Annotated in this window: 37 protein-coding genes (1 of these 37 running past the window's edge); 13 read left to right on the top strand and 24 right to left on the bottom strand. The window is 45.0% G+C overall.

All coding sequences use genetic code 11. The features are described 5' to 3' along the window. The 4 genes from napA to ACVBIK_RS08235 form a co-directional block, all read right to left on the bottom strand. On the bottom strand, window positions 1-2,385 hold the 5' portion of the coding sequence (gene napA / locus ACVBIK_RS08250) for a nitrate reductase catalytic subunit NapA (RefSeq protein ID WP_447169464.1). It extends 105 nt beyond the left edge of the window; only the first 2,385 of its 2,490 coding nucleotides appear in the window; its start codon is at window positions 2,383-2,385; its stop codon lies off the left edge, out of view. Window positions 2,386-2,390: 5 nt separating this feature from the next. Continuing rightward, on the bottom strand, window positions 2,391-2,645 hold the full coding sequence (locus ACVBIK_RS08245) for a chaperone NapD (protein WP_447160632.1): 255 nt from the start codon (window positions 2,643-2,645) through the stop codon (window positions 2,391-2,393). Window positions 2,646-2,656: 11 nt separating this feature from the next. Next, window positions 2,657-2,818 (bottom strand): nitrate reductase, encoded by a 162-nt coding sequence (locus ACVBIK_RS08240; protein ID WP_447163630.1) that lies wholly within the window; start codon window positions 2,816-2,818, stop codon window positions 2,657-2,659. A 68-nt stretch (window positions 2,819-2,886) separates the two neighbouring features. Then, window positions 2,887-3,474, bottom strand: coding sequence for a NapC/NirT family cytochrome c (locus ACVBIK_RS08235; protein ID WP_447160630.1), 588 nt, complete (start codon window positions 3,472-3,474; stop codon window positions 2,887-2,889). 532 nt (window positions 3,475-4,006) lie between these two features. Between ACVBIK_RS08235 and ACVBIK_RS08230 the strand changes: the two genes are divergently transcribed. Further along, window positions 4,007-4,945: a choice-of-anchor H family protein gene (locus tag ACVBIK_RS08230; RefSeq protein WP_447169455.1), complete on the top strand. Its 939-nt coding sequence runs from the start codon at window positions 4,007-4,009 to the stop codon at window positions 4,943-4,945. 92 nt (window positions 4,946-5,037) lie between these two features. On the opposite strand, the gene ACVBIK_RS08225 is transcribed toward ACVBIK_RS08230, so the two are convergent. The 4 genes from ACVBIK_RS08225 to ACVBIK_RS08210 all read right to left on the bottom strand — a co-directional run bounded on the left by ACVBIK_RS08225 (window position 5,038) and on the right by ACVBIK_RS08210 (window position 11,275). Continuing rightward, a complete protein-coding gene (locus ACVBIK_RS08225; RefSeq protein ID WP_447169454.1) occupies window positions 5,038-7,317 on the bottom strand; it encodes a TonB-dependent hemoglobin/transferrin/lactoferrin family receptor in 2,280 nt (759 codons plus the stop codon). A gap of 475 nt (window positions 7,318-7,792) precedes the next feature. Next, on the bottom strand, window positions 7,793-9,046 hold the full coding sequence (locus tag ACVBIK_RS08220; protein ID WP_447169453.1) for a hypothetical protein: 1,254 nt from the start codon (window positions 9,044-9,046) through the stop codon (window positions 7,793-7,795). Window positions 9,047-9,508: 462 nt separating this feature from the next. Then, a complete protein-coding gene (locus tag ACVBIK_RS08215; RefSeq protein ID WP_447169452.1) occupies window positions 9,509-10,855 on the bottom strand; it encodes a DEAD/DEAH box helicase in 1,347 nt (448 codons plus the stop codon). 168 nt (window positions 10,856-11,023) lie between these two features. Further along, on the bottom strand, window positions 11,024-11,275 hold the full coding sequence (locus tag ACVBIK_RS08210) for a hypothetical protein (RefSeq protein ID WP_447160625.1): 252 nt from the start codon (window positions 11,273-11,275) through the stop codon (window positions 11,024-11,026). 202 nt (window positions 11,276-11,477) lie between these two features. Here ACVBIK_RS08210 and ACVBIK_RS08205 point away from each other — a divergent pair, with 202 nt between their 5' ends. Continuing rightward, entirely contained in the window at window positions 11,478-13,808 is a 2,331-nt protein-coding gene (locus ACVBIK_RS08205) for a penicillin acylase family protein (RefSeq protein ID WP_447169451.1), read from the top strand. A 114-nt stretch (window positions 13,809-13,922) separates the two neighbouring features. On the opposite strand, the gene ACVBIK_RS08200 is transcribed toward ACVBIK_RS08205, so the two are convergent. The 7 genes from ACVBIK_RS08200 to ACVBIK_RS08170 form a co-directional block, all read right to left on the bottom strand. Continuing rightward, entirely contained in the window at window positions 13,923-14,483 is a 561-nt protein-coding gene (locus ACVBIK_RS08200) for a type II secretion system protein (protein WP_447169450.1), read from the bottom strand. 266 nt (window positions 14,484-14,749) lie between these two features. After that, entirely contained in the window at window positions 14,750-16,459 is a 1,710-nt protein-coding gene (locus ACVBIK_RS08195) for a sensor domain-containing diguanylate cyclase (RefSeq protein ID WP_447169449.1), read from the bottom strand. 332 nt (window positions 16,460-16,791) lie between these two features. Further along, window positions 16,792-18,420, bottom strand: a complete 1,629-nt coding sequence (pfaD, locus tag ACVBIK_RS08190; RefSeq protein WP_447160621.1) for an eicosapentaenoate synthase subunit PfaD — start codon at window positions 18,418-18,420, stop codon at window positions 16,792-16,794. 254 nt (window positions 18,421-18,674) lie between these two features. After that, on the bottom strand, window positions 18,675-24,638 hold the full coding sequence (gene pfaC, locus ACVBIK_RS08185) for an eicosapentaenoate synthase subunit PfaC (RefSeq protein WP_447169448.1): 5,964 nt from the start codon (window positions 24,636-24,638) through the stop codon (window positions 18,675-18,677). After that, window positions 24,638-26,971: a PfaB family protein gene (locus ACVBIK_RS08180; protein WP_447169447.1), complete on the bottom strand. Its 2,334-nt coding sequence runs from the start codon at window positions 26,969-26,971 to the stop codon at window positions 24,638-24,640. Before ACVBIK_RS08180 ends, pfaC begins: the two co-directional genes overlap by 1 nt. Further along, window positions 26,971-35,010 (bottom strand): eicosapentaenoate synthase subunit PfaA, encoded by an 8,040-nt coding sequence (gene pfaA, locus ACVBIK_RS08175; protein ID WP_447169446.1) that lies wholly within the window; start codon window positions 35,008-35,010, stop codon window positions 26,971-26,973. The genes ACVBIK_RS08180 and pfaA overlap by 1 nt, the downstream gene beginning before the upstream one ends. After that, entirely contained in the window at window positions 35,010-35,876 is an 867-nt protein-coding gene (locus ACVBIK_RS08170; RefSeq protein ID WP_447163619.1) for a transcriptional regulator, read from the bottom strand. Before ACVBIK_RS08170 ends, pfaA begins: the two co-directional genes overlap by 1 nt. 365 nt (window positions 35,877-36,241) lie before the next feature. Here ACVBIK_RS08170 and fusA point away from each other — a divergent pair, with 365 nt between their 5' ends. Together fusA and ACVBIK_RS08160 are read left to right on the top strand one after the other, a co-directional pair. Beyond that, entirely contained in the window at window positions 36,242-38,269 is a 2,028-nt protein-coding gene (gene fusA / locus ACVBIK_RS08165) for an elongation factor G (RefSeq protein WP_447160616.1), read from the top strand. Window positions 38,270-38,383: 114 nt separating this feature from the next. After that, window positions 38,384-39,382, top strand: a complete 999-nt coding sequence (locus ACVBIK_RS08160) for a 4'-phosphopantetheinyl transferase family protein (RefSeq protein ID WP_447169445.1) — start codon at window positions 38,384-38,386, stop codon at window positions 39,380-39,382. Between the two features lie 142 nt (window positions 39,383-39,524). On the opposite strand, the gene ACVBIK_RS08155 is transcribed toward ACVBIK_RS08160, so the two are convergent. Continuing rightward, the gene (locus ACVBIK_RS08155; RefSeq protein WP_447169444.1) at window positions 39,525-41,510 is read right to left on the bottom strand and encodes an alkyl/aryl-sulfatase; all 1,986 of its coding nucleotides are present in this window, start codon (window positions 41,508-41,510) and stop codon (window positions 39,525-39,527) included. A gap of 379 nt (window positions 41,511-41,889) precedes the next feature. On the opposite strand from ACVBIK_RS08155, the gene ACVBIK_RS08150 reads away from it, so the two are divergent. Beyond that, the gene (locus tag ACVBIK_RS08150) at window positions 41,890-42,807 is read left to right on the top strand and encodes a LysR family transcriptional regulator (protein ID WP_447160613.1); all 918 of its coding nucleotides are present in this window, start codon (window positions 41,890-41,892) and stop codon (window positions 42,805-42,807) included. A gap of 184 nt (window positions 42,808-42,991) precedes the next feature. Here the strand turns inward: ACVBIK_RS08150 and queF are convergent, their stop codons facing one another. Continuing rightward, entirely contained in the window at window positions 42,992-43,849 is an 858-nt protein-coding gene (queF, locus tag ACVBIK_RS08145; RefSeq protein ID WP_447160612.1) for an NADPH-dependent 7-cyano-7-deazaguanine reductase QueF, read from the bottom strand. Window positions 43,850-43,908: 59 nt separating this feature from the next. On the opposite strand from queF, the gene syd reads away from it, so the two are divergent. After that, window positions 43,909-44,550: a SecY-interacting protein gene (gene syd / locus ACVBIK_RS08140; RefSeq protein ID WP_447160611.1), complete on the top strand. Its 642-nt coding sequence runs from the start codon at window positions 43,909-43,911 to the stop codon at window positions 44,548-44,550. Window positions 44,551-44,654: 104 nt separating this feature from the next. Here syd and ACVBIK_RS08135 read toward each other — a convergent pair whose 3' ends face one another. After that, window positions 44,655-45,428, bottom strand: coding sequence for a Zn-ribbon-containing protein (locus tag ACVBIK_RS08135; protein ID WP_447160610.1), 774 nt, complete (start codon window positions 45,426-45,428; stop codon window positions 44,655-44,657). Then, window positions 45,428-45,805 carry a hypothetical protein gene (locus ACVBIK_RS08130; protein ID WP_447169443.1) on the bottom strand — a complete coding sequence of 126 codons (378 nt, stop codon included), beginning with the start codon at window positions 45,803-45,805 and terminating at the stop codon, window positions 45,428-45,430. Before ACVBIK_RS08130 ends, ACVBIK_RS08135 begins: the two co-directional genes overlap by 1 nt. A 136-nt stretch (window positions 45,806-45,941) precedes the next feature. On the opposite strand from ACVBIK_RS08130, the gene ACVBIK_RS08125 reads away from it, so the two are divergent. Further along, window positions 45,942-46,325, top strand: coding sequence for a DUF3192 domain-containing protein (locus ACVBIK_RS08125; RefSeq protein WP_447160608.1), 384 nt, complete (start codon window positions 45,942-45,944; stop codon window positions 46,323-46,325). A 12-nt stretch (window positions 46,326-46,337) separates the two neighbouring features. Here the strand turns inward: ACVBIK_RS08125 and ACVBIK_RS08120 are convergent, their stop codons facing one another. Continuing rightward, window positions 46,338-46,568, bottom strand: coding sequence for a DUF2789 domain-containing protein (locus ACVBIK_RS08120; RefSeq protein ID WP_447160607.1), 231 nt, complete (start codon window positions 46,566-46,568; stop codon window positions 46,338-46,340). Window positions 46,569-46,746: 178 nt separating this feature from the next. On the opposite strand from ACVBIK_RS08120, the gene ACVBIK_RS08115 reads away from it, so the two are divergent. Further along, the gene (locus ACVBIK_RS08115; RefSeq protein WP_447160606.1) at window positions 46,747-47,385 is read left to right on the top strand and encodes a GNAT family N-acetyltransferase; all 639 of its coding nucleotides are present in this window, start codon (window positions 46,747-46,749) and stop codon (window positions 47,383-47,385) included. Further along, window positions 47,378-47,680 (top strand): Mpo1-like protein, encoded by a 303-nt coding sequence (locus tag ACVBIK_RS08110; protein WP_447160605.1) that lies wholly within the window; start codon window positions 47,378-47,380, stop codon window positions 47,678-47,680. Before ACVBIK_RS08115 ends, ACVBIK_RS08110 begins: the two co-directional genes overlap by 8 nt. Window positions 47,681-48,821: 1,141 nt before the next feature. Here ACVBIK_RS08110 and ACVBIK_RS08105 read toward each other — a convergent pair. Further along, window positions 48,822-49,220 (bottom strand): DUF3301 domain-containing protein, encoded by a 399-nt coding sequence (locus ACVBIK_RS08105; RefSeq protein ID WP_447163616.1) that lies wholly within the window; start codon window positions 49,218-49,220, stop codon window positions 48,822-48,824. Beyond that, window positions 49,217-50,230 (bottom strand): DUF3549 family protein, encoded by a 1,014-nt coding sequence (locus ACVBIK_RS08100; protein ID WP_447160603.1) that lies wholly within the window; start codon window positions 50,228-50,230, stop codon window positions 49,217-49,219. Before ACVBIK_RS08100 ends, ACVBIK_RS08105 begins: the two co-directional genes overlap by 4 nt. 238 nt (window positions 50,231-50,468) lie before the next feature. Between ACVBIK_RS08100 and ACVBIK_RS08095 the strand changes: the two genes are divergently transcribed. The 4 genes from ACVBIK_RS08095 (at window position 50,469) to purU (ending at window position 53,863) form a co-directional block, all read left to right on the top strand. Beyond that, complete coding sequence (locus ACVBIK_RS08095) at window positions 50,469-50,789, top strand: YqcC family protein (protein ID WP_447169442.1); 321 nt, start codon at window positions 50,469-50,471, stop codon at window positions 50,787-50,789. A 21-nt stretch (window positions 50,790-50,810) separates the two neighbouring features. Beyond that, entirely contained in the window at window positions 50,811-51,638 is an 828-nt protein-coding gene (truC, locus tag ACVBIK_RS08090; protein ID WP_447160601.1) for a tRNA pseudouridine(65) synthase TruC, read from the top strand. Window positions 51,639-51,983: 345 nt separating this feature from the next. Continuing rightward, the gene (locus ACVBIK_RS08085; RefSeq protein ID WP_447160600.1) at window positions 51,984-52,448 is read left to right on the top strand and encodes a flavodoxin; all 465 of its coding nucleotides are present in this window, start codon (window positions 51,984-51,986) and stop codon (window positions 52,446-52,448) included. Between the two features lie 581 nt (window positions 52,449-53,029). After that, window positions 53,030-53,863, top strand: coding sequence for a formyltetrahydrofolate deformylase (purU, locus tag ACVBIK_RS08080; protein WP_447160599.1), 834 nt, complete (start codon window positions 53,030-53,032; stop codon window positions 53,861-53,863). 125 nt (window positions 53,864-53,988) lie between these two features. On the opposite strand, the gene dapD is transcribed toward purU, so the two are convergent. After that, window positions 53,989-54,813: a 2,3,4,5-tetrahydropyridine-2,6-dicarboxylate N-succinyltransferase gene (gene dapD, locus ACVBIK_RS08075; protein ID WP_447160598.1), complete on the bottom strand. Its 825-nt coding sequence runs from the start codon at window positions 54,811-54,813 to the stop codon at window positions 53,989-53,991. Window positions 54,814-54,847: 34 nt separating this feature from the next. Then, window positions 54,848-57,403 carry a bifunctional uridylyltransferase/uridylyl-removing protein GlnD gene (gene glnD, locus ACVBIK_RS08070; protein WP_447160597.1) on the bottom strand — a complete coding sequence of 852 codons (2,556 nt, stop codon included), beginning with the start codon at window positions 57,401-57,403 and terminating at the stop codon, window positions 54,848-54,850. Window positions 57,404-57,671 lie beyond the last annotated feature (268 nt).

The following is a 57,671-nucleotide window of genomic DNA, read 5'->3' as shown; positions in this document are numbered from 1 at the left end:
AAATGGCACGTAAACCATACCCAGTGGCATTTTGTTTCGTCCACGAGTTTCTACTCTAGATTTCATTTCACCGCGCCGGGAGATTATTTTCACCTCATCGCCACGACGTAAACCGCGATTTTTAGCATCTGTTGGGTTCATAAAGCACAGCGCATCGGGAAAGGCTAGATACAACTCCGGCACCCTTTGTGTCATTGAACCGGTATGCCAATGCTCAAGTACGCGACCGGTCGATAGCCACATGTCATATTCATTATCTGGTGACTCTGCTGGAGGCTCATAAGGTTGAGCAAAAATAACCGCTTTGCCATCGGCATGGCCATAAAAATCAAAGCCACTGCCTGGTTTGACATAAGGATCTGTGCCTTCTCTAAAGCGCCATTTGGTTTGCTTACCTTTAACTACTGGCCACTGTAAACCATGGGCTTTATGGTAATCTTCAAAGGGAGCAAGATCATGGGCATGGCCGCGTCCAAATGTTGCATATTCTTCGAACATTCCTCTTTGTACATTAAACCCAAAGTAATGTGATTCATCATTAAGGTAATTTGGATTAAGCGAATCTTCTGGGTATTGATCCACATTACCGTTTTTAAATAACACTTCAAAAATGGTCTTACTCTTAAACTCAGGATGTTTAGCAAGTACCTCTTTAGGCCAAACTTCATCAGTAGTAAATCGCTTTGAAAACTCCATTAGTTGCCACAGATCCGAGCGTGCTTCACCCGGCGCTTTGACCATTTGTCGCCAAAACTGGGTTCGACGTTCGGCGTTACCATACGCCCCTTCCTTTTCAACCCACATAGCTGCAGGTAAGACTAAATCTGCAATTTGGGTCGTTACCGTAGGGTAAACATCAGATACTACAATGAAGTTTTCAGGGTTAAGGTAACCGGGTAGACTTTCTTCATTTAGGTTTGCTGCTGCTTGTAAATTGTTATTGGCCTGGATCCAGTACATATTTAATTCGCCATCTTTGAGCTTTCGATTTTGCTCAACAGCGTTAAACCCCGGCTTAGGTGGAATAACCCCACTTGGAATTTTCCAGATTTCTTCTGCTCTAGCGCGGTCGCTAGCTTTGTTGACGACAAGGTCTGCTGGTAAACGATTACAGAAGGTACCGACTTCACGGCTTGTACCACAAGCTGATGGTTGCCCGGTTAATGAGAATGGGCTATTGCCTGGGGTCGATATTTTACCAACCAGCAAGTGAATGTTGTAAATGAGGTTGTTACACCATACTCCTCGAGTATGCTGATTAAATCCCATGGTCCAGAAAGACATCACTTTGATATTTGGGTCGGCATATTGCTCTGCGAGGGTAATTAATTTTTCTTCAGGTACGCCAGATAACTCACTTACCGATTGCACATTATACTCAGCAACAAATGCTTTAAATTCATCAAAATCGATAGGGGTTGAGTCATTGGCCTTATCGGCATTTTTAGCATTGACCTGTAGTGGATTAGTAGGGCGTAAGCCATAACCAATATCGACTTCACCTTTTCGAAAGTTCACGTGTTTATTTACAAAGTCCCAGTTAACTTTGTTATTTTGAATAATATAGTTCGCTATAAAGTTCAGAATGGCTAAATCAGTTTGTGGAGTGAAAATAATATCCATATCAGCCAGTTCGAATGAGCGATTTACAAAGGTCGATAGCACGTTAACTTTTACATGGTCATGACCAAGTCGTCTATCTGTTAAGCGGGACCATAGAATAGGGTGCATTTCAGCCATGTTTGAACCCCATAACACAAATGCATCTGCGGCTTCGATATCATCATAACAACCCATAGGTTCATCGATACCAAAGGTACGCATAAAGCCACCTACAGCAGAGGCCATACAATGACGAGCGTTAGATTCTAAGTTATTTGAACAAAGCCCCGCCTTCATCAATTTAACTGCGGCATATCCCTCCCACACAGTCCATTGACCAGAACCAAACATACCAACGGCAGTAGGCCCTTTCTCTTTCAGTGTTTTTTTCCACTTTGCAGCCATGATGTCAAAAGCGGCATCCCAGGTTATAGGGGTAAACTCACCGTTTTTGTTATGTTTGCCATCTTTCATTTTTAGCATGGGTGTTTGTAGTCGATCATCGGCATACATTATTTTTGAAAGAAAATAGCCTTTGATACAGTTGAGGCCTCTGTTAACCTCGCTTTTTTCGTCTCCATGGGTGGCTACAACTTTACCGTCCTTTGTACCGACAATGACGGAACAACCTGTACCACAAAATCGACAAGGAGCTTTGTTCCATTCAATCTTGGTTTTTTCTGTACTCGTGATTAAATTACTAGCGCTACTGGGTAAGGCGAGTCCAGCCACGCTGGCAGCTGACAAGGCGGCATTCGCTTTGATAAATTGGCGTCGATTCATCTTCATTATTCACCCTCTTCCAGTATTTCGCTTTGTTGATAAACCATAGCAGCAGATAACACCCCTGGGAGACCATTTATCATTTCTATGCTCTTCATTAGGGTGCGTTGACTGTCTCCTTCAAGTACAACAACAAGCTTCATTTCATTGCTTACCGCTATTTCAGCGGCATCCATTAGTGCAATTGTCTGTTTAACTTGCGACATTTGAGCGGGCCTTACTTGCACAACCATGCTTGTTACATGAAATTCCTGTTCCATAGCGTTCACTCTTAAAAAGTTGGACCTGGTGGACTCGTTAGAATTTGGCTAAACCACACAATAAAGCCATAGATTGAAATTAATATTGATGTCGCTAGTGGACCGACTACCACTGCCAGCAATAAAACCACTGTTAACTCTTGCCCTTTGTCATGGTTATCATTTGTATTCATGTGTCCTCCAGTTAAGGTGAGTAACCTAATCCATAGAATTTGTTGTACTAAATGCTTTTGTCGCAGCGCTAAAAACCATCAACACCTTTCATGTCTGGTAAGTTGTGGGCAATACCTTTGTGGCAATTAATACAGGTTTTCTCACCTGTTAGCAGGTAGGTAGAATGCATATTGGCAGCGCGCGGAGACTGCAAAGTGATATCCATAGAATTGAGGTTATGACAATTGCGACATTCCTGAGAGTTGTTAGCTTGCAACCTTACCCATTCATGTTCAGCCATTTCACGTCGCTTAGCTTCAAATTTTTCTTGGGTATTAATAGCACCCGTGAGGTAGCCCCATATTTCTCTCGAGGCTTGCATTTTTCTGGCAATCTTATCTGTCCAGTTATGGGGAACATGACAATCATGGCACTCTGCGGTAACGCCACTGGCGTTAGTAAAGTGAGCTGTTAGCGCCATCTCTTCGTATACGTTTTGGTGGCAGCTGCTACAAAATTCTTCTGTACTTGTCATATCCAAACCTTTGTTGAAAGCTGTCCAGAAAATCACACCAGCAACAAAGCCACCTAACACAAGAAAAGCAACACTATAATGTACGCTCGGTCTTTTCATTAGATGCCAAATTTTAACTAAATACTGTTTTAACTTAGCCATTAGGTTTCCTTTTGTATTGCCATTTTTTTTGCGTATTACCTGATACTAATTGTTTAATGTTAGTGCAAATATCAGTTTTTATTCGCTGAATATGAGATTAGGTATATTAGGTAAAGGAAAATAAGCTTTTGGGTATGGAAGAAAATACGCTAGCCAGTATCTGATAGTTCACCTCAATCTTAGGAGCATCAAACTACTGACATACATTGCAACCACAGGGGCTTGGGATTAATGGCGGTGCTTGTGGTAGCGTGGCGCTACACAAGCCAACGTATGCTTTTAATGATAATATCTTGGTTTCTGCTTTGAGATATTGGCTTAAGCTCTTCATCTTTACCTCCGTGAAAGCGAAGCGCTTCGTGGTGAGATTAGTGCTATAAGATGTTGCCTTACTTTCCCTGTATTTACTGCTCAAACTAAACAATTTTATTTTCTAGGCTAGAAGTCCAATCATTACGATTTTTAACGTTCAGCTTGTGTTCACACTCTGTGGACTCTAATGGCCTCATTAAGAAAGAACTTCGAGGTGAAGATGAACACAAAACAAAATCATAAGGCTCATACAACTCATATAAGTGAGCAAAAGTGCATGTTGATGCGAGCGGCGAGTATTGGCCTGTTAACCTTATCAATGAGTGCGACACTGGCTGCCAGTGCAAATGCCAGTTCGGATATTAGCCCGCTTTCGCCGCCGAAAAGTGTCTCGGTTGCTAAAACTGTTTCGGCAGAGGCTGAAGTAATAAACAACTCTAACAGCTTATCTGAGCAGCAAATCAGTCAGCTAGATGCCCAAAGAGCTAAGCAAGTGCTAGCAGAACAGGCGTTGCAAGCAAAAGGGGGAGCTAGCCCTGAAAAGCAGATGCGAGAGTTGAGCAGAGAACTAATCATCCAGTCCCATATCGATAAGGCGGCTCAGGCGCAGCAGAGCCTAGTAAAGAGCGGTTCGGTTAAGCAATTTGCAAATGGCATCTACCGAGATTTTTATATCTACGATGCCTATAGCCGTTTGTTTATTGATAACGATTATGACGGTTTTTATCAGACCTTTAGTGTGACGTTTGATGCCGATGTGCAGGGGAGCTATGTCAATGAACGGGCGGATGTGTTTGCTGAGTTATATCTAAGTCGCAATGGTGGGCCGTGGGAGCATTACTACACCACGGACATTTTTAGTATTTATGGTGATGCCACCGATGATGATTTTGAGGTGCTAACAACGCTGGAGTCAGGTTACCGAACCGATCATTACGATGTGTTAATTGATCTCTATGAAGTCGGTTACGGTGACATAGTGGCGACCGTGAGCTCGAATGACTTTGATAGCTTATATGCGCTGCCATTGGAGAGTAGCGATAGGGATGATGTGTATATCGAAGAGGATTACTATGGCGGAAGTGTATCAGTGGGTTTGTTATTAGCACTATTTAGTTTACTTGCGATAAGACGATACTCGCGCAGTTGTCAGTTTTAGTCAGTGGCAACAGGCTTAGATGATTTAAAGGTAATGAACAAAAATGCAGCCAAGGCTGCATTTTTTATGCGTGCTATATCATTAAACTAGGGTTAGAACTGATAGTTCACACTCACGTTGAAGTAGCGACCTGGTTGAGTAAAGTCTTCTTTTTCAAGATCCATACTTGCGCCGAGTAAGAATACCGATTGGCCTGCAACATCGGCGTAATCGATATACTCTTTATCAAATAGGTTATAAACGCCAGCACGTAGTTTCCAGCTGTCGTTAATTCTTAAACCAAAGGTGAGATCCATAACCGCATAACCAGGCGTACCGTACACCTCATTAAACTTCTCTTTAGGAATGCACATGCCCATGGCACAAATATCTTCCTCGGCTAGCTCGATATCATTGGTACGGCTCATATCATCCGCCCAGCGCACTACCGCACCAAAATCTGCTTCCATATCAGCAATATCAGTATACCAATTAGCACCTACGTTACCTTTTAGCGGACTGACACTATTAAGGTAATCACCGTTTTCATCTTCACCATAGGTGTATGAGATGTTACCCCATAGCTCAATGCTATCAGTTAGCCAATGGTTAACTTGAGCTTCAGCGCCGTACAAGGTTACTTGATCGCGGTTGTAGTACTGGTACTTAAACTCCATTGGCTCCATCACTGGCGGGAAGCCAGGAATAAACACAGGAGGTTTAAAGCTGACATACTGCCAGTCAATAAAGTCTTTGGCCAGCGTGTAGAATGTTGTCAGTTCATATTGGGTGTCGCTGTGATTACCGCGAACACCTATTTCCCAGGTATGAGACTGCTCAGACTCTAAGTCATAGTTAGCCTGAATAATCACATCTGTCATCGAGCCTGCATCGACTTCTAACTCACCCCATTTTTGATCTGGCGTTGGCATCTTGTAGCCATAGGCATACTGACCATAGACGCTGACTGAGTCTGATAATTGATAGACTAAACCCACTTTAGGCGACCAGAAACTGTCACTCATGCTCTGGAAGTCTGCGGCATCTTTACCTGCGTCAACGGCTTGTTGTTGATCTGGGGTATTGCGGAAATAGTCATAACGCAAACCCGCAATTAAATTCAAATCGCCATCAAGTAGAGTGACATCATCCTGCATAAAAATACCTAGGCGCTGGCTGTCGGTAGTGGCAAAGGTAAATGGCGTATTTGTTTCGCCTGTTTGCGGGTCGTTGACCTCGCGATGACGAGACATGGTCGAAAACTCGTAGTCCAAACCATAGGTGATCTGATGACCATAGTTGTCGCCGCCAACATACTTACTAAAGGTGCTGTTAAGACCTATACGCTGATCTTCAAAGCTGTAGTCGCGAACTTCACTCAAACCGTAAACAGTTTCAGCTTTATTCCATTCAAAATAGTCTCTGTGCTCTAATTGCTCGGTTTGGCCAAAATAGGCTGTAACCGTCAGCGTATCATGCATTTGGGTTGGCTTGTCAGACACCAGCTGCACGGCACCATTAATGACTTGAGTGTCTCGGTCGGTATCGATATTTTCTTCAAGCGCATTGTCTTTATCAAAATCGTATTCCCAGCGCTTAAGGGTCTGCTCTAGATAATCTAAGGTCAACTGCACAGAGGTGTAGTCATTGAAGTGGTACTTACTCTTAAACAGCAGACTGTCTTGCACTAGATCACTGTCTGGTTGAGTGTCATAGAAGTTTGGCAGTTCTTCGCCTTTGCGGTGCTGATAAGTCAGCAGGTTTTCAAAGCCGCCATAAGCTGCTGCACTGGTAAAACCTGCACTGTATTCGTTGTTGATCCCCGCATAGCCAGTATTAAGCGACACATAATAGTCATCACCCATTAGGTAATCGCTAGCATCTTTGGTGCGCATAACCACTACGCCGCCTAGTGCGTCAGAACCATACATGGTCGAGGCGGCGGCCTTAACCACTTCCACTTGTTTTAGGCTTTGTACTTCAGTAAGGCCGCGGCCAGTACCTTCAGCGCCAGGGCCTAATGGTGAGGCGTACTGGTTGTTAACGCGCACACCGTCTTTAACCATCATCACGCGGTTGCCGCCGATACCACGAATGGTCACTGTGGTCGGTTTACCTGCACCGCCTTTAACGCCAATAGCCGATTCATTTCTAAATAGGCTGCCAAAGTCATTACTCATGCTTTTTTCAATGGCATCTTCATCAATGACCAAAATAGAGCCAGCAACCTGCTCGATATCTTGCTCCATACGAGAGCCAGAAATAACGATCACTTCATGCTTTTGTGCACTCGTTTCTGGGCTTGACTTTGATTCCACTACAGCTTCTTGAGCCTGGGCATTGAGTACCGTACTGACAGCTATCGCCAGTACACTAACTTTGAGCTTATTCATGACGCACCTTAACTGATTACAACAAAATGAGAATGATTCTCTTTAGCGGGCGACATTTTATACTCTAATTTAGGTAGGGTCTTGTTTAGAGTGAGCTAATTTCCCTGCTTTATCTGATAAAAAAACAAATTTTTAAAGTTGATCACATTTATCTATTTCTGATAAAAATCAACTGGCTAGTTATTGCTCGCAAGTGTCACTATTATTAACAGATGTATTGATTTGTTACGGCTTGAGCGGGCTTGACCCCTTAAGGGGTCAACATTCCTTAACCGGATGATTTAGTGTGTGCGGATTTATCCCCCCAGCTGCAGTGCGAGCTTAGAGTATTTAGGTCTTGAAGCGTGATCCTGTTGATGTGTTGTAGTTTATATCTGCTTAAAATCAAGTGTTTAAGTGTGATTTATTTGCTTGCGATACTGTTGGTAATAGCTTGATAACGGCTGTTATGCCGGCCATTTCAACGGCGCTAAAGTTAAAGCTTATCTTCTATTTGCGCTAATAGTGTAAATGTTGGCTCGCGAAGCTGACTCAAATCTCTTTGGGTCACTATGGCTACGGATTGCTTTATCGCTTTATAGGCGAGGCTATAATTGTGCTGCAACATCTGCAGCTTAGCTAAGTTGTTAAGTGCTGCAACTTGGCCTGCTGGGTAACCTACTTTTTGCTGGTAATCGAATGAAAGCTGATATTGTGCATTGGCATTTTTATAGCGATTTAGTCGCTGATAAATATGTCCAGACCAGTTAGAAATATAGCCTAAATATAGCCAATCCTGGGTATTGGCGGCTAATATTCTTGCTTGTGAAAGCTCACTAATTGCCAGTTCAAGCTCACCATTTTTAAGCTTGTTTTGTGCTAATGCGAACTTTAATCGCGCCAGCTGGCGTTGATTGTTGGTGTCATTGGCAGCGCTGATCCCACGATCAAGCCACTGCTTGCTTATAGCTAATTTTTCTTGTGCCCCCTTATCATCTAGCTCTTCACTTTGAGCCATGATTAGTTCGGCCAGTCGCCTTATGGCAATAAGATTATTAGGAGATTGTGCTAACAGCTCATTAAGGCTCGATTGTGCATCGTCAAGTTGTGCGTATTGGATCTGTTCTAGCGCATTGATGAGTTGGGGGTTGCTAAACCAAGCTTGCTGGCGCTGTGCATTCTGGCTAAAAGGCTGTCCTGCAAAGTCTTGTATACGTTCAGCGAGTTCTTTTTGGACAGCAGAGATTGAAGCGCCTTTGATTGAGCCTGTAATCACTTTTTTAGCGCTCAAAAAACGGTATTGAAGTCGATACTGCTTTGCTTCCAATGACAGCGAGCTTTCGACAATCAAGCTGCTACCTGAAAGAGTAAAAAGCCGATTAAGATCGATAGGTTCTGGGTCTTGAATATAGCTTTCCGCTTGTGACAGCATCGATATTACATCTTCAACCTGGAGCACCGGATACTGAGCTGAGGTGGCAAGGGCTAATATCACTTGCTCCATTTGTGCATAGGCTTGCCAGTCATTGTTATCACTCTCTAACTCAGGGCTAGCTAACTCAAGGCTATCTAATTCAAGAGCATTTAACTCAACACTAACGGGTAATATCAAAATTGAGCCCGGTGCTAATTGAGGCGATTGCCGATCCTTAATGGCAAAAAAAACACTGATAGCCAGTAAGCCGGTTAATACGATGGCGGCGATAAGCAGGCGTGGTCTTGAAGTGTTCTTCTGCATAAATGCAAGCATGATGCTCCTAGGGGAACCGGTTAAACATTATATAGTTCACTAGGTTAACAAATAGTTGCCGTGGTTAACAAATGGTTGTTGGGCACAGTGTTTATAGCATGAGTTTAATAGCATGAGGTTTATAGCTCGGGCGGGACAGTATGGTTTGTTAGTACGAGTAGTACAGTATGGGTTTTTGGCATAGGGCGCAGGCTGATAGCTAGGAGGCTTGATAGCGTTTTACTATGGCTGAGTATTATTACGTATAAGTATTACTATGCCTGAGTACTCTTGTTTAAAATGAAATTGTTTATGAGTACTATTTTTAATAAGTATTAGCTGATGTTAAAAAAGGGCTTAGCTGCTGCTAAACCCTTTTTGCTTGTATGCTTACTGCTAAACCGATAACTTCAGTTGTATTGAGCTAATAATACTGACAGGAGTGCTGGCAGAAGTACTGGCAGAAGTACTGGCAGAAGTAGTCTATAAATTCCAAGGGTTTGGCGGTAGTTTATTAGTCTTGTTTTGGTCTGCTTTATCGTTATGGTTTGGCTTAGTGTCTGAATGCCTCGCATCTTTCGATCTAGCGCCTTTAGAGCTAACATCTTTAGAATTAGCCTCTTTACGCGGCGCTTTATCACCAACAGCAAGTTGTTTGCTCTTAGGTTTAAAATTTAAAATTGAAATCGGAACTTCTTTTCTTGGCGCAAAGCCTTCAATTTCTCTACGCTCAATCAAATGGCCTAAACGGCTTTCTATCATACATAAATTCTTAAAGTCATCTTTTGAGACTAACGCAACGGCTTGGCCACTGGCGCCAGCTCGTCCGGTACGACCAATACGGTGAATATAATCATCAGCTGGGTAAGGCAGGTCGTAGTTAATCACCAGTGGCAGCTCATCGATATCTAATCCACGTGCCGCAATTCCTGTTGCGATTAATAAACCAATTTTGCCGGATTTAAAGTCTGCAAGGATTTGCTCACGGATCTCCTGGCTACGGCCGCCATGAATACATTCTGCAACAATGCCACGTTTTTCAAGTTGGCTAACAAGCTTAGCGGCACCCTGTTTTGTTTCGATAAAAATAAGTGCCTGTTGCCAGTTATTCTCTTGAATTAAATGGCTCAGTAGCGCAGATTTTTTGTCTTTATCAACGGTAACTAACCACTGTTCAATTTTAGGCTTGTTGTCAGTGTTATGAGTGACAGAAATTTCGATAGGTCTATTAATCGTAGCCCTTGCCAGCTCTTTGACTTGTCTAGATAGGGTTGCTGAAAATAGCAGCGTTTGTCTATCTACAGGCAGCTTTTCGATGATCTTATTGATGTCTTCAATAAAGCCCATATCAAGCATTCTGTCGGCTTCATCAAGCACTAAAATTTCTAGTTCATCGAAATGAATAGCACGTTGGGTGTACATATCGAGTAGGCGACCCGGCGTGGCAACCAAGATATCGACACCATCAATTAAGCCCTGACGTTGCGGCTTTGAGTCAACGCCACCGTACATGGCCATTGAGGTTAGATTTAGGTGCTTACCATATTGGCTAATGTTGTCTTCAACCTGCACCGCAAGCTCACGGGTTGGGGTTAAAATCAGCGCACGAATACGCTTTTTACGTTGAGTCTCGGCTTGGCTTAGCATCTCTAAGATTGGCAGTACAAAGCTGGCCGTTTTACCTGTACCGGTTTGCGCAGCCGCAATCAGGTTACGCTGACTTAAAATAACGGGAATAGTCTTAGCTTGAATCGGAGTCGGGCTAGTGTAGCCTTGCTCAGTAACGGCTTTAACGATGGGAGTGCTTAATCCAAGCTTAGAAAACGGCATGCGAGTCTCAATTAGGTGTCTGATAGATATCAATATGGTTAGCGGTTATGGCGATGAATTTCGCCGATAACGGTGTTGCAACAAACCATTATAACAGTATGTTTGAAGTTGGGCGCGAATTGATTAATTCTGATATTTAACTTTTTGCTTGATGAACTGCCACTTTGCTTATTTCATCGTGACCTTGCCGCCAATCATTTTAAATGCAGGCGCACCGCGGATAAGTGTATCTCGAGCGAATAGCTGCTCGCAATTAGGGCATTGGCAAGGCGTTTGAGTGAAGTCCTCGACGATGCGTTCTTTGAAACATTTTACCAGCGTCCCTTTTCCGCCTTTTCGATACTTAAACAGTTGAGCTTTACATTTTGCGCAAAAGATTTCGACTGTTTGTGTTGGACCTTTTTTATTGGGTTTAGCCATATTAATTTCTACTAATAGCATTTAAAGGGGCGAGGCTATTTTGCCATAAATTACCTTCATCGGGGTAAATGAGTAAGACGTGCTGCTTTGGTTATCGGTGTGGATAAAATTCAAATGCTTGTTTAACATTTTTGTAACGGCGTTTATGATAGGAAAAAGCTTACTTTAATCGCGCAGGGAATATAGCGCAGGGAATAGCTAAATGCATAAAATAATAAAAATAGCACTTATTGGCACCTCGTCAGCTGCCGTAGCCGCCTTGGGGGGTGTGTACCTCTCGTTATCTTTGAGCTTACCCGCACTCGATAAAAGTGTGACCAGTGATAGCGTTAAGCAAACTGTGACTCTTGGGCGCGATAGGCTTGGCACCGCAGTTGTTCATGCCAGTGACCGACAAGATGCAGCCTATGGCTTAGGCTACGCTCATGGGCAAGATAGGTTCTTTCAAATGGATCTGCTGCGAAGAAACTCTGCCGGTGAGCTAGCGGAGATCTTCGGCGAAAAAGCATTAGATTTAGATAAGCGTCGTCGTTTTCATCAACTGCGTAAACGCGCCGAGCTGATTATTAGCAACTTGGATGCTGAGCACTTAAACGTACTGACCACATATGCTCAGGGGGTGAACGATGCACTTGCTGCGCAATCTCTTGAATCATTCGAATACATAGTGACGGGCGCAACGCCGAGATCTTGGGTGCCAGCCGACAGCTTGCTGGTTATTTACAGCATGTATCTGGATTTACAAGGCAACACGATTAAGCGTGATTTAGCCTTAACTCAAATTCAGGTACTTTTTGGTCGTGATATGGTGGATTTTCTCATTCAGCCTAGCCAATATCAAGCGGCGCTAGATGGCAGTCAATTTGCACTAGCTGACATACCCGTCCCTACGCTAGCTAAAAAGCTACTCACTCAAGCCAAGCATATAGAAATTGCCGAGCCATTGGATATTGGCAGTAATAACTGGGCGGTGACAGGTGAGTTGACCGCGAACGGCAACGCTATGCTCTCTGATGACATGCACCTGTCTTTTGCTGTGCCCATCATCTGGTATCGCGCCCAGCTGAACTATCAAAAAGCCGGCGAAAATGTGCAAGTGACCGGCGTATCATTGCCGGGGGCTCCCGCTATTGTCGTTGGCAGTAATGGTAAGGTGGCATGGGGCTTTACTAACGCCTATATCGACACTGCCGATTGGGTGGCGATTGATGAGCAAACGCCTATCTATCTGGAAAATGAAATAATTGCTTTACCCGATTCAGAGGTGAGTTACACCGTTCAAATCTCGCCTTATGGTCCAGTTCAAGAGATGGGTGACCAAAGGTACGCATTATCATGGGTGGGTCATAGCGACTATGCGGTAGACATGGATCTAATTGAGTTAGACGGTATTAACAGCGTTGAACAAGGTATTGAGGTGGCCAATAACATGGGGATCCCAGTACAAAATATGTTGCTGGTGGATAACGCTGGGAGCGCGGCCTGGAAACCAACCGGGGCGTTCCCATCAAGGACTAACCCAAGTAATGTCGCAATCGCAACTTCAGCTTTTCAGAACCTGAATTGGTTACAAGAGAGTGTTGCATTGCCACAGCTGATCAACCCTAAAAATAACCGATTATGGACAGGTAACTCTCGAGTCGTATCTGTTCAAGAACATCAACGTCTTGGTGACGGTGGTTATGCTCTTGGGGCTCGCAGCACGCAAATACGAGACCGATTATTTGAGACTGAAGATTTTTCTGTGCAGGACTTTTATCAGCTACAGCTCGATAATCAAGCGCGATTTTTGCAAGACTGGCATCAGTTGTTACTCAATGAACTCACTTTGCAACCTGAGCGTTTTGCTGAAGATATTGCTTATTTGAAATCGTGGCAGGCTTGTGCCTGCGCTGACTCTGTGGGTTATAGCTTAGTGCGTAATTTTCGTAGCCAATTAATTGATAGCACTTTTGCGCCATTGGAAACAGAACTGGCTAAATATGACCTGAGTTTATCGCCGATTAAACGTTATTTAGAGCCAGGTATGTGGCAGCTAATTCATTCCCAAGCGCAAAGCTGGTTACCTCAGGGACAAGATGATTGGTCATCATACATAACGGATATGTATTTGCAGAGTAAGGCGAAGCTTCTGGCTAAACATAGTGACAGTGACAGTGACAGTAATAGCGGCGATATGGCTGACTTAGCCTGGGGAAAGGTAAACCAGCTGAAGATCCAGCATCCGTTTTCTAAACAGATCCCAAGTCTAAGCGCATTGCTCGATATGCCGGTAGTTGCAGGCTTTGGCGACAGCTTTATGCCAGCAGTGCAAGGGGCGTCATTTGGTGCGTCGCAGCGCTTTATCGTACAGGCGGGTGATGAGGGAAATGGGGTTATGACAATTCCAGGTGGGCAATCTGGGCATCCGTTATCCGATTTCTATCGTGCAGGTTTTGACGAATATGTGAGCCAACAAAGTACCCCTTTGTTACCCGGTGAGATTATTCATCAATTGCAAATAACGCCCTTAGCAAAGCAGGTTAACGAGTAGCGACTTGCCATATGGTAAGCATGACTTCCGATAAAGCTCTTTGTTGAGGAGTCTTATCGGGAGTTTTTTACTGAGTGTTGTCGATTGCTGGCCGTTATGAAGGGCTGAAAGTGATTACGGCCTAGCAGTACTGCTTGAGCTCCCGTCAGAATGATAAAAAGCGTCTTTTACGGTAATCACGCCAGTATTGAAGTAATACTCCATTACTTGTGTTGTTTCGCCGCGTTGAATAAAGAATAGATCACGATAGATGCACCTGTCTGCGCCATAGGTGTATGCAATATCGACATCTGCAGTCATTAAATCAGCATCAGTTACATGGGCAATAGTGAAGTCTGTTGAGGTAATGCCATGCCAAACCTCTTTACAGGCTGTAAATACTTCGGTATCGGTTCCAGAGGTAGAGTAAGGGAAACCTGTTGGAGTTGATGACACATTACCCTCGCCAAAACTCGGCAGTTTATCGACGGCCCCCGTATCGCCAGCAGTTACCCAGCCGCTGTGATAAAGTGCAACAGCACTTTTAAAAGCGCCAAACTGGCCTGCCATTGCAGCCGTTCTGGCATCGTCTTGCAAATTGATAAACTTAGGGAGCGCTATAACGGCTAACACACCTAGGATGATAATCACTACGACCAACTCTATCAGTGTAAATCCTTTTGCATTAGGCTTCATTTGATACTCTTCATATATGGGAGTTTAAATTTAGACACAAGTTTACATTCTTAATGGTGTATTTTATTTGATCCATTGCTAATAATTCACCATCGTTATTTGTTGAATATAACAACTTTGAAGTGGCCAGTTCGATTTGAACGCTCGTGGATAACGGATAACGGATAACGGATAACGGATAGTGATTGCGTCTGTGACAGGGGAGTGTGGGTTGAGTAGCTGACTTATATAACCTTATAACCTTATAACCTTATAACCTTATAACCTTATTCGTCGCTTGCGTGATTGGTCTCTAATGCTTCAATCACATCGACTGATATTGTGATCTGTTTATATTGATTACGACCTGCTTTTTTGGCTTGATATAAGGCTTTATCTGCAAGTAACGCGGCTTGGTGAGCAATAATGTGCACGTCGTTTTTAAACTCAAAACCTTCAACTGCAATGACCTTGCAAACCCCAAGACTGATGGTGACAAATGGGGCTGTTTGGCTACAAGGATGAGGCAATGCCATCTCTTTAAACGCGTTGAGTATCGCCTCTAGTTTACCTTGTAATGCTTGATCGGGAATATCCCTAAACAGCATAATAAATTCTTCTCCACCAAATCGAGCACAGATATCTTCAGCACGGTAAAATTGCTGTGTAAGGGTTTGCGCGACTTTACTCAAGGCATCATCTCCAGCTAAATGACCAAGGGTGTCGTTATACTCCTTAAAGTGGTCAACATCGGCAATGATCAGCGTAAAACCTATCTGTTGTCTTGCAAGCAGCCGGCAATAGGTGTCAAGCCGTTGCTCAAACGCGCGGCGATTGGGGATCTTGGTTAAATTATCGATGTAGACTTGCTCATTGAGCAGTTGAGTTTGTTCTTGAATCGTGCCCATAAGGGCGTTGAAATGGGTCGCGACATTGACTAGCTCTGTGATGGGGTAGCGGTACCGCAACCTTTTTATCTCTCTGCTTCTTTCCATCTCTTCGATATCATTTGCCAGTTTTTGTACCGGGCGCACTAAGAAATAGGAATATAACAAATAGGCCAAAAGCAGTAGGGTGGTCATTTCTGCAAGTAAGACAAATACGCCAACGGTTAAAACGGGAGGCGGCATGGTATTGGTGTGCTTAAGGATGAGTTTGAACAGCGGTTTACCATCGATATTGCGAACAATGCGCTCTGATGTTGGCGAGAGGTTATTGAGTACTCTGTGTGAGCCTAAATTAAACATAGATGTAGCATTGTCTTGTGCACTCAATAAGCTCATCTCTACACCTGCTGAGGTATATTGAGATAGCTCGCTAATAAACTCTTTATTTATGAGTCTGATAAACACTAAATAGCCTAAAGCTGGGCCGCTGCGGTTGGATTGTAAAATCGAGGTTGAGCTAAACAGTGCAGGCCCATACTTTGTCGAGATAACCCCGGTTTTTGATGGTACATCCTCAGGGCTGCTTATGGGCTCATCGATTGACGGCAGCGCCTGTTTTTGCTGTGGAGACAGCGCTTTGTTTTGTGGGTATAGGGTGAAATTGGTAAACCCAAACTCAAGAGACTGATCACTGCTGTGATTGAACCCTTTAGAGAAAACCAACCTATTAGCGTTGTTAAAAATAAAGACGCCATCCACTTCTAAACTTTTAAAGGTGTCATCAGGGTATTCATGCTGCTCATAAAACTGCTTGGCAGTAGCACTTTTTGATTTCATGTAGCTGTAAGTTCTGTCCCAAACAGCGTAATCATAATTAAGGGTATGCAGTGGTTTAATCATCTGCTTAAAGGCAAAGTCTAGCGCGATGAGCTCTTGTTCTGAGACTTTTAATAGTGACTTTTCAACAAGAGGGATCTGTACCCAAACTCTAAACGCAAACACCGCACTGGCGAATAATACAAATATCGCAACCGAAATCCGTAGCTGTAGTTGATTAAAGGTTTGGGGTTTTAATTTAACGATAGTTAGAAACCTTTTAAAACAGAGCATTACTTAAGTAAAGCTTATTAAATGGTGTGGAGCCAACTTTTTAAAACAGGTCTGCTTACTTTGCCGTTATGGATGCAAGCGAGTAAGAGCTGTGGCATTTATCTGTCGATTTTAAAGGTGATTCTATATGTGGAATTGAAATATAGAATTGAAATGTAGAATTGAAATATAGAATTGAAATGTAGAATTGAAATGTAGAGTTTGACTATAGATTGAAGCTGTATAGCTGACGGGTAATTGATGAGGTAAAGAAGCGCAAAGCGTGCATATAAAGCAAAAGCCACCAACAGAAGTTAGTGGCTTTTTAAGGTCGTTTTATCTAAAGGCTGGGCTTATGCCATTCTTTGAGTCGGCTTCCAGCGCAGTAACTGAGCTGGAAGCTTAACGCCTTGGGCCGTTAGTGAGTTGACGCGGTTAAGATAAGCTGCGCCATACATAAGATGCTTAGCCAAATCGACTGCGTTACGCTCTTGGTAGTTATCTAAGTAGCTACCTTTAGCCCACTGGTTGAAAGCACCTAGTGCTGGACCTGCCCAAATCTGATAATCCATCTCGCGGCCAACTTCGCCTGAATTTGACCAGCGGCTTGAAAGCCCCAAGTACCAGCGGAAAATCAATGCCATTTTACGTTTTGGATTACCTTCTGCACGCTCAATCTGTTTTGGGTCGCGTTCATTAAAGTGGGCAACGGTACCCGCCCAGATCTCATCTAAGCTTGAGCGGAACACCTGTTTCTCGAGTTTTTCACGCTCATCAGCAGGGATAGCTTCAATAGCGTCATAACGAGTGTAGATCTCGTAAAGCTTATTCGCGCGCATCGGGAATAAGGTACCACGCTTCACCACTTGCAGTTTTACGCCCATTTCGAACATATCAGCAGCAGGAGCCATGGTGACATCGGCCATCTCGGTGGTGGCAAGTAGTTTACGGGTATGCTCACTGGCGCCCGCTTCAACACAAGCCTGGTTAATTGAGCCTGTCACAATATACGCGGCGCCCATATTAAATGTCGCTAGCGCCGCATCGGGAGTGCCAACACCACCGCCGCAACCGACACGAATCGGTGTGTCGTACTGGTACTTGGTTTGGATCTCTTCTTTTAGGGCCAAAATCGTAGGTAGAAGCGTTACTAATGGGCGGTTATCAGTGTGTCCGCCCGAGTCTGCTTCTGCAGTTACGTCATCCGCCATCGGCACAAGTTGTGCCAGTTCCATCTGCTCGGCTGTGATAGAGCCGTCATCAACCAGTTTTTGCAGCATTTTGGCTGGGGCAGGCATCATGAACTTTTCAGCCACTTCGGTGCGGCTCACCTTGGCTATCACCTTGTTGGCGACAACAATTTTACCCTGTGCATCACGGCTTAAACCCGCGGCGCGGTAATAAACAATTTGCGGTGTTAAGCCTAAGAAAGCCGACGCCTCAACGGTACGTACTTTATGCTTTAAAAATAATTCCACGCTGCCACGCTCTAACGCTGGCTCACTTGGGCTATGGATAAGATTAAACATGTATGGGCCATTTGGCAGCGCCGCCTGAATGCGATTAATCGCGGCTTCTACACGGCTTGGGATAAGACCCGCGGCGCCAAATGAGCACAAAATACCGGCCTGACCCAGTGCAATAACGAGCTCTTCTGATGAAATACCGTTCGCCATTGCGCCAGCGTAATAGGCATATTTCACACCATGAACACGGCGGAAATTACTGTCGCCAAGGCTTTCCGTACCCAAAGCTGGGGTAAAAGCACTCACTGGTAAATCTGTGCTGTTAGCGGCTTGTTCAGTGACGATATTTGCTGATTGCGCGATACCAAAGCCATGTTCGCTGTGGTTTACCACATAGCAGCCACGGCGAAAATCTTTAAGTTGTTGCTCCATCACTTGCACGTCAAAGCTAATATTTGACTCTGTCACAGCCCATGGCCATGGAGAAAGCATTTCACTTGTTGTAGTAGGATTCATTATTTGTAAGACCCTTAATCATTTATATCGAGCTTGCGGCTCTTAGCTATTCTTTTAACTAAATTTTCAATCTAATTCATTTACTTTTTAATGGTTTAGAACGCAGCTAGTTGCTATTAAATCATTCATTATATAAATCGAGTTAGGACGCAGATACTTTTGCTCAATTTCCAGAAAAAAGCGCGCAGCCTATGAATATAGGTGAGCACTTTTGACACAGAAATTGAGTAAAATAGCCAGTCACTCACTCCGGTTTATAGAGATTCTTCGATGGATATGGCTATATCAAACACTTCGTAAATACGCAATCCATCTTTACTTAAGCTGGCATTACCGGTGATCACCTTCTTACCATTTTCATCTTTAACCGAGGTGATACTCACATCCATCGACATCTGTTTGTTGAGCGGATTGATCTGACCGCGATACTTCCACTTGATGTTCGATAAAATCTGGCCAAACTTAGGGTTTTTAAAGCCAGCGCCTAAGTCTTTACTAATAGCATATGTCTGCATGGTTTCGATAATCGCTTCGACACCTAACGAGCCAGGCATGACTGGATCTTGGTGGAAGTGGAATTGGAAGAACCAATCACTTGGATCGATAGTGCGCTCAGCGTAGAGATAACCTAAGCCTTCGGTGCCACCATTATCGACAATTTCAACGCTGTCGATAAAGTTAAGCTGTCCGCCTGCAAGGCGATAATGAGGCTTGCCTACAGGTGGGTTAAAGTGACGACAGCCTTTGTCGAGCAGGTTGATCTTATCACTTGCTGCAACGCCGTTAGCCACATGCCAAGGTTGAGTGACTTTACCGTTATCTAGACCTAACTGATCTTTAAGGGCGTCACCTTTAAAATATCCAAATACCGCAGTACCGCGATAGAAAGGCTCATTATCAACGCTGAGCTCAAAGCTAAAGCTCTGAATGATGTTTGTGCCCGCCATCACCGTTGATAACAAACGTGAGTCGTTACGAATGGTTTTGCCGCGCAAATCAACATCACGCAGTAGCTCACCGCTGCCGTCTAAGTTACGGAAGAATAGCTCAAGGCCCGGAAAACCAAGGGTTGTGCCCATGTAACCTGAGATAAAGCCGTTAGGCTGCAGTGATATTTCCATTAAAATAGAGTAAGGCATTACAGCCTGGTGACTATTTTTGTCGAAATACCATGCATCAGCAGGTACTTCATACTCAGCGATACACGATGATGGTTTTTTAAATTCGCCGCGCTTGCCGTTAACTTCAATGACGCGAGTGGTGACCTGCAGGTCGCCACATGGCGTACGTGGCGGGATCATACCGCGATAGATTGAGAACTCAGGCCCGAAACAGTTTTCGATGTTACCTGTGGCGAACTCAAACATGTGATACGGCGTGAACGGCACGGTATCGGGTACACGATTCGGGTAATCTGGGGTAATGGGCGCTTCAACGTGCGAGATAGGTATCACGCCCTTGTTTGGCTCTTTGCTCAGATCAGGAATTTGCGCCATTAACGGAGCGTTTGCTGATGCAGGCTGGTATGACTTTTTGTTAAGAGACGCTGAAGGCTCAGACTCTTTACTAGCCGCAGGCGCTTGAGTGTTTTCAATAGCAGTGACATTAGCAAGAGTTGGGTAACGAGTGCACTCATCTTCCTCGCGGATCATCACACCTAGGTTTTGGAAATCTACCACCGCTTTGCCGTTGAGCAAGATATCGATGTTAGCTTTTGCATAAGGGCGAGGGCTAAAGCCTATTTCAGTCACTTCCATACGGTAAGTTAATTCGCCAGATTGCGGTAGCACTTGGCCACGACAACGTACTTGCTGTGAGGCGTTCTCTAATGGTTGGAAACGACCATTTTTAGTTTGGGTGTGCATACCAAGGTGCAGCATATAGAACTGCAGCAATTGACCACAACCTTCGGCCATGAGCGAGCCTGCCATCACCTGATCGCCCTTAAAGTGACACGGGAAATACCAGTGGTCTGCTTCCAGTTGTTTATGACCTTCGATTAAGCCAAGCCCCCAAGTGCCGCCAGTGCGATCAATCTTGCTGACTTGTTCTATCATCAAAAACTTTTCAGAAGCAAAACACAGTGATGGTTGATGAGCGCCTTGATGAGTTGGGCCAAAACAGCCTTCAATATCCGCAGTTAACAGCTTATGTATTTCGCCATAATTAAATTGCGTTTTAGGGCAATCTAATAACGGATTAAAGCGTTGCTTAACCACAAGACTGCGGGCTTTTATCTCATCTTCGGTGCGAATCACCCCTTTACCGTCAGCAAGCTCTTCGTCGGTAAAGAAGCCAGCGCAGCCGCCGTCCATCTTCAAAATCATCTTGTCGCCAACAAAACACTCGTATGAGAAGAAAAACAGCAAGGTGTCGCCATTGCGAGCATAGTTGTTGATCTTAATGTCGTAACGCAGTGTGTCGCCGCCACGAGGCAGATCGCCTAAGAAGGTGAGGGTGCAATCAAGTAAACGATAAACGCGCTCGCCCTTGTTCTCAAAGTCGATGCCTAAGTAGCTAATTAGCATCAAGTCGCACTGACCTGATTCAACCGCGACTGCCCACGGAATTTGGCCATCTACAAGATACGGAGCATCAACTGGGATGTCGTACTCGGTGGTCATTGAACACGGCTTAAACTCATTCATAGTCGCATTGAGTTTGGTTACACGTGATACCAGTAGGTAGTCTGTGGTTGGTAGGCGTACGCGGCGTGAGTAACTATCGATGATAGCGTAATCACTGCCAAACACCTTGGCGATATCACCTTCTGCATACTCGACTAAATCAGCGTAGTTCCAGATGCATGGCTTAAGTGCAGGTACTGGCGGAGAATATGGCGGCACGTTAGCGTGATCGGGCACTAATGCTGCAACCTCTGCCGCTTGAGCAACAACAGCTGCAGGTGTATCGAATTGTTGAAAAGCGGCAACTTGAGCTGGTGCTTGTGTTGTCACAGCTTCTGCTACCTGACCTGTCACTTGAGCTAACTGCTGTTTTAGCAGCGCATCAGCTACCTTCATACCCGCATTGCGGCTTTGTAAAAATGCTTGGTGAGCTTGCTGAGTTAACTGTTGATTCTGTTGAAAACTGGCCAGGTCGCCAGGGGCAATATCGAGAGTCTTGTCTGTTGTATTGCTTATTGTATTCGTTGTCATTGGTGGGGTACCTAATTCACGTTTGGGTGCCTGAGCGGTGACGCCAATGTTTGCAGTCTGTTGTGCTGCAATTGTTATTTGTGGCTTTACTAAGTCAGCCGTTTCGACTGAGTCAGCTGCCTTAATCGGTTTAACTTTGTTTACCACGGTCGATGCTGTCGCCTGCGCCAACTTTTGCGTAATCGTTTCAAGGCTTGCAAGCGGCGTATCGATAATATGCTGGTAGATATCGCGGCCACCTAAGGTGACTTGCTTAACTAGTTGGTGTTTAGCATCAGATTTAAGCTCACTGCTTAAACGCTCGGTTAATGCGTGTTGCTCGCTGGCCGTTTGGCTAATCAATAACTGTGATAGTTGATTCTCGCTGATGTTATTGATCAGCGCGCAATTAACGCTACCTGCTTTGGCTACAGAGTGTTGCTTTAGAGGGTGTTTATTTAAGTTTAGTAAGCCATGTAATAGACTTGCCATGCCCGCTGCAGCAAAACAGTGACCAATACGTTGCTCGGCAGCAGTATGAGTCACTTGTGAAGCAGCACTCAGCGCTAATTGAATTTGGCTCGCTGGCGCGGCCATAGTTTCAATCACTTTAATCGCATTAAAATCGATAGCGGTTTGGCTGAGTAACTTGTCGGTGACCAAAGCCGCTTCAGCCGTTTTAGCAAATTCAAGTGCATCAATTTGGCCATATGAGCTGCCAGATGTACTTTGATCTTTAACTAACACCACTGCGCCAGCACCTTCACCCACATTCCACGTTGTAGAGGTTGGGCTAAGGTTAGGTTCAAGGGCAACCGGAGCAATGGCATTTTTCAAAATCACTTGCTCAAAGCTACCCGATAGATCGACGGCGGCAATGACCACAGCATCGAGGTTATCTTCCATGATCAAGTTTTGCGCAACATCGATACAGCGGCTAACTGACTGCTCTGCAGCAGAAATGGTAAAGGCTGGGCCATTAAAGTCCCATAATGATGCCACACGTGACGCCATGATATTACCAATAAAGCTGGTGTACTGATTCAGCTTTGCTGCATCAAGAACACTGTCCATGGCAATCGCTTCAAGTGCTTGGTATTCATCATCACTTAAATCGACGCCCATAGCGGCAAGGCTTTCTTGCAGTTGGGTATGCAGATTTACGCGGCCACGGAACTGGTGCAGCTCAAGCTCGGTTTCCATTGCCACTAATACCGCAACTTTTTGCCCTGGCTTAAGCTTGGCATCACGAATGGCTTCGTCTGTGACACGCATCAGCATAAGCTGCTGTGAAATCAGACGGTCATCTTCATTTGGTGGCAGTTTAAAGCGTAAGAAGTCTAACTCGAAGTTATCGACATAAGCGCCTTTAGGCGCCGATGCTAAGCCAAATTCAGCTAAAAGTTCATTGTGCTTTTCAAGGCCCTTCCAGCGTTTTTTCGGTAGCTCGATAAAGCCGTTACCGTTTTGGGTCACCGCATTGTTTAACGCATTGATGCTACTGAGCGGACCAAAGTGCGAGGCAAGGCCAACCACTTTTAGCGGCTGAGCTTGACGAGCGGGCTTAGTAGGCTGAGTTGCTTGCTCTGCTTGTGTTACAACAGTGCCTTTGCCGTTATATGACTCAAGCAAAAGGTGCGCATTACAGCCACCAAAGCCAAATACCGACACCCCCGCGTGACGGGTTCTCACACCAAAATGATTATTCGATGGTTTATCTGGCCAGCCCTGTACCATGCTAGGTAGAGTAGGTTTTCCAAACAGTTTTTTCGGTGAAGAGATGGCATCACTAATGTTGATGCTCGGCGGTAAAAAGCCCTCTTTCATGGCGAAGATCATCTTCATGATCCCCGGCATTCCGGCTGCAGTAAGCAGGTGGCCTAAGTTAGATTTAGCTGAGCCTATTAACGGCGCGTCGCTGCCCTCTAGCTTATCTTCAAAGAAGGTTTCCATTGAGGTCAGCTCAATTTTGTCACCCAGTGGCGTACCGGTTGCGTGACATTCAATCACTTCGATATCTTTAGGCGCTATATCGCTGGCGGCGTAAGCACGTTCAAATGCTTTTACCTGACCTTTTGGATTTGGGCTTAATACAAAATGACCTTTGCCGTCGTTTGATAAACCGACGCCACTGACAACGGCATAAATTTTATCGTTATCACGTTCAGCATCCTCAAGACGCTTAAGTACCAGTACGCCAGCGCCTTCACCGGCAAACAGGCCTTTACTGCTAGCATCAAACGGTACTGACACACCATGATCTGGATAGGCGTGAAAGATAGAGAACCCCATGTTGATAAAGAAGGGATCGGCACCCGATACTGCGCCCGCGAGCATGATGTCTGCTTTACCAGTGCTTAAGTAGTCACAGGCGAGCTTTAGTGAATAAACAGAGCTTGCGCAGGCGGCATCAAGACTCAGTTGTACGCTGCCAAGACCGAGTGCATCGGCAACTAATTTTGAGCTGTTATGGGCAATTGCGCCGTTAGCAGCATAGAGACTTTTCTCGCTTGCTGCGCGCTGGCTATGGGCATTGGTCGGATTGAGTTTAAACCCTTTACAGCCCAACTTATCTTGTAGCGCCTTTTCAACTGCACTGTGATACATCGGCAGAAATAGGTCGTTTGAACGGGTAGTCGGAAATGATAATGCGCCCATCACCACACCTGTGCGGGCGAGGTTGGTATCGTCTAGGCTGATCCCTGCATCGTGTAAGGCTTTGCGACTGGTATCGAGCGCCCACAGAAAACTATCATCTAAGCCGTGTAAGCTTTGTTCGGGGAGTTTGTAGCCACGGGCATCAAAGTTAAAATTGTCAATGTAGCCGCCTTTATCGCAATAAAAACGGTCTGATTGTCCTTGAACGCCTTGGTAGTCGCAGCTGTTTGCCCCGAGCTTTTCATCCGTTAATGTGGTGCGAGAGTCACGTTTATCCAGTAAGTTCTGCCAAAACTCTTCAGGACTCTTGGCGTCGGGATAAAGTGTCGCTAAGCCGATAATGGCAATTTTGCTCTGCTTGCTCGTGCGCTGCTCCGAGCTATTTGATACTGGGTGGTTAGAAGTGTTGTCTGTTAAAGACATTAGACTTCCCCTTTAAGTAAATGATTTTCTTGAGAGCTAATTTGGTCTACCTGATTAGCTTGTAACTGACATAGAGCCAGCTCTCGTTGAAGTCCATCGATAAATGGTTGCAAAGATAGCGGCACTTTATGGCTTATCAATTGCCCGAGCGCTTTAAGTAAACTGGTTACATCGCTGCTGCCTTTGGCATTCATTGGCACAGTGCAGCATGGCTGCTGCGCGCTCTTGCTATCTTGCTTGGCAATTTTATCTATCAGAGTGCAGTTTTGCCTGTCAGCCCCCATCTCAACAAATAACTTAGCGCCTTGGCGCTGAGCGCTATGGATAAGTGCAGTAAAGTCTAAGGTATGGCAGAAAGTGTCTGCAATCGACTGAGCAAGCATTTCACTGGTGAGTGGCTGTGAATTAACAGGCTTATCTGTGCTGCCAATTAGATTGGCTGCGCTGATAAATTGAATTGCCGACGGCAGTTCATCATTAAGCGGCTCAGTGTAAAAGCGCGTCACGTTAGCATGCTCTTCCATAGCTGGTGGAGTATGCATTGCCGTGACGCGATTAGCTGCAATGCCACGTTTGCCTAATGCAGCCAGTAACGCTTTGCATTGCTGCTCACAACCTGCGATAACGCACGTATCACCCTGAATGATGGCTAGGTATGCGTGAGGGTAATGACCGAGCAAGGCCTGAATTGGCGCCGCTTCGCTTCTTACCACAAAGCTATTCCAAACAATATCAGCGTCTTGCTCTTTTAGCTGCCAAGCGCGTCTGACTGCCGTTAGCTCGCCTGATATCGCTGAAGTAAACAGGGGATCGGTTTGAGTTTTGCTGATCAATTCATGGGGCTTTGTCCAAACACCAAGGCTCGCCCACATAGAGGCTTCACCCATAGAGTAGCCTAGCGCAAAGTTAGGCTGAACCTTAAACTCATCGACGAGCAGTTGAGTTAATAGGTAACTGCTACCGACACCGGCGATGGCCAGCGAGCCAAGCTCCATTGCTGGAGCAACGTTAGGATCTAAGTGATAGATGCTATCGGCTTGCAACATCGACTTAAGGTCACCTTCACGTTCAAGGCGAGCATAAAGCGCTGGAAAGTACTGATGGAGCTCGCTAAGCATATCGGCGTAAACCGTACCAACGCCTGGGTAGACAAAGGCTAAACCTGATTGCTCCGTGCAACCTAAAGGGGTACTGGTAAAGTAACTCCCCGCTGGGGTTTTATATTGCAGCAGCTGCTCAGGTGCTTTCGAGATCTCAAACTGTTTGGCTAAGGCATCATCAAATGCGCTTAGCTCTTGCTGTAAGCTATCAATCGAACTCGCCTGGATCACCGCTTGATAGGCTGCTTGCTGATTTTGTCGCTGGTTCTGTTCAAGGTTCTGTTCAAGATAGTTGCTGGCGTGCTGCAAGTTATCTTGCATTAAACCTAATAGCGCAAGTTGGCTAGCATCCGTACTCATGTTCGAGGCTAGCGCCTGTGCGCTGCTAATTGGCTTTAACGCATTACTTAGCTTATCTAACTCAGCTTTTAGCTCGGTTTGAGTGTGACCCGCTAAGATAAACATCAATCTATTGGCGTTCAGTAACGACTTAGGTGCAATAAAGCCTGTGCCTTGTGTTAACACATAACTGGTGCAGTTAAGGGCACTGCTTAAGCCATGAGTAAAGCTAATTGCTGCAACCCGCGCTTGATGAAAACCGCTAAACCAAAAATGACTCTTAGCCTGTTTGGAGGTTAACGCCACACCTTGGTTGGTTGCTTCTCGGTAATGGGTGCGAGTCGCCAACTTTTCAATCAGTTGATACACCTTCGAAAATTGTTCGCGGCTGCTGAGCTCGCTGTAAGACTCAATATGACAGTCACTATTGAGCTCACGTTTTGCCTGGGAAAAAGCCGCGCGTAGAACGTCATTAATGGTATCGGTGCGCTCAGTTGTACTCGCAGCTCTGGTACCAGAACTCATATCTGAAGTTATATCAGTAAGTTGCTGCATCGCACTTAGCACTGCATGTGGGTGCAAGCGCAACTGGGCAGCTTTAAGGGCCGGTAGCATCAACAGAGATTGCTTAGCAGTTGCTAGCTGTACCCATTTACCGGCATTTATCGCGTTAATACTGGTATTTAGCAGCTTATCAAAGCTGTCACTTGAGTGTTCAGTTGCGTTATCGACCAGAAGCTTGACCAGTTCAAATTCACTCGATTGGCTCAAGATGTTAGTTGCGCTTAACTCAGGCAAGAGTGCTGATAAGTTATCAGCACTCATTTGTGGCGCAGGCAGCAAAATCAGTGCGATGCGCAGCGGCATCACACTTGCTTTAGGCGTTTGTTCCACTATGTCGCCTCACTGTCAGTTGCTAACGTTTTGTTTGTTAGCGCAGCAGGCAAAAACGCTGAGTTCAAGCTTTTGCTAATGGTGATTTTAGCTGACTTGAACATGGCACTTAACTCGCCATTGTCATGGTATAGCATCACATTGGCTTCAAGTGAGCGCGTGTTGTGTTTAATCACTTCAAGCTCAATCACACCTGTTTCACCAAAGGCCATAGGCTGGTAGGAAACAAACTCGCCAATTGCCGAAGGCAGACTTGCCGATCCGGTTTTAAGTCGTGCCCAAACGAGCATGGCTTGCAGCAGTAGATCTTCGGCAAAAGGCTGGCTACCACCCAGATGATTTTGCGGTAAAAACTCGCCACAATCAGCGAGGTTTACTGCTGGTAAGGCAACCTTTGCGATTAAGCCTTGCTCGTCAAAACGAACAACAGACTCGATGCCCTGCAGGCGTGGACCATGAAACAGAGTCCCGTTGCTATAAAGCTCTTTAGCCGTGGTGATCACTTGAGTGGCACCTAAGTTAAATTGCTTGCTAGTGCGCTCACTGAGCTTGTTACTTATTTGGTCACTGACAAGCGTCGCCTTATATTGCGGACGACCATTGCAGCTGATCAATGCTTGCAGCGTTGCAGGGTCAGAGCTTGTAGGGGTTAGCTCAAGGGTTAGCTCTTGCGCCGCATCAGTCTCAAATACAATGCCTTTTAATAGCTTGTAATCAAGTACCTTAACTTGAGCGCCAAGCATGTCGCTTGCCACTTCTCGCATCCAGTCGATAGCACATACCGTTGGCAGCACACTGTTACCGCCAATGCGGTGATCTTCAATGAAGGCCATCGCACTTGGGGTTAGTAGGCGCGTTGCGGTGAAAGCTTGCAGTGGTGAATTTTGTGCATCAGCACGCGGATGCGATGTTGTTAGCACCTCATCCGCATTAAGCTTTTTTACAGAAGCAGCCTCAGTTGCTTTTGTGTCGCTTTTGCCTTGCATTGACGTACCAATTAGCAATTGCACGCCGGTTTCACCTAATAGCTGAGTCGCAAATAATTCAGCGCCCGCTTTAAGTGGAATAACGTACACACCACGGTCGGTAAACATCTTCTTCAGTGCAGGATTAACCATACCGCCATCCCAAGGGCCCCAGTTAAAGCTCATGACTTTAGCTTGAGGGTTGCGAGCAGTGAACTGCAATGCCGCCTTATTGAGAATATCGTTCGACATCGCATAATCGCTTTGCCCTGTGTTACCGTAGAACCCCGCTGCAGATGAGAACATAGCTAACAGTTTGATCTTGCTTGGCTCAAGTGCAGCAAGTAGTGCTTTAAGGCCATTGACCTTAGTGCCATAAACGCGTGCAAGTTCAGCAAGGGTTTTATCTTGAATGTGTTTGTCAGCTAACACGCCCGCGCCGTGAATCAGACCCGTGATTTCACTTGAGCGACCTTTTAGCGCTGCTGTGATTGCCGCGCTGTCGGTCACGTCCATGCTGACATATTCAGCTGAAGCGCCAACGTTGCTAAAGGCGGTTAGGGCTGCGTTGATCTCAATACTGCTTTGTACTGGCCAAACAGCCGCTTCAACTTGCTTTGGCGTTGGCTTTTGACCTGTTGAGATAATATGCGCAATCGCCGCAGATTTTAGCTCGCTAGTTTGCTTACCTTCAGCCCAGCTTGGCAATGCTTGTAATTCGCTACGGCCAGCTAAAATAAAGTGTGATTGAGTGCGAGCGGCTAATGACAGCGCGCATTCAAATGTCACACCTTTTGCGCCACCGGTCACCAGTATTTTATCTGTACTGTTTAGCTCGGCTGGAGCGGTTTTATTGCAGGCTTCACCGGCAATGAGTGTTACGCGGTTAATTTGGCCTTCAACTAAGCTTAACCCTACTTCTGGCAGCTGAACTTGGCTATCAAATAGTTCACTAGTAATGGCATCAGCAAAGTGTGTTGCATCAACATCTGTTGCAATGTCCAGCGCACGACAGAAAACCTGTGGCCATTCATGGCTTAAGGTTTTAGTTAAGCCTGCTAGTGCAGCTTGGTTAAGTTCGGCATCTTTTAGTGCATCGGTATTTAAGTAACCAAAGCCACCGTCGATACGACTGACGGTAATGAAACAGCGACGAGCGTCAGCTTTTGCATCTACAAGCGGTGTTTGTACTAGCTTTGGTTGCAACAGTTTTGCCCACAAGAACGCATTGCTAACGTGAGTAAAGCTTTGCGCATCTAGGTTGACTGCTGTTTGCTCAGTGGCATTGGCTTCAGGTTGTAAGTGGATAAAGCCACCAATAGTGCCAACCTGAGTTTCAATCTCTGCAATAACCGCAGTAATACTTGTTTCAAGCTCAGATTCTTCGCTTGAGGCAAGTTCAAAGCTGGCAACATCGCTTGAAAGTGGCGATTGTGGCTGGCCAGCAGCAAGACGCACAACGGCAACTTTAAGACCTTGTTTTGTTAGTTTCTCTGCAAGAACACCCGCGTTATGACCATCATCATTGATCACAAGGGTTGTATCTGCGGCGAAACAGTCTTGTAGCTTGTCCGCCGCATTAAGCTTTTTTAGCGCTACCTCGCTATGAGGAGGAAGTTCTACTCTTGGTTCTGCAGACAATGGCGCTGGCTTAACAGAGCCTTCAGCTGCACTTGTATTAGCAGAGCCCTCAGCTGCACTTGGAGCGAGCTTAGAGCCTTCAGCTGGCAGTTTACTGCCCATATAAGCCACGATTTCGCCCAGTGTTCTACACTCTGCTAGATCTTCAGGATTAAGTTCAGGCAGACCCGGTAGCTCATCTTGTACTGTGCCAAGAATCTCAACGCGCTTGATTGAATCGATACCTAAATCAGCTTCCATATCCATGCTTAGCTCAAGCATTTCAGTTGGGTAACCGGTTTTATCGGCAACTACAGACATCATAGTAGCCTGTACCTTGTCGGCACTTAGACCGTTTGCAGCTGGTGTAGATGAAAGCGCAGAGCCTTCAGCGGCACTAACATTAAGAACCGCCGCAGCGCTAGAGCCCTCAGCTGGCAGTTTACTGCCCATATAAGCCACGATTTCGCCCAGTGTTCTACACTCTGCTAGATCTTCAGGATTAAGTTCAGGCAGACCCGGTAGCTCATCTTGTACTGTGCCAAGAATCTCAACGCGCTTGATTGAATCGATACCTAAATCAGCTTCCATATCCATGCTTAGCTCAAGCATTTCAGTTGGGTAACCGGTTTTTTCGGCAACCACTGACATCATAGTAGCCTGTACTTTTTCGGCAGAAAGGCCGTTTGCTGTGGCCACTAGCGTAACAGTCGCAGCAGTAGTAACTGGAATTGATGAAAGCTTGCTATTCATGTACGCCACGATTTCGCCAAGGGTACGACACTCAGCAAGATCTTCTGGGCTAAGCTCAGGCAGACCCGGTAGCTCGTCTTGTACTGTACCTAAAATCTCAACGCGCTTGATAGAATCGATGCCTAGGTCGGCTTCCATATCCATTTCAAGCTCTAGCATTTCAGTTGGGTAACCGGTTTTTTCGGCAACCACTGACATCATAGTAGCCTGTACTTTTTCGGCAGAAAGGCCGTTTGCTGTGGCCACTAGCGTAACAGTCGCAGCAGTAGTAACTGGAATTGATGAAAGCTTGCTATTCATGTACGCCACGATTTCGCCAAGGGTACGACACTCAGCAAGATCTTCTGGGCTAAGCTCAGGCAAACCCGGTAGCTCATCTTGTACTGTGCCAAGAATTTCAACGCGCTTGATAGAATCGATGCCTAGGTCGGCTTCCATATCCATTTCAAGCTCTAGCATTTCAGTTGGGTAACCGGTTTTTTCGGCAACCACTGACATCATAGTAGCCTGTACTTTTTGCGCGCTCAAGGCTGTTTCAGCGCTCAGACCGTTTACTGCTGGTGCAGCAGCTACTTGAGGCGCCGCGGCGGCAGTTGTTGAAAGCGCAGAGCCTTCAGCTGGCAGTTTACTGCCCATATAAGCCACGATCTCGCCAAGGGTACGACACTCTGCTAGATCTTCAGGGCTAAGCTCAGGCAGACCCGGTAGCTCGTCTTGTACTGTACCTAAAATCTCAACGCGCTTGATAGAATCAATGCCTAGGTCGGCTTCCATATCCATTTCAAGCTCTAGCATTTCAGTTGGGTAACCTGTCTTCTCGGCAACCACAGACATCATAGTGCTTTGCACTTTTGCAGCGCTCAAGGCTGTTTGCGAGCTCAAGGCTGTTTCTGTGCTCAGGGCTGTTTGCGAGCTCAAGGCTGTTTCAGCGCTAATAGCGACAGCTGGGCTTGTAGCACTTGTATGAGTCGGTACGATAGCAGCTTGAGCTGGCGCTGCTTGACGAGCAACTTGTACTGGGGCAGTTTGAACAGGAGCTGATTGTACCGGCGTAGTCTGAATCGGAGCAGGTGCTGTTACAGGTGCAGGCTGTGCTTGTGGAGCTTGAGTCGGCTGCACTGGCGCACTGTTTACCGGAGCTTCAATCGCAGGTTGAGTAACAACTTGGCTTTGAATAGCTTCATTGTGAATGACAGGCGCATAAGTTGCTTGGTTGCCATTGAGTAGGTTCAATGCTGCAATATTGCTACCCGCTTGCATTTCTAAGAATTGGGTATGGCTTTGCAGTGTTTGCGCTTGTAGCTGGTGGAACTGCTCCATAGAGCGCTGTAGGCTCTCAGGGATCGCAACACCTGAACTTGCCAGTTTAGTCTGCTCTGTCATCAAGGTTGTGAAAGTCTCGCCGTATTGCTGCGGGATCTCCAAGAACTGCTGATGCAGCTGAGCGGTTTGCTGCTGCGCGGCAAAGAAGTTACTTAATGCATCACCGCTAATGCTATGAGCTGCTGGCTTACTGTTTTTAGACACAAATTGGCTCTCTATACCGGAATCTATAACTGGATCTACAACTGAACGGGCTTGGACTGCATTGGCTTGCATTGCACCCGCTGGGGCTGCAACCTCAATAATCTTTTCAACTTCAACGATTTTTTCTACAATTTTTTCGACTTCAACAAGCTTTTCAACTTCAACCACTTTTTCCTCAATCACACGTTCGATTTGAGACGTTACTATGCCCGTCTCTAGTGACTTAGCCATTTTAGCCCGTGTTGCTTTACTGATATGGTTGGCAGCGTTCAGCGAAATACTCATTGGTGACTTTTTCGCTGGCGCTGCGATATCGGCCTGGTATGGGTCGATATTATCAAGCTTGATACCGGCAACCGCTAATTGAACTGCAGCTTGCTTTAGCTGTAGGTCGCTATCGCCTTTAGGGCTTGGGTTAATTGAGATGGCGCAAATGTCGCTCATATGCTCTGCAAGGGTGCCTTGTACCAACTTTTGCAGGATGTTTTTTGGGCCAAATTCGACAAATATGCGTGCACCCGCTTCATACATAGCATCAAGTTGAGTGGTAAAGCGTACCGATTGAAGCATATGTTTCTTAAACGAGGTTTTAATCTTTGCTGCAGTGCTGTCATAAAGTGCGCCAGTTGCATTTGAGTAAAGCGCACGGCTCGCTTTAGTAAACTTGGCGGCATCAATCGCTTTGGCAAATGGCGCCTGAGCATGACCAACAAGTTCGGTGTGGAAAGCGCCAGATACGGGTAGGTTAATCGCTTTATAACCAAGCTCGCCTAGTGCTTTGGCGGCATCCGCTGTGGTGGCGGTTGGGCCGGCTATAACCGATTGCGTTGGGGCGTTGTAGTTAGCGACTTTTACGCCGTCGAACTTGGCGATTGTGTTTTCAAGTGTACCTAAATCATCCGCTTTATGGATAACCGCAAACATGGCGCCACAATCAGCATCTTGACCGTCTTTCGTTTTAGCTTTAGTGGCCATGGCATCACCACGAGCAAAAGCCAGCTTGTAGTAATCATCAGCTGAAATCACACCTGCGGCGCATAAGGCGCTTAGCTCACCAAAACTATGACCCGCCACCATATCGGCATTAAAACCTGCAGCGGTGAACAGCTCATACTGACCCATAGAGATCGCGCCGATAGCACTTTGTGCATTGGCGGTATTGGTCAGAATCGCTTCTTGGGTTGTTAAGTCGTCTTTATTAAATACAGGCTTTGGATATAGCGTTTGCGACAATGGTGTTTTGTTGTTGGCGGCAAAAACTTTATCGGCAGTCACAAACTGCTGGCGCATCTCTGGGTAGTAACAGGCAAGCTCGCGGCCCATATTCAGATACTGAGAGCCTTGGCCTGCAAATAATGCGGCGACTTTACCTTCAATCGCGGCTGTGCGGTAGCTCGTGCCACCAGGCAGCTGCCATGCGGCATCATCACTCGATGACAGTTTTGCAATCGCTTGCTTAATTTGGTTGGCTAATTCTTCGCGAGAGTTTGCCACTAAACCAAGACGTGGCGCAGTTGTATCAAGCTCACGTAAGGCGTAGTTTGCAGCAGCATCTTTGAGGTTAAATTCAGCTTGCTCTGCTGATGCTGCAAGTGTGTTTAGCTCCTTTATCAATGTCGCTTTATCGCTAGCGCTGACTAAGAAGCTTTGAGCTACATGGCGTTGGCGGTACTTAGCCTTCTCACTATCATCGCGTTTATGCTCATTATTGTACTCTTCCAATACAAAGTGGAAGTTAGTGCCACCAAAACCAAACGAGCTAATACCCGCACGGCGCGGCGTACCATCAGTACGTGGTAACCACGGACGGGTTTCAGTGTTTAGATAAAACGGCGAGTTCTCGATATCAAGCTTTGGACTTGGCTGGCTAACGTTAATTGTTGCCGGTAGCACTTTATGATGCAGTGCAAGTGCGGCTTTAATAAGCCCCGCAGTACCTGCAGTTGATTTAGTGTGGCCAATTTGAGATTTAACTGAGCCCAGTGCAATGTGCTGTTTGGTGTCATTGTCGTCGCGAAACACTGAACAAAGACCGGCAAATTCTGCTGCATCGCCTGCTGCCGTACCAGTACCATGGGCTTCGATAAGTCCAAGTGTGTGCGGTGCAAAACCTGCGTCATCATAAGCGCGGTTTAACGCTTTTGCTTGACCAGACGGACGAGGGGCGTAGATAGATTTAAACTTACCATCAGATGATGAGCCTACACCTTTGATCACTGAATAGATCCGGTCGCCATCACGCTCGGCATCTTCAAGGCGCTTAAGCGCCACCATACCAATACCTTCACCAATCATCATGCCTTTAGAGTCGATATCAAATGGCTGAATGGTTTCATTAGTGGTAAAGGCGGGGGTTTTTGAGAAGCTCATGTACATAGATGGTGAGTTATCGGTACAGACACCACCTGTGATCATCATCTCTGAGCGACCTTCGGTCAGCTCTGTGAGCGCCATACGCATCGCGGCGAGTGAGCCTGCACATGCCGCATCAACGACGCAGTTCATGCCACCAAAATCAAATCGGTTGGCAATACGACCAGCAATTACATTACCTAGAGAGCCTGGGAATGAGTTCTCTTCCCAATGCACATATTGGTCTTGGAACTTCTTGATCAGCATTTCGCTGTCAGTGTCACTGATGCCACTGCTAGCGAATACTTTCTTTAGCACTGGGTACTGCAGGCGCGCTGTTAGGCTGTGGCTAATTTTTTGACCGCCGCCGACACCTAAGGTGATACCAATCTTATCTCTGTCGTAACCTTCAGGTAGGTTGGCGTCGGCCAAGACTTCTTTCGCCACGATAAGCGAAAGTAGCTGTGAAGAATCTGTTAGCTCTAGGATATTTGGCGGCAGGCCAAATTCCATTGGGTTGAAATCGACTTCTGGTAAGAAGCCACCACGCTTACAGTAACTCTTGTCTGGCGTACTCTTATTGGCATCATAATATTCTTCTGGCTGCCAGTGAGTCGATGGTAGCTCAGTGATAGCATCAATTTTTTCACTAATAAGATCCCAGAACTTATTTAAGTAACGAGAGTTAGCAAAGATGCTCGCCATGCCAACGATGGCAATCGGCATATCTTTAAGGCGCTTGTTTAAGCGTGAATCAGCTTGTGACTCTTGTGCTTGCTCAGTCGCTTTAGCTGATTGTGTAGGTTTAGAGGTCTGGCTCATTATGAGTCTCCACTGGATGCCTGATTATCAGGCGTCTTGTTGTTTGTTTTAGGCTTATCTTTTGTGGTGTGGCGATTTGGCGTCGCACCAGGAAAGCGCTGTAAAAAAGTGTGATAGTTACGCACGAGTAACTTTCGTAAATGGAATGGCCCATGTTTAAGGACATAGGTCATGTAACGGTTGGTGGCTTGAGTATTGCCATCTTGATATATGTCGAGATAGATCCAATCACTATGGGGATCGATGCCGAGTAAAATAGAGCTAGGTTGCTGCTGTGTTAGCTTTGGCGGAATGGTGAGTGAAACCACCTGTACTACGTTGTCGCCGTCGGTGCTCGGAAGAGCTAAGGTTTTAGCGAGCGTTTCGTAATGCAAGGTATAGGTTTGCACGTCGCTGCCTTGGGTGACCGGAATATGATTAAAGTAACGCATCGGCACGTTAGGGCTAGTAATGTCACTGACCCGTGAGACCCCATAGCGCTTTAAACACCGAGCTAAACCAGAGCGCGACACATTAGGGTTAATAAATTTCTGCGTGGCTTTTAATAAGGTGTCTAGCGGCATCTTCAATTGATAACGCAATCCTACTACCACATATTCTTGTAGCGGGGTTAACGTGGTATTGAGGTGATGCGGTGTATTGGGGGTATTTTCGACAGAGTCGCGTCTGCGCCATTTACGAACGGTGGCTTCACTGATATTCAATATTTTTGAGAGTTGACTCACCCCCAGATCGGATCCTTGAATGAATCGACGCATCTCAGGAGTCGTAGTGGCATTGCGATGCCTTGTTTCGTTGTCAACTTGCGTACACTTATTCGAGTTGTTGTTAACTTCTTTTAAGTATGCACTATTTATTTCTGCCATCAGTTTAGCGGGTATCCGTTAATAATCTGTTGGGACTACATGGTCAAATAGCGCTAGAACCCCAGTTCTAAGTCTGCTGTCATCACAATTTCGTCGATAATTTCAAGCTAATGGCAGAGCAGACTACCTGAGCTGATAAAGCAATACAATCACCTGGGACTTAATAATTGCTGATACGACCAGATTCGGCGAACACTTGTAAGTTAGATTGTTGTTTTGTTGTGTGAATTAAGTAGGTGGATTAAAGGGTGATCTAGGTCAAGCATTAAGCTTTTTAACAGGTCTATACTTGCAATTAACAAAGGTGAAACACGTGTCTTGATGAAATATGGAATGATTTAATAATGTGATAAAAGGAGGCCAATATGGCTACGTTTACGACTGAGCAAATCCGCAATTTTGCGGTGCTCGGACACACAGGTTCAGGGAAATCATCGCTATTGGAGGCGTTGCTGTTTCGCGCTAAAGCGATAACATTAAAGGGCAGGGTCGATAGGGGCACAAATCATGCTGATTTCACTGCCCAAGAAAAATCCCACCGTCACAGTTTAGAACCCTCTTTTCTTAATCTTGATTACAGCTCTCACCATATCAACCTCATCGATACTCCCGGTCTGCCTGACTTTTTTGGACGCGCTTTATTGCCGTTACCCGGTGTAGAGTCGGTGATCTTGGTTATCCATGCGGCAGTCGGTATTGAACCTGTGACGAAAAGAGCCTTTGATGCCGCCCGAAGTCAAGGTAAGGCGGTACTGATTGCGATCAATCATATCGACGGCAATGAGGCGGGGTTGGCGGCGTTATTGCAAAGTATTCAAACTCAGTTTGGCCACCGATGCTTACCCGTTAATCTACCTAACACTGCAGGTGATGGCGTTGTTGATTGCTATCTTCATTACGACCATCACACTGAAACCGCATTTATTGGGGCGCAATCGGCAAGAGATGAACTGGTCGATACCGTACTTGAAGAAGATGAGCAATTAATGGAGCTCTACCTTGAGCAGGGCGAATCTTTAACACCAGAGCAACTGCATGCACCGTTAGAAACTGCATTACGTATGGGGCATTTAGTGCCAGTGTGTTTTACCAGCGCTGAAAGAGATATTGGGATCAGTTCATTACTTGAGGTATTGGTTAAATTAATGCCGAGTCCGTTAGAGGCGAACCCGCCGCAATTTTTTAAGGGCTTTGCCAATGAGGCTAAGCCAATTGATGTTAGCCAGTCAGCCAACGATCATGTATTAGCGCATGTATTTAGAGTGTCGATAGACCCATTTTTTGGCCGCATGGGCGTATTTCGTCTCTATCAAGGCACGATAAACGTAGGGATGAAGTTGTTTCTTGGTCGTGGCCGCAAGCCCTTTAAAGTGACTCACCTGACGAAGCTACAAGGTGATAAACATATTGAGGTTAGCCAGGCTATCCCTGGGGATATTTGTGCAATCGCTAAAGTTGAAGAGTTAGAGGTGGGCACCGTTTTACATGATAGCCACGATGAAGATGAGTTGCACTTGGCTGAGCTCGTTCTGCCTCTGCCAATTTTTGGTTTAGCTGTATCACCCAAAAAACGTGGCGATGAGCAAAAAATATCGGAAGTGCTGAACAAGTTAGTGGCAGAAGATCCGAGTTTACAGATCAGTCGAAGTGACGCTGAGGGGCAAACGGTGTTGAAAGGCCAAGGAGACTTACATCTTCAAATTGCTCTAGAAAAAGCGCAAACCTTATTTAACGTTGATATGGATACCGATACACCGGCAGTTGCTTATCGCGAAACGATTTTGGGAGAAGCCAAATATCGTTACCGTCATAAGAAGCAATCGGGAGGCTCTGGCCAATTTGGTGAAGTGGAGTTGCTGGTTCAGCCTCTATCCCGTGGCGCGGGCTTTGAGTTTGTGAGTAAAGTGGTGGGTGGTTCTGTACCGAGTCAATATATCCCCGCAGTAGAGAAAGGGGTGCGTGAAGCGATGTTAGCTGGAGGCTTAGGTGGTTTCCCAATGCAAGATATTAAGGTCACTATATTAGATGGTAAGCACCATAGCGTTGATTCAAAAGAGATCGCATTTGTGATGGCGGGCAAGCGGGCTTTTATGGAGGCGGTCACATCGGCGCAGCCAGTCATTCTTGAACCAGTTGTAGATATGCAGATTTGCGTTGAACAGAATCAGGTCGGTGATATCACTGGCGATATTAGCGCATCCAGAGGCATAGTGTGTGGTACACAGGCGCAAACTAATGGCATGGTCGAGGTGAGTGTGGAAGCGCCACTGGCAAATGTTGCAGATTATTCCACCAGGCTTAAATCTATGACAGGAGGAGAGGGGCAGTTTTCAATGAGCTTTAGCCGTTACGATGTGGTTCCCGATAGAGTGCAGTCTTCGTTAATGCGTTAAAAGATTGATTTCAGTGGTTTTGGCTATTGTGGTGCCATTTTAGTTTGTGACTGTTGTTTTTAATTAAAACAGGCCACAATAGCCTTACTACCTAAGTTTACATTTGAGCTCGTCTTGTCTGAATTTACTTCAATTAAACTGTATTTTTGTCCGTTAAGGTTAGGGACGCTCGATGCTGACTCTGCGGCCTTAATTAAGACTTGGCTACCGCAAGATGAAGCCGATAAAGTTAATCGTTACATCAAGCAAGAAGCTAAAGATCAAGGCTTGATGGTTAGAGGCTATCTGCGTGCACTTTTATCTAGACAAGTATCCAAACAGGCTAGCTTGAAGCCCCATGAATGGTGTTTTGAGTATGGTGATAAAGGCAAGCCTAGGCTAAGTGCAGCCCAGTTTAAACAAACCGGGATCCATTTTAATATCAGCCATAGCGGCGACTGGCTACTGGTGGGGATCTGTCAGTCAAACTCCCACTCAAATTCTCAATCAAATTTCCGATCTGAGCATGCTAAGCAGACTGGTGCAATTGAGTTTGGGGTCGATATTGAGCGTTGCCGCAGTAGTACCAATATTCATTCGATTTTAAGTCATTATTTCTCTGAGCCTGAAAAGTCTGCATTGTTGGTATTACCAACAGCGTTACAGCGCGAGCGCTTTTTCGACTTATGGGCACTTAAAGAGTCATACATTAAAGCTAAAGGCTTAGGTTTAGCTTTGTCGCTGAAATCTTTCGCCTTCGATTTTGCGCCCTTGATTGAAACGTCATTAGAGCTTGATGGAGCAGTCAGCATTAGCCCGACAATAAAGACTGCTACAAGTGAGCTCGATACAGCTCATCTTCCTGTTAATCAGAACATTCCAGTTAAACACAATATTGACCTTAAACAGGGCATTCCTCTTAAGCAGAGCATTTGCCTCTCGATAGCTCAAGGTCATGGGGATGGACAAGACGCAATGAAGACGCGGCCACAGCAGATGACGGTTGCTAAAGATTGGCACTGCTGGCTTGGGCACTTGGATGCTAACTATCGTTTTGCGCTGAGTATTGGCCCCTGCCATCAGGCAAGCATTAACGCGGCAGAGGTTAACTTAAAGTCACTATTAGCCGATTGATGCTAGCGGATTAATATTAGCAGAGTGATTTGTGGATTTTGAGTAATAAAAGCGGGGCCTCAACAAATAGCCCCGTTTTATGTTTAACCACTTTTGTTAGCGAACTTTACCTTACTGAGCTTTGCGCTAGTGAGCTAACCGCTTACTTTACTGGGGTCGGTACAATCTCAAAGTCAGGATTGAACTCCACCATGCTGCTGGCTATTTTGCCAAAGGCTTCTTTATCGCCTGTCAGCTTTGCATCACCGCTTGCTAATAGCGCTTTAAGGGTTACCTGCCCGAGTAGAATGCGATTAACATCCGCTTTGTTGACGATGAGGTTGGCATCTGCTTGTTGCTCCTTATCGACAACGGCGTTACTTAGGTTGCCGTTGCTAAGTTCAACGTAAAGAATGTCTTTAGTGTCTGGGGTGATAATATTCATCTTAACTAAGCCGTGCTTTGCGGCGAGCTGACTGTCAATTTTAACGGCAAGGAAGTCGAACAGTGTTGGCATATCCATTTCACTAATGACATCTGCTGATGCGGTCTTAGGTGCACCTGCTTGAATGCCGACCCTTAGCTCTTGCGCACCAGTAAGATAGATATTTCTCCACCCTGCGCCTTCAGACTGATAACCTAATTGCTCGTAAGAATCGGCAAGAAGTTGTCGCGCTTCATTGTTTTCAGGATAGGCGGTCACGACCTTATTTAGTGCCGTAGCGACAAAGCGATACTCACCCTGAGCGTAGTCATTTTTAGCACGTTTAACCGCAGCATCTGCTCCGCCCATATATTCGACAAACTTTGCCGACTCTTGTTGAGTTGGCAGCGGATTTAGGTTGGCTGGATTCATATCAAAGTAGCCTAGATACTTGTTATATACCGCTTTGGCATTATGGCTATAAGTGCCGTGATAGCCGTTAGTGTGCCAAGTTTTATAGATGGACTCTGGGATTGTATCTTGAATCGCATCGCCAATATCTTGAATGCCTACGCCATCATTTGCCAACCTCAAGGTTTGGTTATGCACTAAGCCATAGTTATCTCGTTGTAGGCGCAAGAATTCATTGATCTCCTGGTTACCCCAGACCGGCGCTGAGTGAGCGGCAAACAGCACCTCAACATCATTACCAAAGGCATTAATCATCTCGTTAATATCTTTTGACCATTTGAGTGAGTCACGTACTTTCGCGCCACGCAAGGTGTAAATATTGTGCATTCCTTGGTAAGTCAGCTCTGCAGTCCAAAGTGCGTTTTTTGATGGAATGTAGGTGATCATTTGTGATTCAGCCTCAGTACCAGATGCGTCCATAAACACCATTTCTAGACCATCAATAGTGAGTGTTTCCCACTTACCCTCGCCATTTAAGGTGTAATCAGGTGCCACATAAGTGATCTCACCTTTTGATAAGCCTTTACCTAATGCGGCGTCAACAATACCGTGATCATGCTTGCCTAGTGTTGCACCATATTGGTAAGCGGCTCGGCGGCTCATGGCATTACCAGCGAGCACGTTTTCATCAACAATCTCTTTGGTGATGTTATCTGAGCCGTAGACTTTGACATTAGGAAACATCTCTTGTACCCCACGAGCGCCACCAAAGTGATCGGCATGGCTATGGGAGTAAATCATGGCAACCACGGGAAGCTCGCCGTCTTCAGGCAAGTTAGCTAAAGCAAATTTAAGTGATGCCTTTGCAGCTTCTTTAGTTAGCAAGACATCGTAGGCTATCCAGCCATTGTCACTGCGAATAAGGGTTAGGTTCGATAAATCAGTCCCGCGAACTTGGTAGATCCCATCGCTAACCTTGTATAAACCATTCGGTACCATATTGAGCTGGGCTTGGCGATAGAGTGATGGGTTCACTGAGTCGGGAGTCTTGTCGCTGATAAAGGCAAATTCAGCTCTGAGAATGTCGGCTGTGGCTTTATCAAATTTGGCTACGAGGTTTTTTGAGGACTGCTCGAAAGCGCGAGTATCGGTAAAATTAAGGGTGTCCGCTACGGCCTGATTGTGGGCGATAGTGTGTTTAGTCGCATCTTTACCTTGATAATGCACTGTTATGTGATCATGTTCGTGCTGGGCTGCGGCAGCATTGAACGAGAAAATAGAGACGATTGAGATAGCAAGTAGTGTCTGTTTCATAGGATACCCTTTTAAGATTGAATAGGTTCAAAGTGTTAAGTCTCTGTGCTGGCATTAACTTGTGATGCTGTAACGAGACTTTTGCTTGATTGAGGCCAGTATATTGATCTTGGAAGGATTAATAATTAGCGCTAACTTAGAACTTAGTATTTATAATATGAATGAGTGGGCCCTCTATGTTTGTGACGACTAATCATGGTTTACTAAAGCGTTGGACTTTATTTTCACCCTGCAATGTTGAAGATTTGAGTTAATGACATAGTTTGATTCGGCTCTGTGATTAGGGCCTGTGATTAGGCTCTGTGAATCGGTCTATCAAGATCCGATAGGCTTGGATGTAATATGTTGGGTTAATCTTTTATGGGAGCGAGAGTGTCTTATGTCACAGCAAAAAGCATTCGATCTTAATCTATTTCGGGTTTTTACTGCCGTATATCGAACGTCATCATTTAGCCAGGCTGCAGAGGAGCTCGACTTGACGCAGTCCTCAGTGAGTAACGCCATAGCCCGGTTAAAAATAATAGTCGGAGAGGCGTTGTTCATTCGGGTGGGAAGAGGAGTGAAACCCACCGCCAGTGCGATGAATCTGTATCAACAATTAGCACCAGCAATGTCAACGATTGAACAGGTGGCGACGAGTTTTGAAGCATTTGATGCCCACTCAAGCGAGCGTACCTTTTATGTGTATGCGAGCGAGTCGGCGATACAACTTCTGCAAGGCTTGGTTGAGCAAGTCTTACATGGCCTTTCAATCAATATTGTATTTCGTGAACCGCCGTTAATAGAGGAAGAGTTGCAGATGGATCTGCAGCTAGAGAAAATCGACTTAGCACTGGATATCTGGCTACCCGAGTCGACATCGTTTAAAAGTCAGAAGGTGATGCAGGATAAATTGGTGTGTGTGGCAAGAAAAGATCACCCACGGATCAATGGCACAATGACCCAGGATCAATATTTTAGTGAAAAGCATATTATTTTTAAAATGCGCCGCTATAACTTAAGTGTTGCCGAACTGCTGACTAAACATGTTTTACCGGCTAGACAGATGCACAGTGAGCAATCATCGATTTTAAGTATGATGGCAGTGGCCTCTAAAAGTGATGCACTAGCTATCGCCTCTAAATCCTATACTGATGAATATGCAGCCTTGTTAGGGTTACAGGTATTTGAGTTGCCCTTTGATGTGGAGCCTATCGAGTATTACATGGTATGGAGTCACAAATTGCAGCTAAGTCCGGCGAATATCTGGCTTAGGGATACGTTAAATTTAGCCATTGAACTTAGAGGACTGGCTTGAGGGACGGGGGCTTTTTACTTCTGTGTTGATTGATTTCATACGGGAACAAGCATTCCACCATCTCTTTGCCTGAATGAGTTAGCCAAAAAACACTCTAGGTAGATCACTTTATTATACTGGTTGGTATGGGTGTAAAAAATGCCTGTCAGCTCATGCTGTACAGGCATTTTTAAAGCCGAGATACTTACTGTCTGGCTAGACGTTGGTTCTCTGCCGGATGTTCAAAGTCGCTGCGATACGGATTGATATCTAAACCACCACGGCGAGTGTAACGGGCGTAAACGGTTAGTTTCGCACATTGGCAGAAACGTTTGAGATCAACGAAAATTCGCTCAACACATTGCTCGTGAAACTCATTATGCTGTCTAAATGAGATGAGATATCTAAGTAACTTCTCACGGTCAATCTTTGGCCCTTGATAGCGGATCATCACTGTGCCCCAGTCTGGCTGTGAAGTGATTAGGCAGTTTGATTTTAACAAGTTTGATGTCAAGGTCTCTGCGACAATCGCTTTACTATCGACGCTGTCAACTAAGTAGTCAGGGTTGAAGCTATAGTCATCAACTTCAATATCTAGATCATCGATACAGGTACCCGGTAGCTCTACAATGCGCTGGTGGCTAAACTGTTTCGGCTCGATAACTTTAACAGTGACTTCGCCATCGGCGCAGGCGCATAAATCTTGGGTTAAGCGCTCTTGTACCGCTTGCAGGCTATCGAATCGAGTCTGGTTATAGCTGTTTAAATACAGCTTGAACGATTTAGACTCGATAAGATTCTTACTATCAAAACTGAGACTAAACTCAGCAATAGCCACCATAGGCTTGCCTTTCGCATTTAACCAGGAAAGCTCATAGCCAGTCCAAATATCACTGCCATGAAACGGCAATTCTTGAGTCAGGCCAATAGCATCACGGTTTAACTTACGCGGCACGCCTTGAAGTAAAGATGCATCATACTGCTCTTGATAACCTGTCGACTTTCCAAGCGTTAATTCTGAAAGTTCGGGTGCGTTACTATAGGGATCATGATGTTGTGTCATCAATACGGTTTCCATGTCAAAATAGACCCCTATTATAACTGATTTTGGAACTGGCTTAAGTGTCTTCTTTACCCGCTTTAGATCTTTTTTTATCTAAATATCAACAAGCCTATGTAGAAAAGCTTGGTGAGCAGCCTCGATATTACGCCCAGCAGCAAGAGTCTGACTGCATTACGAGTGAACCTGATGCCGATGAAGCGGTTTTTTGGCAAGCTGTGATCAGAGACGAGCCTGGTCAGTTTGATAATGTTGAAACAGCACTAGAGCTTAGCTTGACCCCTGAAATTAATGCTTTTTATGGCCGTCACTTTTCTGCGCCGCTGTTTTTTGACTCAAAGTGGGGCACTGGTGAGCTTATTCAAGTTTGGAATCAAACAGACTTTGAATACTTGCAGCAAAATATCATTGGTCACTTAATGATGAAGAAGAAGCTTAAGCAAGAGCAAACTTGGTTTATTGGCGTTCTCGATGAAGCTGATAACATGCTGACGGTGAATAATGCCGACGGCAGTGTGTGGATTGAGATCCCAGGTGAAGCGCAGAGTACTATGCTTGCTAAGTCGTTGAATGAATTTATTGAGCAATTAACGCCCAGAGTGACGCCGCCAGTAAAGCTGATTGAAGAGTCTATGCCAGAGCTCGATCACCCAGGTATTTGGCAGCGTATGAAATTAATGTGGCGCAATCTACGCGGCAAGTAATCGATTTATTCATTGTATAAAGAAAAATGGCTCAATATTAATTGAGCCATTTTTTTATGGGGAAATTTATAGCAAAGCTATTTTTTTAGGAAAGCTATCGAGCTTTATAAGTGATCCCAAGAGATATTAGACACGATGCGGCAGGTCTCGCAGCGAAAATGAAACATATCTAATAATGGCTCATCGAGTAACCAGTCTTTGCTACCACACTTAGGGCAGGGGCGCTGCTTTTCAACGGCAAGGCTTTCACCGCCAACGCGGTACAAGTAATAATAAGTTGGAATTTGGGTTAGGTATTCAACTCTGCCCCGTAGATCCCAGCCACGTCTAAAGAGGTCACTTTGGTGGCTAGTTAACTCTTCAAGCGCTGCAAACTCAGCCTTGGTTGCAGCAGCCATTTGCAGCTCATCACAGGCTTGCCATTCAGTTTGCCAACGGATCAGGCGTTTATGGTCGCCATTGGCTGTCGCTGGGATTTGATATAACGGGATAGGCTGCAGGGTATCGCCGTTTCGAAGCGGTGAGCACATATGCACATAACTGGTATATAACAGCTGCCAGCTAGGAGTCTCTTGACTTGAGACCTCAGAATTAATGTCCTGGCCGATATACTTCTCTCGTGGGGCTAATAGCTTGGCTTCGGTCAGTTCACTGAGTGCTGTTTCAACCCATGGGCTGTTGAAGCGCTTAGATAAGCTACTTTTCTCTGGCGTTAGCAGCCTGACTTTAAATTCGCCATCGTTAAAGGCGACGGCAAATTCACGGCCTAAAATTTGCCCATTAGCGCGATACGCTTCAAGTAAGCCATTAATCGCTTTTTCTGCGGCTGTGATTGTAGTGTTATCAAAGCATTCAAATCGTAACTCAATCACATGCATTAGATATTGTTTCCTTCACTGGTATTTTGGTGTGTTTTAACTTCACTAAGTTGCTGCTTTAGTTCGCTATACTGCTGTTTTAGAACACTGAACTCACCTTTTAACAGGCTAAACTCTTGCTCAAGTTGAGTGATTTTATTTGCTTGCTCTGAGTGACTTAATGCGGCGTTGTCATCGCTTTCCTTTGCAGTGGATATCAGCGCCGACAAGGCTTTTTTGTCTTCAGTACTCATGGATTTAAACTGTTGCAACCCTTGGATCAATATAGGCATTGCTATGCTATTGCCGAGTTTAGTCTTTATGAGTGCCAGTGTTGCGGCTTTGCCTTCATCATCGAGCCTTTTGGCGGCAGCTAGTACTTGTTCTATTGGACTCATGGTTCGTCAAATTCCTTACTCGTTAGCATTTTCGTTAATCTATTAGCGAAGCTAAAACGATGAAATTAATAAAGTATTGTTAAAACAGTAACTTAGTGTTTGGCATGTTAATTGCTTTTTAAATAAAATTAAAACAATGTTAATACAGGAAGTTAAAGTGAAAAATAATTTATTAGGTTTAGTGTTTTTTGGGATTGCAAGCTTAGGGCTAACTGGCTGCGTGGTCAACGTTGGTGATGGCGGATCAGAGAATGGTTCATGGGAAAAGGTTCAGGATAAAAACCGCGACAATTTGTCAAAAATCTCTCTTGGTATGTCTAAGAACCAAGTAACGACGCTAATGGGAACGGCTGATTTTAATGAAGCATACATTCAGCAAGATAAAGAGGTATACGTGCTTTTTTATCGAACTCAACGCACCCATGGTGATGGCAAGACTACAAAGGATGAATGTACACCTGTGGTGATCAGTAATAATGCGGTAGTAGGCTGGGGAGAAATGGCCTACAGCAAAATTTAGATCGCAATAGGCTTATTTTCTTAAAAGGGTGTCCAGCTGGTCGATTATTTCAGTCCACTGGGCATCTTCATTAAACGATTCAACTAAAAAATGTTTCTGTGAAGCAGTCCAAAACGGCGCTTCATGTAGCCGTACGTCAGCTGCTAATCCATGTTCAGCAATGAACTTTTCAATGGCTTCTTCATGACTTTCTAAACCCATTTGTAAAAAGAGCTGGGTGAGATCTTGTGGGGTGGTATCCATAACATATTTTACCTTGCGTTAATGATTTCTCGCTTTATCTCAGTATGGACGATAAAGCGATTTATCGGCAAAACCGTCACTCATTTTTTGACATTGCGCTTTGGAATTGATTATTAATTGCACTTTTCTAAGGGCTTGCTACATTGGAGTTGTGTGATGGAGAACAAGGAAAATAACAATGGAAAATCAAACCATGGAAGAATGCCGCGCAGTTTACTTAACCGCTGAAGATTTACGCATTGCAGCCTCTATTCTATATAACGCCTATCATGATGACCCTTTCTTTTTAGAAGCTTTATTTAATGGCGATAAAGCGCAGTACGAACAAAAACTTCGAGGTGCGATTCGAGAAGAACTTAATGAGATCTGGCAGCAAGAACAGGCACTAATTGGTATGTTTGCTGGAGAAAGATTGGTAGGTGTTGCTTGTATCATGACTCAGCAAATACCGTTAGGTGAGGCGCGTTATTGGCATTGGCGTTTAAAAATGCTGTTAAGTACGGGCTGGCAATCGACTCAGGCACTTATTCATAAAGAAAATCAAATAATCGATAATTTGCCGAGTAATCAATGTGGCATTTTGCAATTTATTGCGATAGCAAATAACGAGCAAGGCAAAGGCTATGGCAGCTTACTGGTAAAAGCTGTTCAAAGTTGGTGTGATGAACAGCCGCATCTTGATGGCGTGGGTGTTTTTGCCAGCACGGCATCTCATATTGGTTTGTTTGCTGCACATGGCTTTGAAAGTCTAGAGCAGTTAGCGATTGGAAAAGTAAGCGGAGAACTACTGTTTTATCGAGGGCTGAACAATGAGTAAGCGCTTTGAGTCTTTTTGGGAGTTTTATCCTTTTTACTTGTCTCAACATCAGCATCAAACCTGTCGAGCTTTGCATTATGTAGGTAGTAGCCTAGTTATCTTAACGATGATTTATGCCTTATTGAGTGGTCAATGGTGGATGTTATGGCTGTTACCTGTAATTGGCTATGGCTTTGCTTGGATAGGCCATTTTATTTTTGAAAAAAATCGTCCCGCAACATTTGAGTATCCCTTATACAGTTTTTTAGCTGATTGGGTAATGCTATTTAGGGCGTTAACTCATAAAAATCAGTAAGAAACTCGCTTTGAGATAGGATTCTTGTAAGAGATCTCTCACGCAATTGTGGGATATCAGTAAAGTCTCATAGAGATACGAGTCTTTGTTTGTTATCAAGCTGTTGTTTTTAAAGGTTTTTCGGGTTTATTTTGTTGTTAGTGTTTGGTTGCCACTTTGTATTTTTAATAAAACTGTTAAGTAATCGCTATAGCGAGTGAGTAAACTGGAAACCAGAAAGTGATTGATTTTGCAGGATGCAAATAGGACAACCTCAGGAAGAGGATTTTAGCTTAGGATAGGCTAATGAATGGACTCAGTACGTTTAGTACAAGGATATAAAAGGACTTACAAGGAAGATGCTGGAAGCAAGTTAACCAAGGATGATGCAAGGATCGCACATATATAGCGGGAAAGCTAAAATAAAGCTGTGCTAGGGCGTACCAATTGGTACGCCCTTTCTATTTTGGGCGAGATCAGATTATTCGCTTCGATTGATGTAAGAGATCTCTTACAGGTTCGTGAGAAATTAGTCCTAAATTAAGCTGTTTAAATGTATCTAAATAGCATAAACAATTTAAATACAATGTGTTAGCTTGGTTGGTTGTTTAATGGTTTGTTAAGGTGCGTGTTAAATAAATGTTTGGTCACGTATTTATCTTACATTTTGAATTACTATTTAGATGTGCAAGGAAGCATGATTTATTAAGGAAGGTTCACGGACGAGCGAGTGTCGAGACTACGGCACTTAATGGATGACTATCATGGACGAGGCTTTCAAGGACTGATTGCTGGTAATACCAAGGAACGGCCAAACAATCCAGGATGGAAGGTTTTGCTACCTAGGAAGGTAGGAGCGCTAAGGATAGTGATGGAATGGACTCTCAAGGATGACGTTGGACACGCTCAGGGTAGAGCAAGCTTGGTAAATGGACTATCAAGAAGAATGGAAGCGTATCGTAAGATACAAGGAAGATAAGGACTCATGGATGATGCAGGAGCAAAGTTACGCATGGATGGTGCAGGGAGCACTCATATAGCAGGATGAGCTTACACAATGATAGAAAAGGCGCGTCTCCTCTGGGGCCGCGCCTTTACTTCTTTTATAGGGCTCTGTTTATTTACATCAGCTTTAACGTTAAAGCTAACCTAACGTGCAGGGTTATTTACACCCACCAGAGCTGCAGTTGCCACGAGAGCGCCCGCCACCACAACCACCACCTAAAGAACCTTTCGACTCTGGCGCTTCATGCCATTCAGGTTCAGGGAAAATTGGCCATTGGATTTTTTGTATTTTTTTGCCGTGCATCCATAAGTTGCCACGGTATTGATTAATCCCATCAGTGCTAAACTCAAACAAATACTTTACTTTCCATGTGAGACCACTGCTGCCCCCTAGACTCGGTTTGGCTGACTCTTGGGCAATAGCAAGTAATTGTACTTTCTGTTTTTGGCATTCTTTATTTACGAAAATACGACTAATCTCAGCCATTTGCCTGAGTTGCCAAAAAAAAGCTGCAATAAGAATTACTGCTGCAATGATTAAAAAGTCTGTCATCATCCTTTCGTTACCTTAAACAAGCCGCCAATCGCGGCTGCAAGCTCTGCGCTACGATTAGGATTTCGCAATTGAGCCAGTAGCTGAGTGCGAATTAATGGAATAGCCACAATATCAGCAAAAATCTGGTTAAAGAAGTGCTGTTCTTGCTTTGCTAAAGCTTCTAAGTAGATAGTGAGAGTTTGCTCATCTTTTAATGCTGACCAATTACGAGCGGCTATGGTGATGAGCATGTCTAAAGATAAGTTGTTCGTTTCATGTAAGTGAACGATGGCTTGTTGACTTAACTGCGGCTGAGAAGCCAATGCCCTAAGGAAATAAGCTTTTTCAGTTTGGTCTGCACTGTACAGCTTTTCGAGTAGTTTTTGAGCTAGCTCATTATCGATATTCAAGTGCTCTAAACATTGACATGCGGCAATTTGAACCTCTGTTGCCCAGTTATCAAAGCCGTTTGTTAGATGTGTTTGATGGTCAAGCTCATCGGCTCTAACACTGACATCAGCAATACCCTGTAAGCCAATGTTCTGCCATTCTTCTGTCGGGTGTTGCCCCGATAGATACTGGTATGCAAACTCATACTGGGGTGACGCTTTTTGTCCTAGCTGTTTTCTAACTAATGCGTTAAATACAGCCAGCTTTTCTTGGGTTGGCTTAAAATTGAATGGATGATTTGCTAGCTGCTCTTGCTCTTGTTCGGTTAACGTTTTGGTTGGATCTCTGCCTAACGCTTCGACAATCATCTTAATAAACTGTGTGCGTGGTGCAGGAGACAATAGCCCGCGTTCATCTAACGGCAGTTTAATAAACCAAATATAGTGTTGCTGACTCGCATCCCAGAATACGATGGCAAATTGAGCGTGACCTTGAATGGGTGATGGGTAAGGTGAATTAAGCTCTTCAATCTGATGAAATGCCATCATATCGATATGTTGTACTCGACGGCCCATGTCATAAACTTGGAATTGAGTGTTAGCAGTTTTTAAAAATTGGCTGAGGGTCGTTATTTCTGTCATATCGTTTTCAAGTGTAGGTTAATTGGCACATATTATAGGGATAAGTCAGGCTAGATGGTATCATCGCGCGTTAAATTTCCTGAGTTGTATTTACCTAAACGGCATGTAGTTGCTATCGATAAGTGACAGCGTTTAGAGTGTGAAATGACCATTTATTGAGTGATTACCAAGTAACGGCATCGAATATGGACTGAATAATGGCGATTAAATACAGCTCATATCAACTAAAGAGGCTACCTTGATAGAAGTTGAAACAAGCGAGAAACTGGATGCTTTAGAGGCTGAGTTAGCTAAACAAGATTTATTAAGCTTACACGCCCCATCATTAGAGGCATTAGCCAGTACCACACCTTTTGCGTGCGATGTGATGCCCTTTGAGCACTGGTTGCAGTTTATTTTTTTACCCAAAATGCGTTATATGCTCGATAATAATATACCGTTACCAAAAGCGATGGCCATCGCGCCAATGGCACAACATGTCTGGGCTAGTGAGCCTAAGTTACAAAATCTAATTAGTATTTTAACTGATTTAGATGCGCTATTGAGTCAAACACAATAGTGCTGTTAAGAGAGATTTAAAATGAGTGAAGAGACAAGAGAAGTAGCAGATAACGAACAACTTGATATTGAGGTTGAGCAAGAAGTCGCCCCTCATATTGAAGTGTTATATGAAGATGATGATGTGGTGGCTATTCATAAGCCTGCCGGTCTTTTGGTTCACCGTAGTTATCTTGCTCGGCGTGAGCGTTTTTTTGCCATGCAGCTCACGCGCGATAAAGTTGGCTGTCATGTATTTCCGGTACACAGGCTAGATAGGCCAACTTCGGGAATATTGTTGTTTGCCAAAAGTAGTGAAATGGCCAACGCACTATGTGGGCAATTTGCCGAACATAGCGTCGATAAAGAGTACCTGGCCATTGTTCGTGGCAATATGCATGAGGCTGGCACTCTTGATTATGCATTAAAAGAGGAGCTTGATGATCTAGGTGATAAAGATGTCGATCCTAACAAGCCTGCGCAAGATGCTGTGACAAGTTATCAGCCGTTGCTAAATAGTGAGATCCCGTATTCATCCGGCCGTTATGCCACGAGCCGTTTCGCGTTAGTTCAGCTTTCTCCACACACCGGGCGTAAGCACCAGCTAAGACGTCATATGGCGCACTTACGTCACCCGATCCTTGGTGACACAACCCATGGTGATGGAAAACAAAATAAGTTTTTCCGCTCTCACTTTGGAATTAACCGGTTATGGCTTATCGCAAAGAAACTGAGCTTTAATCACCCTAGAACAGGGGAGAGGATCCAAATTGAGACAGAGCTAGAAGCTGAATGGTTACAATTATTTGAAGGTTTAGGCTGGCACGATGATATTTTATCTGATGACAAGCAGCCACTCATCATCGCTTAATTGATACCAGAGCCTGTTAACGATTAACTAAGCTCTCGATACGCACAGTCTCATGAAGTTGAACTTTTAGTTAACTTGTTGATTATTTCTTCGCTTTGATTGTTATCGCTAAGACGACTAAGGGGCGTCATATTGGACTTTAGATATTGTACCGAATGGAAGTAACACATTCTTCGGATATGGGCACTGCGTTGAAGGTGTTTTCGGTGCCTTTGTCTACAAGAATGCTTCATTACGGCCTGTCCTTCTTGAGGTAACTTTTATTATTGCAGCAAAGCTTGCAGCAATATTCATTGATACAGTATGTTAAGGATATAACTAAATAGCTTTTAGGCGAAGTAAAACATGAAAAAAGTGAATCTAGTTTTTGGAACAGTTTATGGTGGCGCGCAGTTTGTGGCACAGACACTACAGCAAGCGTTAATCGAGCTTGGGCGTGATGCTGTGCTGCATCAACCCGAGCAGTTATCAGGTTTTGTACCACCAGAAGATGAACTGCTATTGATAGTATGTTCAACAACTGGACAAGGTGACTTACCTGATGATATCCAGCCCTGGTTCTATGAGATGCAGTCAAAAGCCCCTTACTTGCCACAACTTAAATTTGGCTTAATTGCACTTGGCGACTCCAGTTACGAAACATACTGCGGCGCAGGTGAGCAGTTATTGGCTCTCTTTGAAGACTTAGGTGCTAAGCGTCTTGGTCATTTTCTGAAAATTGATGCTGGTGAAACTATGGAGCCTGAAGTGGAAGCGTTAGCTTGGCTGCCTGGTTGGAATAAACTCATCGATACCGAGTTAGCTGCATAGCAACAGAGTCAGTTGTACTGATCCAAAGCGCGTTTACTTAACGCGCTTTTTTGTGCTTATAAATCAAACTTTAGCCTAGCCTTATGGCTGGTTAGTGTGCTTAGTCTCATGGCTGGCACGGTTAATTTATTGAGGCATGGTTAAAGATGTGAACATTCAGCGAAATTCAAGGATCTGCAGCCAAGGCTGATGATTGAAGCTAATCGTTATTCTCGGCTCTGCATACTGCTTCGTCCTACCTCCTAAATCCCTTTCGTCGTATATCGAGAGCATCTTACGCAGTATGCAGAGCTTTACCATTTGCTTTAAACATCAAACATCAAACATCAAACATCAAACATCAAACATCAAACATCAGGCGCACAGCGTGAGCCATTCTGCCATGCCACTTCTGTGTTGCACTGACTGAAAAGGGAAAAACCATTTCTTCATCAACACGCCTTGAATTGAAAAGCCTGAGAGGCTCTGAACTGACCACATATTGAGTACGATGGGTATAAATAACTGTCGGTGATTGAAAGTTTTTTTTGAGCAAGGTAGCTTGATAGGTTCGGGTAAGGTTAACGGGTTACAGAGGGCGTATGGAAAGGAAAATATTAATCATTGATTGTGCAGACGCGCCAGGACTTATCACTAAGATCACCGGGGTTTGTTTTGAGCACGGGCTAAATATTATTAAAAATAGTGAATTTGTTGATAATGCTCAAGGGCGCTTTTTTATGCGTACCGAGCTCGAAGGGCTAACTTTTTCTCCCTCGTTACAGCGAGAATTACAGGCGGTACTGCCAGAGAAAAACCATACCCGATTAGTTGATGCAGGTAAAAAGCGCATTGTGATTATGGTGACCAAAGAAGCTCATTGTTTAGGTGATATCTTAATTAAATCCTACTCAGGCGCCTTAGATGTCGAAATCGCGGCGGTGATTGGTAATCATCAGGTGCTGCAGCCGTTGGTTGAAAAGTTTGATATCCCTTTTCATTACATCAGCCACCAAGATGTAAGTCGTAGCGAACATGAAGCTATGATGCTTAACGTTATCGCTAATTACAGCCCTGATTATATTGTATTAGCAAAGTTTATGCGGGTGTTAGCTCCTGAATTTGTCAGCCAATATCCGAGCAAGATTATTAATATCCATCACTCATTTCTACCTGCATTTGTCGGGGCCGCCCCATACAAACAAGCATGGGAGCGAGGTGTCAAAATCATCGGGGCGACAGCGCACTTTGTGACGGATTCGCTCGATGAGGGACCCATTATCAAACAAGATGTGATCCCGGTTGATCATAGTTTTAGTGCTGAGGATTTGGCTCGCTGTGGCCGTGATGTTGAAAAAAGCGTTTTGAGCAAAGCATTGCATTTAGTGGTTAATGAAGAGGTGATTGTTTACGGTAATAAAACGGTGGTGTTTTAGCTTTTATAAAGCTGAGCGGCCTTGAGATCACCAAAGAATGCTAACCAAAGTATGATAACAACAGAAGAAAAAAATCCCGCAAAATGCGGGATTTTAAAGCGTGGAGTAATGAGCCCTAGGCTCAATTAATCGACGATGCGCAGTAGTTCGTTAATGCCGACTTTTCCGCGAGTCTTCTCATCGACTTTTTTAACGATGATGGCAGCGTATAAACTATAGGTACCACACTTAGAGGGTAGGTTGCCTGCAACAACTACCGAGCCTGCTGGAACGCGGCCGTAATGTACTTCACCGGTTTCACGGTCAAAAATACGTGTGCTTTGGCCGATATAAACGCCCATAGAGATCACACTACCTTCTTCAACCACAACACCTTCAACAATTTCAGAGCGTGCGCCGATAAAGCAGTTATCTTCAATGATGGTCGGGCCGGCTTGTAATGGCTCTAAAACGCCACCAATTCCGACACCGCCAGACAAGTGAACGTTCTTACCAATTTGAGCACAAGAACCGACAGTTGCCCATGTATCAACCATAGAACCTTCATCAACATAAGCGCCAAGGTTGACGTAAGATGGCATTAGTACTGTGTTCTTACCAATAAATGAACCTTTGCGGACTGCTGCTGGTGGTACTACGCGGATCGCTTCTTTGCGGAAACGGGCTTCGTCGTAATCAGCAAACTTCATTGGTACTTTGTCGAAGTATTTGGTTTCTGCGCCATCGATAACTTGGTTGTCGAAAATGCGGAATGAAAGTAATACCGCTTTTTTCAACCACTGGTGAACGTGCCATTCGCCATTAATTTTTTCAGCAACTCTGGCTTCGCCAGTGTCTAGCATGGCAATCACTTTTTCGACATCAGCGCGAACACTTGCATCAACTGTTGCCGGAGTGATCTCTGCGCGTGCTTCAAAAGCCGCTTCAATTCGTTGGCGTAAAGCCTCCATTTACTTCTCCCAATATTTTCGTTTAATGATAAATCTATAAAGCACTCATGAGTGCTTCACGTAATGTGTGTTGTTGAGTGTCATTTAGTTGCTGGCCATCGGCGCTCTGCAACAAAAAGAAATCTTCAGCTCTTTCACCAATGGTGGTGATTTTCGCTGCGAGTAAGGTAATTTCACAGCGGTACAATACTTCACCGACTCTGGCGAGTAACCCTGGGGAGTCGAGAGCGATAAGCTCCATCATACTTTTACCATGGCTACGGGTCTCAGGGAAACTGACTTGGGTTGCAACTTTAAAAGGTTTCATCTTTCTTGAAAGATTTCTAAACTTTGGCAACTTAGGCGTTTCATTACTTAAGGCTTTTATTAATGTCTTCTTGATCCCCTGGATCCGTGAGAGCTGTGATACGGGCTGGCCATCTTGTTCCAAAATAACAAAAGAGTCCAGCGCGTAGTTGTCCTTAGAGGTCATGATGCTTGCATCGTGAACGGTAATATTTTTATTATCTAAAATAGCCATCACGGCGGCAAATAACTTTGGTTTATCCTTGCCATATACAAACAACTCAGTTCCCCCGCGAGTAGCGTGCTTGGAGATCAAGACTAAGGCTTCATCATGTTTGTGTTTGATAATTGCCTCAGCATGCCAAGCAATTTGGTTAGGTTGATTTCGTAAAAAGTAATCGGCCTTAAAGCGCTGCCAAAGAGCGTCTAATTCTTTTTCCTTAATACCACGGCGCAGTAATTCTTTTTTCGCTTTAGCTTGATGTTCACGCACGCGGGCGCGAATGTCGACCGGCTTTTCCTTACCTCTGGCGAGCACTCTTTGGGTTGAAAAGTATAAGTCACGCAGCAGTGAGCCTTTCCAGTTATTCCAGGTTCTTTCATTGGTGGCACAGATATCGGCAACGGTTAAGCAATAGAGATAACTTAAATGCACGGCGTCGCGAACGCGCTCTGCAAAATCAGCGACAACATCGGGGTCGGAGATATCCCGGCGCTGGGCGGTAACAGACATCACCAGGTGGTTTTCAACCAACCAGCTGACTAAGCGACCATCATGATCATTCATGCCATGTAATTTACAAAAATCAAGCGCATCGGTCGCGCCGAGCTTGCTATGATCGCCGCCGCGCCCTTTGGCGATATCGTGGAAGATTGCTGCGAGTACCAGTAAGCCTTTTTTAGGGAGTTGGTTTATGAGGACAGAGCCTAGTGGGAACTCCTCTTTTTGCTCTGGCTGAGAGAATCGCTCAATATTGAGTAGTAGCCTGTGGGTGTGCTCATCAACGGTATAAGCATGAAACAGATCAAACTGCATCTGGCCTTCAATGGCGCGCCATGCGGGAAGATATGCCGACAGTACACCGTGCTTGTGCATCAGCGACAGTGCCACAATTCCTCGAGGGTGACGCAAAATCTGCATAAACAGTTTACGGCATGACTCGTGGTACATAAGCGGTTGTAGCTGAGCACGTCTAGCGCGGCGTAAACTGCGTAACGTGACGGCGTAGATAGCTTGAATATTGGAGTTTTTAGCGACCAACAAAAACAGCTGTAAGATATTTTCTGGCGTATCAAATAAGTCGCTATGTAAACTTTCAATAAAGATACCGCGGCGTTGGAAGTTGTCATCTATCGGGACGACTTCTAATGCTTTTATGTGGCCTAATGTTGCCCGTTTGAAGAGTTGAAGCAGCATTTGGTTTAGCTCCATGACTCGTCTAACCGTGCGGTAGTAGCGCTTCATCATCTGCTCAACAGCAAGCTGGGTGCCATCTTCATAACCCATTAACTTAGCGACCTGCGGCTGCAAGTCAAACAACAGCCTGTTTTCATCACGGCCGGAAATTAAGTGTAATGAACAGCGCAGTTGCCACAAAAAGTCTTGGGCTTCTAATAGCTCGTCAAGCTCTGTTGGCTCAAGAAAGCCGTGGTACACCAACTCTTCAAATTTCTCAGCGTTGAAGTGGCGCATGGCGACCCAGGCGACAGTCTGAATGTCGCGTAACCCACCGGGGCAGCTTTTTAAATTAGGCTCTAAATCAAATGCGCTGGCGCGAGTATGACGGGCTATTTGTTCGTCCCGCTTGGCGACATAAAACTCACTGCTGGGCCAAAAATTATCTTGGCGAATATTGCGGTAAAGTAGAGTAAACAAAGCCTGGGGGCCACAAAGTAGGCGCGATTCAAGTAAATTGGTTGCCACAGTGACATCTATGCGGCCTTGCTCAAGGGTTTGTTCAATGCTGCGTACACTATGACCGACTTCTAAGCCTGCATCCCAAATAAACGCGATGAAGGCTCCTAGGGCTTGTTCTGCATCTTGAGATAGCTCGCCTTCGGTCAGGAATAATAGGTCGACGTCTGAATGTGGGTGTAGTTCACCGCGGCCATAACCACCTACAGCGATTAATGCGATAGGAAACTGTTCGAGATGATGGGCGTGCCACTGCTTTTGCAACAGTTTATCAACGTGTTGGCAGCGAGTACTCACTATCGAGCGAATATCAGAAGTTGCATTAAAGGTTTCTAATAATTCTTGGTTCTGGTCGATTAACGCATTTTTTGCAGCTTGAGCACTATTCATCAAATCTCTTTTTCGAGAACGGATCCGTTGTGAACGATTATCTCTGCAAAAAAAGCTAATTTAAAGGGCTTTATTATGATTAATCATCAGTTAGCTAGGATTACGGCATCTTGCTTTATTTTGGTGCAGGTATTTGGCTGTAGACTCAGCGTTTGAAGCGGGTTTTAGATAGAAAAAAAGCGTGCTGAGCACTAATGCCGTTCACTTAAGGTGAACGGCATTTTTATTTTTGGCATACCGTTGAGGCCTTGGTTTTACTGTTCTGGGG

This window comes from Shewanella sp. 125m-1, assembly GCF_052977065.1.
Note: the sequence above shows the minus strand (reverse complement) of the source record. Positions and strands in the feature narration are given on the sequence as shown.

Excerpts from the sequence above, each read along its gene's own strand:
- ACVBIK_RS08125 (WP_447160608.1), top strand. The coding sequence starts at position 45,942 with ATGTTAATACAGGAAGTTAAAGTGAAAAATAATTTATTAGGTTTAGTG.
- ACVBIK_RS08205 (WP_447169451.1), top strand. The coding sequence starts at position 11,478 with ATGCATAAAATAATAAAAATAGCACTTATTGGCACCTCGTCAGCTGCC.
- ACVBIK_RS08220 (WP_447169453.1), bottom strand. The coding sequence starts at position 9,046 with ATGCTTGCATTTATGCAGAAGAACACTTCAAGACCACGCCTGCTTATC.
- ACVBIK_RS08245 (WP_447160632.1), bottom strand. The coding sequence starts at position 2,645 with ATGGAACAGGAATTTCATGTAACAAGCATGGTTGTGCAAGTAAGGCCC.
- ACVBIK_RS08200 (WP_447169450.1), bottom strand. The coding sequence starts at position 14,483 with ATGAAGCCTAATGCAAAAGGATTTACACTGATAGAGTTGGTCGTAGTG.
- purU (WP_447160599.1), top strand. The coding sequence starts at position 53,030 with ATGGAAAGGAAAATATTAATCATTGATTGTGCAGACGCGCCAGGACTT.
- ACVBIK_RS08210 (WP_447160625.1), bottom strand. The coding sequence starts at position 11,275 with ATGGCTAAACCCAATAAAAAAGGTCCAACACAAACAGTCGAAATCTTT.
- ACVBIK_RS08135 (WP_447160610.1), bottom strand. The coding sequence starts at position 45,428 with ATGCATGTGATTGAGTTACGATTTGAATGCTTTGATAACACTACAATC.
- glnD (WP_447160597.1), bottom strand. The coding sequence starts at position 57,403 with ATGAATAGTGCTCAAGCTGCAAAAAATGCGTTAATCGACCAGAACCAA.
- dapD (WP_447160598.1), bottom strand. The coding sequence starts at position 54,813 with ATGGAGGCTTTACGCCAACGAATTGAAGCGGCTTTTGAAGCACGCGCA.
- ACVBIK_RS08230 (WP_447169455.1), top strand. The coding sequence starts at position 4,007 with ATGAACACAAAACAAAATCATAAGGCTCATACAACTCATATAAGTGAG.
- truC (WP_447160601.1), top strand. The coding sequence starts at position 50,811 with ATGAGTGAAGAGACAAGAGAAGTAGCAGATAACGAACAACTTGATATT.
- ACVBIK_RS08130 (WP_447169443.1), bottom strand. The coding sequence starts at position 45,805 with ATGAGTCCAATAGAACAAGTACTAGCTGCCGCCAAAAGGCTCGATGAT.
- ACVBIK_RS08115 (WP_447160606.1), top strand. The coding sequence starts at position 46,747 with ATGGAAAATCAAACCATGGAAGAATGCCGCGCAGTTTACTTAACCGCT.
- ACVBIK_RS08120 (WP_447160607.1), bottom strand. The coding sequence starts at position 46,568 with ATGGATACCACCCCACAAGATCTCACCCAGCTCTTTTTACAAATGGGT.
- ACVBIK_RS08225 (WP_447169454.1), bottom strand. The coding sequence starts at position 7,317 with ATGAATAAGCTCAAAGTTAGTGTACTGGCGATAGCTGTCAGTACGGTA.
- pfaA (WP_447169446.1), bottom strand. The coding sequence starts at position 35,010 with ATGAGCCAGACCTCTAAACCTACACAATCAGCTAAAGCGACTGAGCAA.
- ACVBIK_RS08110 (WP_447160605.1), top strand. The coding sequence starts at position 47,378 with ATGAGTAAGCGCTTTGAGTCTTTTTGGGAGTTTTATCCTTTTTACTTG.
- ACVBIK_RS08215 (WP_447169452.1), bottom strand. The coding sequence starts at position 10,855 with ATGCCGTTTTCTAAGCTTGGATTAAGCACTCCCATCGTTAAAGCCGTT.
- ACVBIK_RS08150 (WP_447160613.1), top strand. The coding sequence starts at position 41,890 with ATGTCACAGCAAAAAGCATTCGATCTTAATCTATTTCGGGTTTTTACT.
- ACVBIK_RS08170 (WP_447163619.1), bottom strand. The coding sequence starts at position 35,876 with ATGGCAGAAATAAATAGTGCATACTTAAAAGAAGTTAACAACAACTCG.
- ACVBIK_RS08240 (WP_447163630.1), bottom strand. The coding sequence starts at position 2,818 with ATGAATACAAATGATAACCATGACAAAGGGCAAGAGTTAACAGTGGTT.
- ACVBIK_RS08235 (WP_447160630.1), bottom strand. The coding sequence starts at position 3,474 with ATGGCTAAGTTAAAACAGTATTTAGTTAAAATTTGGCATCTAATGAAA.
- queF (WP_447160612.1), bottom strand. The coding sequence starts at position 43,849 with ATGACACAACATCATGATCCCTATAGTAACGCACCCGAACTTTCAGAA.
- fusA (WP_447160616.1), top strand. The coding sequence starts at position 36,242 with ATGGCTACGTTTACGACTGAGCAAATCCGCAATTTTGCGGTGCTCGGA.
- ACVBIK_RS08100 (WP_447160603.1), bottom strand. The coding sequence starts at position 50,230 with ATGACAGAAATAACGACCCTCAGCCAATTTTTAAAAACTGCTAACACT.
- ACVBIK_RS08105 (WP_447163616.1), bottom strand. The coding sequence starts at position 49,220 with ATGATGACAGACTTTTTAATCATTGCAGCAGTAATTCTTATTGCAGCT.
- ACVBIK_RS08195 (WP_447169449.1), bottom strand. The coding sequence starts at position 16,459 with ATGCTCTGTTTTAAAAGGTTTCTAACTATCGTTAAATTAAAACCCCAA.
- pfaD (WP_447160621.1), bottom strand. The coding sequence starts at position 18,420 with ATGAATCCTACTACAACAAGTGAAATGCTTTCTCCATGGCCATGGGCT.
- ACVBIK_RS08155 (WP_447169444.1), bottom strand. The coding sequence starts at position 41,510 with ATGAAACAGACACTACTTGCTATCTCAATCGTCTCTATTTTCTCGTTC.
- ACVBIK_RS08085 (WP_447160600.1), top strand. The coding sequence starts at position 51,984 with ATGAAAAAAGTGAATCTAGTTTTTGGAACAGTTTATGGTGGCGCGCAG.
- pfaC (WP_447169448.1), bottom strand. The coding sequence starts at position 24,638 with ATGTCTTTAACAGACAACACTTCTAACCACCCAGTATCAAATAGCTCG.